The sequence below is a fragment of the Shewanella sp. SM69 genome (assembly GCF_025653985.1).
Taxonomy (GTDB): Bacteria; Pseudomonadota; Gammaproteobacteria; order Enterobacterales; family Shewanellaceae; genus Shewanella; species Shewanella oncorhynchi.
Window position 1 is genome coordinate 1 of sequence record NZ_JAKKRV010000025.1, and the last position, 45,898, is coordinate 45,898.

Genomic DNA, 45,898 nt, shown 5'->3' on the forward strand with positions numbered 1-45,898 from the left:
AGTTTAGAACACAAAATCAGAGAACAACTCGCACAAACCGAAGCGTTCTTCCCAAGTATGGTAAAGAACAAGACGACCTCCAGACCGACGGCACGTTGGGTCTTCTTGCAATTCGAAGGCATAGATACGCTAGAGATTAACGGCCAAAGGTTCATCACTGGACTTCAAGATCACCAAACACAACTACTCAAATTACTCGGTAGATTCTATGAGGTAGTTTATTCCTAAATTAGCTGCGGAATGTCGGATCTAAAGGTTCGGTCTTGGCCTGACGCCGCTTGAGTAAACCGCGAATACGATGCACAACCGCTCCGGCGCGAATCGACTGCGCATTAATTTTACCTAGTACATCATAGAGTTCCGGATTATCTTGCCCAAGCCTTTCCAGTTGCAGCATGGCACCTTCGCTGTATTGGGTAATGGCGGCTATGGGTTGATTGAGTTCATGGGCAAGTCCTGCACCTATTTCCCCAAGAATCGCCGCACTTTGCAGTCGCTCAAGCTGCAGTGCCTTGTCCTTTAATTGACGCTCAGTGCTAACTAAAAACTCACTTTTCTGGCGAAACTTATATTCAAGCCACAGGTGATAAATGGTGGAAATAATGAAAATTAACAACAGTGCACCACCCCATTCTTTATTTTTTGCCATCCATTTGTATACGGTTTGATAAAGTGGTGGTGATGCTCCCTGTAGTTGTAATTCTTTAAATAACTCAATCACTTTTAACTGGCTTACGGGCGCAGTCCAGCCCAAAGTATCGGCGGTAATTGCTGCAATATGATCGGCGGGTAAATCGAATAAGGCGCGGGTAATCGCCATAGTCAGCTTAGGAGAAACCGTATCCGCCGCAGCGAATGACCAGTTTGGGTATAACTGAGTGCTCACCTCGCAATCATATCCTGCAGGCGTTGCAGGATGGATAACCCGATAATCGCCCTGATTAACAAGACCCGTTGCGATCATTTCCTCTAAGGTACAAAAAGGCGCTATTGCGGCGTCGGCACTGCCGTCTCTGACTTGATAGATAAGCGGTTCTAACGGGAACCCGAGGAAGCGCACTTGCCCAAAAAACTGTTCGGGTAAAAAACCCATTTTATGCAGTAACCCCATGGCCGCTTGATACCCCCCCAAAGCTTGCGGATCACTGGCGACCACATTGCGCCCGCGCAAATCCTGCAAGGTGCGGATAGGGCTGTCGGCGCGGACAATAATGGTCGCGCCTATGGTAAAAGTGCTGCCTTGATGCTTACGGCTCTTCATTGTCGCAAGCCAAGACAACGGGAAATTGTTACTTAGATGCAGATATTGCCCAGGGTTCGTGACGATAAACTGCAAATCATGCTCAAGTAACTGACTACGCATGCCATTAAAATCCACAGGCACGACTTCAAAATGACTATTAGGCACTTGCTCACTGAGGTAATCCATCATAGGTTGCCAACGCTGCTTGGCCTGTAACACGCCATGATTTGCCAGCACTCCGACTCTAAAATGGTTCACTTCTGTCGCTTCGTTGGCATAGGACGGATTAAGCCCAATGATACTCAGCAAGAATCCCATCAATATCGCTTTACACCAAGAGTCAATCGTCATCGTCTCTATTACCCACTTTTATATGCCATTGTCATGGAACGATTTTAGCTCGCAGATAAAAATCAAGCTGTGAAATGCTGCCAAACTCTGGTTTATGCCCAGAGGGAATCGGCTAATTTAGTGATGTATCTCCCAAGACCTAGGCTTAAAATTGAGCCCACTCCATACCCAGCTTAAGCTGATAGCATGCTTACCGCCCCACAAGGAACACCATGTCGATAAAATTGCCACTCTATCTAGTCGATGACGATGAAGCGATTCTGGATTCACTGGGCTTTATGCTCGGACAATTTGGCTATCAAGTGCAAACCTTCAACAGCGGCCGCGACTTCCTTGAGCACTGTGCATTATCACAGGCGGGCTGCGTGATTTTAGATAGTCGAATGCCAGAAATCACCGGCCAAGAAGTGCAGCAAAAATTACTGGAAACCCACAGTCCGCTAGGCGTGATATTTCTCACTGGCCACGGCGATTTACCTATGGCGTTAAGCGCCTTTCGTAAGGGGGCCTGCGATTTTTTTCAAAAACCAGTGTCCGGCAAGGCATTAGTACAAGCGATTGAAAAGGCGCAGCGTGAAAGCCAAGCGGCCTTCGAGCAGCAAAGTCTGCAGCATAAGTTTGACCAACTGACTGAGCGCGAACAGCAAGTGTTAGCCCATGTGATCCAAGGCATGACTAACAAGCAAATCTCGGAGGCGATGTTTTTATCCCTGCGCACGATTGAAGTACACCGCGCAAAAATCATGAAAAAGCTCGAAGTGAACAATATGGCAGAGCTAGTGCAACACTTAGGCAATCTGAACTCTGTCTTATAAGTCAATCACCCGTGGTCACTAAACAATCGTTAAGCCTTCTAGCCGCGCATAAGGATTTAAACATTAAACCCTTTTTACCCGACCATTCAAGATACCGTAACTACACAATTTTCATCCAACCTGCGACAAGCTGTCGCAGTTTGTGCATTTGGCTTTGTTAAATATCGTAGCAGCCCGCACAATCACGCCATAGGTTCCTTCCTTTGTGCCCCGCAGGCGCTCAAGAAATCCACTGCTTTTTGAACCTCCACCCGAGGGTAACTATACCCTCGGGGATTTTTATTAGTTTGTTTTGATATACAAACCTCGCACCTCGGCTTCAAATACGATAAATTTACTTATCTTCAATACAATCCATTCAGCTACTTGTGTAGACATAGTCGATAACAGTTAACTAAAACCAAAACTCTATCAAGGAAGAAATTTATGTCTAAAGCTCTTATCTCTATCGCCCTTAGCCTCTTCATTGTTGGCTCACTGAGTGGCTGTGTTAAAAGTACACTCGTTAGTGACAAATGCACGGAAAACAATCCTGCTGAAAACCAAAATTGTAACAAAACAGACGCTGCTATATATGTCGCAGCAGCCATATTGGAAGGCCCAGATAAAGGTCAAATGTGTAACGATATGTCAGGCAAAGCAAAACAAGACTGCCTCGCTCAACAACAGGCACTGAAAGAATCATTAGAGAAACACGCTCGAAAATAGCATTAAGGAAGATGAATGAAAGCCTCCGTTTTTATTGCCGCGACCCTCGACGGTTATATCGCAACGCCCGATGGTGATATCGACTTTTTAAATCAGCACCCCAGTACTAATCCCGATGAAGACTTTGGTTATCATACCTTTATCGACACTATCGATGCGATTGTAATGGGACGAAAAAGCTTTGAAAAAGTCCTCTCCTTCGATTGTGATTGGCCCTATATGAATATCCCAGTGTTTGTATTAAGTCGCAGCGGTGTAACAGTACCGTCGGCGTTAAGTGAGCACGTGCAAGTGCTAAATGGCGATGCAGCAAGCATTAGCGAGCAACTCAAAACCCGTGGCTTTAAGCATCTCTATATCGATGGCGGCCAAACAATCCAAGGCTTTTTAGCGGCAGGGCTAATTCAGGAACTCACGCTCACTCGCATCCCCACTTTACTGGGTAAAGGTATTCCCCTCTTTGGCGACTTAGCTCAAGCAATTCAATTAATGCCAATTCACACGCAGCAGTACGACAATGGCTACGTACAAACCCGCTATCGTGTTATAGACAAAATGGCTTTATAAGCCGTTTACATTCGGCTGATTGTATTGAAGGGTGAAGTGATGGCTTACCATCTTGCTGCATAACCATGTAACAGCAATGTTAAACAACTAAATATTATCAATGGCTTACTGATTGCAAATCAAAGTTCCGTTAGAATATTGTCCTCTAACAAATAGGTGAGCAATATGAGTCGTTTGCAGTCATCGAAGGGTTTTACATTAATTGAGCTGGTTGTGGTCATTATCATCCTTGGGATCTTGGCCGTCGTCGCAGCACCACGGTTTTTAAACCTAGGCCAAGATGCTCACGATACCAGAGCCAAAACCACATTTGCGGCCTTTACCTCTGGTGTTAAGCTTTATCACAGTTGCTGGCTTGCGGGCGGTCACTCAGGTTATACCCAAGATCTCGCCTGTTATGGTGATGGAAAACTCGACTCGACCACCACAGGATTTCCACTGGGAATAGAGACTGCAACCGCTGATGCCGGTGCTAAATTGCAGGGCGATTATTGTGGTCAGTTATGGCAAGGTCTTTTGGCTAATAATGAATTTGTCATTGCCGATCAATACTCTTGGCGCACAGTTCCCAATGTCGACATTGTTTACTGGTATGGTGCCGTCGACATTACCGATCCCAATGCTTACTGCATTTTCAACTATGTCTCTGACGATCGCAGCTTCGGCAGTGAAAACTGGGATCTTAAATACTATCCCTTCGATGGCCGCACTATTGTAGGTCGATCCACCCTTTCCCAATAAGCGCTTATTTTTATTGCTAAAGGAGCGCGAAAGATCGCAAACTCCTTTGGCATTTGCCGCGATTACTTGAATTATTGTCATCCATCCCCATATATATCCCATCATCCACCGCAACTTTTGCTGCGGGCCAGAAGAGGATTCATTGTGACCACTATCGTATCAGTACGCCGTAATAATCAAGTTGTCATCGCCGGCGATGGCCAAGTCTCCCTAGGCAATACCGTCATGAAAGGTAACGCCAAAAAAGTGCGTCGCTTATATCACAACAAGGTACTGGCAGGTTTTGCAGGCGGCACCGCCGATGCTTTCACCCTATTCGAGCGTTTCGAAGCCAAACTCGAAATGCACCAAGGCCATTTATTACGCTCGGCCGTTGAGCTCGCCAAAGATTGGCGTACCGACCGTATGCTGCGTAAACTCGAAGCCCTGTTAGTCGTGGCCGATGCGGAAACCTCGCTGATCATCACAGGTAATGGTGATGTCGTTCAGCCAGAACACGACTTAGTCGCCATTGGTTCGGGCGGCAACTATGCCCAAGCGGCGGCCCTTGCGCTATTGCAAAACACTGAACTGTCAGCCTTAGAAATCGCCGAAAAATCCCTGACTATTGCTGCGGATATCTGCGTATTCACCAATCAATTCAAAACGATTGAAGAACTCAATTACTAAACAGCCCGTGAGGAATATTATGTCTGAAATGACCCCCCGTGAGATTGTCCACGAGCTGGATGCACACATTATTGGCCAACAAAAGGCCAAACGTTCTGTTGCTGTCGCCCTGCGTAACCGCTGGCGCCGGATGCAACTTGACGCGGATTTCCGTCAAGAAGTCACCCCAAAAAATATTCTGATGATTGGCCCAACGGGCGTTGGTAAAACTGAAATTGCCCGCCGTTTAGCCAAACTGGCGAACGCGCCTTTTATCAAGGTCGAAGCGACTAAATACACAGAAGTGGGTTATGTCGGTAAGGAAGTCGAGCAAATCATCCGCGACTTGACCGATATCGCCATCAAGCTGACCCGTGAACAGCAAATGGGCAAATGTCGCCAACGCGCCGAAGAAAATGCCGAAGAGCGCATTCTCGATGCCCTGTTGCCTAAGCCGAAAAACGACTGGGAAAGCACTGAAACCGATTCCAACTCAAATACCCGTCAAGTCTTCCGCAAAAAGCTACGCGAAGGCCAATTAGACGATAAAGAAATCGATATCGATGTAGCCCAACCGCAAATTGGTGTTGAAATCATGTCGCCTCCAGGCATGGAAGAAATGACCAACCAGCTGCAAAGTCTGTTTAAAAACATGGGCCAAGCACCAGCAAAACGTCGCAAGATGAAGATCAAAGAAGCCTTTAAGCTATTGATCGAAGAAGAAGCCGCCAAACTGGTCAATCAAGAAGATTTAAAAGAACAAGCCATTGAAATGGTTGAGCAACACGGCATAGTGTTCCTCGACGAAATCGACAAAATCTGTAAGCGCGGCGAAACCTCAGGCCCAGACGTTTCCCGTGAAGGCGTGCAACGTGACTTACTGCCGCTCATCGAAGGCTGCACTGTTACCACAAAACACGGCATGGTAAAAACCGACCACATACTGTTTATCGCCTCTGGCGCATTCCAGATGTCTAAACCGTCGGATTTAATTCCTGAATTACAGGGTCGTTTACCGATCCGTGTCGAGCTAGATGCATTATCAGCCAATGATTTTAAACGCATTCTAACCGAGCCACACGCCTCGCTCACCGAGCAATATATCGCGCTGATGGGCACAGAAGGCGTGAAAGTTGAATTCAGCGAATCGGGTATCGACAGCATTGCGAAAGCCGCATGGCAAGTGAACGAGCGCACCGAAAACATCGGCGCCCGTCGTTTACACACTGTGATGGAAAGGCTGATGGAAGATATCTCCTACGAGGCATCGGAAAAATCGGGCTCCGCCTTTGTTATCGACGCCGACTATGTCAGCGCCCACTTAGACAACTTAGTCCAAGACGAAGATCTCAGCCGCTTTATCCTCTAGTACTAAACCGTTCACCGCCAAGCTCAAACGACTTGGCGGTAAACGACTCAAATGCAAAAGTGTGACTTAAACGAAAAAGCCTGACCAAGGCTCTCGCTTACCCTTTGTATCCTTGGCCGCGAGTGGTTACATTAGTCAGGTGTTATTTTAATGAGTCGTTATCCTATCCTTAGCATTTTCTTGGTAGCCAACCTATGACCACAGCAACGCCCAATGTCACCGATCTTAAACTGAAACGTAAATCGCGCATTCTAGAAATCAGTTTCGATAATGGTGAGCAATATCAGCTCAGCTGCGAGATGCTCAGAGTCTACTCGCCCTCGGCCGAAGTGCATGGTCACGGTAATCCAAAGCTGGTCACCCACAAGAAAAACGTCAACATCAGTGCCATAGAACCCGTCGGTAACTACGCAGTGAAAATCGTCTTCGATGACGGCCACGACACAGGCCTATTCTCGTGGAAAGTGCTCTACGATCTCGCCACCCACCAAGTGGATCTATGGGAAAAATACCTCGCCCGCCTACGCGCAGAAAAAGCCTCACGCGAACCGCTGATCGCCATGAACATAAAGTACAACTAGTACGTTAGGTAAATGGACACTTAATTGTGCGATGTAAACTCTAGAAACAGAGAATTTAACAATGGGTAGCTTGTGAAGCTGTGAGTTCTCTTACTGACTTGAGTATCAAAGGAAAGACCATGTCGGAAAAAATCCCCTGCCAAGAATGTAACACCTTAATCCTTCCGAGTACCGCCGAGAAAAATGAGGGTTTATGCATGCCCTGCAAAAATGGCATACGTGCAAACCTCGAGCGTGCGAAGGAATACTACCAACAAGAGCGTGAACTCGATAAAACCTGTCCCTTTCGAGCCTTTTGGCGAGATCTTGTTTTAAGGGTACATAACAAAGATCAAGGTTTTTATACGCTTAGACCAGAGGAACAAAACTACTATGCGGTGAACGGCTTATCTGGCGAGGTCTATAATGGTGGATTTATTCAGTATTTCGACAACTCTTCAGGTGAGCATTACGCCTTCGCTGAGCGTGGACTTATCCAAATGGGAGCAAGCCACTCGTTAAACTTATTGCACCAAGCAAAACAGGCCGTGTTTGGCGAAAAGCCAGTACCAATAGACAGAGATCGTCGTTTAGCCGCAACCGATAACCAAGACCTGTACAGCGTACTCGATAAGCTCGATGACGAGTTTTATAAAGATCTAGATGATCTCGATGCCAAGCTTGAAAGCTACGCCCTTGATTACGGACTGGTAAATAACACTTAACTGGCGATTGTCGGTAATCACTTAAAGATAAAGGCTATCCTTGGCAGAAATAAGCATAATTGAGCCTATCTTGCTGACCCCATACCGCAGTCCAGCCATTCACATCACTCATGTAAGCGAAATAAATAGACTGCGTTTTAAGACAAACATCTTGAAATGGCGCTTTATTCTCATTAATAAAATGCGCCGACCTAACCAGCACATCGGTACAAACGTCTTCATCCTCCACTAACCAAATAAAATCATCACGCCATTCATCCAATGCTATCGCCGCCTCTGGGGAATAGAGTTTCAACTTATCTTGCGCGAGTACCATTTGCTCGGGAGTCACAGAACATGAAACCGCCAACTTATCAAATACACCTGAGCCGCCAGCCCAAAAAGACAAATCAAATTCCAACCTATCCTCTAGCGGCGTAAAACCCAATAAATTTTCGATAATCATCAAACTTTTAGCTAAATCGGCATCAGGTCTTTGATAACGCTTTTCAATCCCATCATATTCCCGCATACAAACTAAGCTCCTGCTGCGTTAAGTGACGCATTAAAATTGAGTAACATACTATAAAATAATAACTTTTTTAACAATGTACCCAACGATTAAGACTATTACGCCAGTGACTCGCCGACTTTGATTTAAAAATGAGTTATCCCTAAACGCTCGATGACGCCATTTGCAGCATAAGTAAGCGCGAACACCGCGATCACATGGTCAAGGATAATGGAATGAAAATTATCAGACCTACCATTTTAAATCAGCAACTTCATCAAATCAGGCCTGTGATTTAAACCGTCCCACCTAAAAGCGGCCTGTACAGTTATCTTCTTGATTTGCTTGTCTTGCTATTAGCTCATTCAAACATCGCGCTCTTTTGAAAACTTAGGCATGAAATATCGCATAATCGCCTGCGATAAATTGCGATTGAATGCTTTAATCGGTTGACCTCATGCGCCTCAACTAGCTCTCCTTGAACGGATTTTTGCGTTAATTCATCACCTTTAAATAACTTATGCCACTGCTCAAGTACTTCGCGGTCAGTCCAACGATTGGTACTGTCGATATCGACCCGCTGCACCATATGCGGATGATTCGACATCACCGCAAAGGCTACAACATCGATAGCAAAAACGGCTTCAAGTTCAAACAGTAGTGACTCAACCCAACTACGGCGATGGTCATAATTTTTCCCAGAATAGGCATCATCGCCACATAAAAAAGCACGCCGCACAACGCGGCTATAGCAATGGTAACAGGGAGTGTCTTCAAGGCTTATCTGAGTTATGAGAGGACGCGGCATATAAACCTCCTTGTTTAATGCTTATAGTCGGAGGTTAACTACCACGCCATTTAAGCTGGGTGTCTTGAAAACAGCTTCTTTGTAGGCAACCTGAAAGTGCATTATATTGTTGCTCTAAAATGGATGGCCAGATTTATTATTAGCCCTGCATATGTGATAAAACAGTTAAACCTTCGCTGGAAACAAATCTTAGAAATGGAGTATTGTCAGTGACAACGAGAACGGAATTACTCAATAAATTAAGCGCCTTATCGACCGCCGATCCAGAGCACTGTCCGGTAGTGACATTAAATGAGTACTTTTTAGAAAACGAAGATGAAGAGTCTATCGCACCCAATAATTGGGGTTATGGTCGACCATCCATCAAAGAAATCTATCGTTGCTTGAAAGAAATCGAACATAGGTCAGATGTGCAAGGTGTTTATGTTGGGATGCACGATGAATGGTCCGAAGCACTTGAGGATGATGAGCTATGGCCTGCAGCTGAGAACATTCATATTCTTACCTGTGCGCCTCTGGCGGAAGTGGAAGAATGGATTGAAGGAATCGCGGCAGATGGAATGGGGACAGGCTGGCCCTATGGCGAGCATCAATTATCTCCTAAGCCGTATGCTGGCTATCATGTCTATACTGTATATTGGGATTAGTGGTTAGCTATCTCACTGTTTATGTGAATTTTATTGCATCAGACAACCCCAAAACATCGGTCTAGGCCGATGTTTTTATATCTAAGGATACCAATCTCATTTTTGTATTATAAAACGTGCTCCACCATCCTTATTATATGAATTAGCTCGTGTTATTTAGACTCCCATTGTTAAATTTTAAAAATGGAGTGTTAGTACTCTTTTTAAATACTAACAAACAACACTAAAACTTCAGAAGTTCACCTTCCCCTGCGAAGTTGCTGAAGGGCGTTGAAGAAAATCGCGTGAGCGAGGCATGGATGCCGAGTTAGCTTTCGGATTCTTTATTTAATTAATAGTGGATGTACCACCGTAAGCGTTAGCGATTTTGAATAAGCACGAAGCCCTGCTTATAAATAAAGAGTTAATGCATATAACTTCGCTAGGGTGAGTGCTGCGAAAACAGCGGTACAAACGAGAGCCAAGGATGGCAAACTGGCAGTCAGACATCGACGTTGTTCGGCAAGGGCTCTTGATTGAAATCAAGGGGTGAAGCCCCCGACTTTGACTTTGCTTTAAAAGCTATCAAACCAAGTTTAGATAAACCTCCTTGTCGAAATCATGACAAATACCCTGCTTTGTGATCCTCACTGCAACCCAATTCGTAATGTCCTGCAATATCCCATCGCGAAATGTTTAACCGCGAAAGTCATTCACCAGAGTCCACTTAATGCAATTCCATACAGTCAGGTTAATTTTAGGCGATCAACTCAATGCCCAGCATTCTTGGTTTAACCGCGTTGATGATCAAGTGCTGTATGTGATTGCAGAACTGCACCAAGAAAACACTTATGTGACCCATCATGTGCAAAAGATATGTGCCTTCTTTGCGGCAATGGCGCAATTTGCCAAAGAGCTGCGTGCGCAAGGGCATCAAGTGCTTTATTTGAATCTAGATGACACTCATGATGGCACCCAAGGCTATAGCGATCTACTGACTCTAATTCAACATCAAGTGACACAGGTTGGCGCGATCAAGTTTGAATACCAAAGGCCTGATGAATACCGCCTACTTGAGCAATTAAGTCAGCTTAAACTCAACACAGCCGTGGTGAACTGTGTCGATACTGAGCACTTTATCTTGCCCTTTGACGAAATCGATGCGCAGTTCCCCGTCGGCAAACACATTATGATGGAGCACTTTTATCGCCGCATGCGTAAGCGTTACAACATCTTGATGCATGACGGGAAACCACTCGGCGGGCAGTGGAACTTTGATGCCAGCAACCGTCAAAAACTTAAAACTCAGGATATAAAAGTCTTGCCTGAGCCATTAATGTTTAGCTTCGATGTGACTGAGATCCTCGCTCGGCTTGAGCGTCACCAAATTCCGACCATGGGTCGCATGGATGCGCCATTACTCTGGCCGATAAACCGGACGCAAAGCCTCATACTATTAACGTATTTTTGTCAGGTTTGCTTGCCTTCCTTTGGCCGTTTTCAAGATGCCATGACAGCGCAACATCCTGCTAAGTGGAGCTTGTACCATAGTCGACTATCATTCAGCCTTAACAGTAAATTAATCAGCCCGTTAGAAGTCATCAATGCGGCCATCGACAGTTATCAAACGAATGCTGAGATTGATATCGCCCAAGTCGAAGGATTTGTGCGGCAGATATTAGGTTGGCGAGAATACGTTCGCGGCATTTACTGGGCGAATATGCCGCAGTACGCCAGCACTAATGCTCTCGATGCCCATGGGACGCTGCCCGATTATTTTTGGCATGGCGACACTAAGATGAGCTGCATGCGACAAGCCTTATCTCAATCATTAGATTTTGCCTACGCCCATCATATTCAGCGCTTAATGGTAATCGGCAATTTCTGTTTATTGACCGAAATCGAGCCAAATCAAGTCGATGAGTGGTATTTAGGCGTGTATGTTGACGCCATCGAATGGGTTGAAATGCCCAACACCCGCGGCATGGCATTGTTTGCCGACGGCGGCATTGTCGGCACTAAACCCTACGCCGCCAGCGGTTCCTACATCAATAAAATGAGTGATTACTGCAGCGGGTGTCATTACAAGATAAAAGAGCGCAGCGGCACACTCGCCTGCCCGTTCAATAGCTTTTATTGGCGCTTTATGGACAAACACCGCGCGCGATTGTCACAAAATCCTAGGATCGGCATGCTATACCAGACTTGGGACAAAATGGACGAGTCCGTAAGAAGTGCCATATTAGCCACAGCCGAGCACAACCTCGTTCACCTAAACCGTTTGTAGCTGAGTAATGTTAAGCGTGACTCATTGATATAAAGAGTTTGATATAAAGAGTTTGATATAAAGATTTTGATATAGATATTTGGATAGGGAGAGTTTGCTATGAAAGTACTTATCGTCGGTGGGAGTGGGGGTATTGGCAAAGCCATGGTTAAGCAAATTCAAGAAAGCTATCCCGACGCCACAGTGCACGCCACCTACTGGCATCATCTTCCCCAAGACAGGCAGGAGAAAATCCAATGGCATGCATTAGATGTGACCAATGAAGCTGAGATTAGACAGCTAAGTGAACAACTCACTGAATTAGATTGGATTATTAACTGTGTCGGGATTTTACACAACCAAGATAAAGGGCCAGAAAAAAGCCTACAGTCACTGGATATCGACTTTTTCCAGCACAATTTAACGCTCAATACCCTGCCCAGTGTCATGCTGGCTAAACACTTCTGCCATGCCTTAAAACAAAGTAGCTCGGCAAGATTTGTCGTGATATCGGCGAGAGTCGGCAGCATTACCGATAATAGATTGGGTGGCTGGTACAGCTATCGCGCCTCAAAAGCTGCGCTGAATATGTTTCTCAAAACACTGTCGATTGAGTGGCAACGCACCATGAAACACGGCGTGGTGTTGTCTCTGCATCCGGGCACGACAGACACGCCATTATCTCAGCCATTTCAACAGAGTGTCCCCAAAGGCAAATTGTTTACACCTGAGTATGTCGCAAACTGCTTACTGCCCATCATTGCCAATGCTACACCCGCACAAACAGGGCGTTTTTTTGCCTACGATGGCACAGAGTTACCTTGGTGAAATAAGCTGAAGAGCAAGTCAAGCAGCGGCAACTCCGATGGAGTCTTTCTAAATTAATAAATCAAAGCCGAGGGTTTTAACGCCTTGATAGGATGATGCCCCCAACGCACACCCCATCCTTAATCAAGCCTTTTCAAGAACACTGAAAAATAAACAATTGAAATAAATCATTAAATTATTTTAAAACACTCAAGTGCATCACCCTTCCGCTTGGCTAAATCGCTATTACCCAAAAGTCCTAATTCAGATTTAAAAGCGTCTAAATGAACGTTGAAGATAGTTCCTTTGTACGATTGTTAACACTTTTACATTTAAATAACATCTAGAGTCATGCGGTTATTCACGCTTTGCACAGAATAAAAATCTGAGAATTCCCGCCTGAGCAACAGCTCATTCTATGCGGCCATGGCAGAGGGATGCCGACGACCCTGTAGAAATCACAATAAAAAACGCTCGCCCGAGCCAGTTAAGCAGTATGGCATTCCAACGTTATTTACAAAACGGAAAAAGGATTTCAAGCATGATGCTAAACAAAAAACTGTCGCTACTCTTCATTGCTGTGTCGGCCACTTTAGGCACATCCGCATTTGCTGCCGATGTTGTCGATGTCGGTACTCTTAGAAGCGCGTCTTCAAGCAATAACTTAGTGTCTCAGTTCAGCTTAGACGCAGGTAGCCAACTCAAAGTAGAGAAAAAACTCAACCTAGGTCAAGGCAAGCAAAAACAACGTTTACAACAATATTTCCATGGCGTACCTGTTTATGGTTTCTCTGTTGCGACGTCACAATCGAGCATGGGCTTTTACAGCGACATGTCTGGCCGCGTATTAAAAAATATTGAAAAGTCGGCTGATTTTGTCAAACCCACTCTAACGGCTAACAAAGCGTTAGATATTGCGATCCGTGGCAAGTCTGACAAAGCCGTTGCAGGCCTAAAAGCTGAAAACAAACAAGCAAAATTATGGCTTTACCTCGATGATGCCGCTAAAACTCGCCTCGTTTATGTGACTTCATTTGTAGTATATGGCGATGAGCCAAGCCGCCCATTCACTATGGTTGACGCGCACTCAGGTGAAGTGATTAAGCGTTGGGAAGGGATTAACCATGCTGCAACCGGCACAGGTCCAGGCGGTAACATTAAGACTGGCCAATACGAATACGGTACTGATTTTTCTAGCTTAGACGTTGAAGTGAGCGGTGACACTTGCACCATGAACTCACCTAACGTGAAAACCGTTAACCTAAACGGTGCCACATCAGGCGCCACACCCTTCTCTTATACTTGTCCGCGCAATACAGTCAAAGAGATCAACGGTGCTTACTCGCCATTAAACGATGCGCACTACTTCGGCAACGTGATCTACAAGATGTATAGCGAGTGGTACAACACTGCACCGTTAACCTTTCAGTTAACGATGCGAGTTCACTACAGCAACAACTACGAAAACGCTTTCTGGGACGGCAGTGCTATGACCTTCGGTGATGGCGCAACAACCTTCCACCCATTAGTGAGCTTAGATGTCTCGGCACACGAAGTGAGTCACGGTTTCACTGAACAAAACTCAGGGCTGGTTTACGCAGATCAATCTGGCGGCATGAACGAAGCCTTCTCAGATATGGCGGGTGAAGCCGCTGAATTTTACATGCACGGCACAAACGACTGGTTAGTCGGCGCCGATATCTTTAAAGGCAGTGGTGCACTGCGCTACATGGCAGATCCAACCTTAGACGGTATCTCAATCGGTCATATCGACGATTACTATGATGGCATCGATGTGCACCACAGTTCAGGTGTATTCAATAAAGCTTTCTACACTTTAGCTAACTTACCAGGTTGGGATACACGCAAAGCATTCCAAACATTTGTAGTCGCTAACCAATTATATTGGACGGCGGACAGCTTATTCTGGCAAGGCGCCTGTGGTGTTAAATCGGCCGCAACTGACTTAGGCTTAAGTGCTGACGATGTGGTTACTGCGTTTGCCGCTGTGGGTATCACACCTTGTGAAACGCCACCACCACCGCCACCACCAGAAGCCACTGAGCTCGCCAACGGTGTTGCTGTGACAGGTTTAGCGGGTGCGTCAGGTAGCAAAAAATACTACAAACTAGATGTCGCTAGCGGTGCAACTAACCTGAGCTTCAATATGTCAGGCGGCACAGGTGATGCGGACATGTATGTTAAATTTGGTCAAGCACCAACGTCTAGCAGCTATGACTGTCGTCCATACAAGTCAGGTAATGCCGAAAGCTGTGCTATTGATCCTGCTCAAACGGGAACTTATTGGGTGATGGTCAGCGGCTATAGCAGCTACACAGGTGTAAGCCTAGTGGGTGCTTATGACGGAGATGACACACCAAACCAAGCTCCAACTGCAGGCTTTACTGCAAGCTTTGCTAACGGCAACGGCAGCTTCACAAGCACCAGTACTGACAGCGATGGCGACCTGACATCATGGAACTGGGATTTTGGTGATGGTACAAATGCCGCAGGTGCGAGTGTCAATCATCAGTATGCCGAGTCAGGCAGCTACACAGTCACACTGACTGTAACTGACAACGATGGCGCAACAGCAAGCACTTCGGCAGAATTTGCGGTTGAAGTCCCTGAAGTCGCATTAGAAATGGCAGTAAAAAATGCGAACAAATCTCGTCGCGGTAGCATACGTGTTGCACTCGAATGGGAAGGTCACAACGCTGATGAGTATACTATCTTCCGTAACGGTGTTGCGGTGGGTACTTCAAGCAGCTCATCGTTTATTGACCGTTTCACCGACCTAGCTGGCGCAAGCTTCACCTATAAAGTATGTGAAACTAACGGCCCTTGCTCAAACGAAGAAACCGTTAATTTTTAATCGCATAACCTAATCGTGCAGTGGCGCTAGCGTAAAATCCTAGCGCTAATTCATCGATTCACTTCTCGTTTTCTTGTTAATGCCACTCAGCCCTTTTGAGTGGCATTTTTTATGGTCAAACAGCTCAGCCTCAGTACCTCATAAGGTTTGCCTTAAGCTGTTGCCTGTTGCTCCTTGCCCCTTGCCCACACGTGGATGAATCGTTACTTCAAATGTCCACTTTCACCCACTGGTTTCTTCAGCAATTTACGTTGTAACGTCCGACGATGCATTCCCAATTGGCGAGCCGTGGCGGACACATTGCCTTGGTTAGCATTGAGCACTTGCTGAATATGCTCCCACTCCAAACGCTTAGGATTAAGTGGCGAATCGTCGACTTCATCTTCTTGAAGAGTATGGGAATGCCCATCCATTTCCAGTGCGGCGAGCAAGGTTTGGGTATCCACAGGTTTAGCTAAATAATTATCGGCGCCGAGACGAATCGCTTCCACCGCAGTGGCGATACTGGCGTAGCCGGTGAGTAACACCATAGTCACCTTGGGCAGCAGATGACGCAGCGGCACAATTAACCCTAGGCCATTGGCTTCGGCAAGCTTCATATCTAAAAGAATATGGCTAGGACGAAACTCCCGCGCCACCAGCAGCGCATCACTGGCATCATGGGTTAATCGGCATTCAAAGCCATGGCGTGTTAATCGGCGGCCTAAAATACTCGCAAGGGAAAGGTCATCCTCTACAATCAACAAACGTTTCATGAACTTACCTCGTCACTAGCCTTAGTCTTGTGTGATACAGACGGCGCCGGCGCCCTTAATATAGTGAAACGAATTTGTGCCACAGTGCCACCTTGGGGATGATTAGCCAAAATCAACTCTGCACCCAAACGCTCTAAACTGGCATGACTGAGTAGCAAAGCAACCCCTAAACCCTTGGGACTTTCTATGAGTAAGGTGCCCAACTGTGGCAATAAATCGGGCGCGATACCAGTGCCATAATCGCGGATCTGCAAGTAGATCTGCTCTTCGTTTGGCGCTATATCTAAACTGATATCCACCTGCGGCGCACCTATGGTTTCGGCGCTGGCGCGGGCAGCATTTTCAATCAAGGCCATGATGGCTGGCGTTAAGCTCATATCAGTCAGAATACTTTGCTCTGCCAGTTGTTCTGGCATACAAGTAATCAACCAATTCAGTTCAGTTTGCGGCATTAACAACAAGGTTTTTTGCTTCAAACTGTCCACCAACTCAATGATCTTTAGTGGGCGCTGGCGGCGATCGCGGATCGACTCCGTCGCTAATCTCAACTCGGCAAGCGTATGTTCACAGCGACCTAACGCAGTTTCCATCTCGACAATCGTTATCGAGGTATCGCTCATGTCTTCTTTTACTTCGTCGAGTAATAACCTCAGACTCGAGAGCGGCGTGGCAAGTTGATGTGCCATCTGCGCCGATACTGTGCCTAGGGCTAAGAGTTGCTCCTGACGCAATTGCCCTTCGCGCATATAGGCTAACTGCGCATCTTGGCGGCGCATACGCTTAGTGATTAACGCCACGCTGGTTGTCATCACCAATGCTGAAATCACAAAGTTGAACCACATGCCTAAATAGTGGGAACTCATGTCCATACCGTGGTGCTGCATAGGGGATTCGGGCACAGTAAAGATCATCAGGCTGTAGGCAAAGGTTGAAATTGCCGTCAGTGCCCAAGGCGCCCAGATTGGCAAAGTCACAGCCGCAAGTGCAATCGGCAACAGTAATAACGAAATAAACGCATTGGTCGCGCCGCCGGAAAAGTGCAACCAAGATATCCAAAATAATGTGTCTAAGCTGAGCGCAATAAAAAGGCCGCGCTCCTTAACAAATAAGGGTTTACGTAGCGCCAATGTGAGCGAAAGGTATAACACCTCTAGCACTAACACATGCACTAACGGCTCCATTTGCAGGCTAAGACCAAAAGTATCGGCGGCAAACGTGGTTAAGCCTATTTGCAGCAACAAACCTAAGGTTCGCAGTAATGCGACTTGGTCGGCAGCCTGTAGACTGGTCCCTAAGATCTTAGCCATGGCGATTCCTACAGAGTGAGTCCGAGCGTGGCAAGTGCACCACTCGATTGTTCTAATGCTTGGCGCACGCCAGTGGCAAAATTGATTTCAGAACTAATCCCCAGCGCAGCTAAACGCGCACAGCTTAAGGTGCAATCCCTTGGCCGCTTGGCGTTATCTGTCGGCGTAGACTCAGGCGTTAAGTGCACTGTACTGAGTTGTAAAATCTCTCCTAAGGTCAACAACATCTGATACTTAGTCATAGTCTCGGCGGCGCTAAAATGATAAATCCCCTGCACTATTGGCGCTACAATATGTTGTGCAATCATCTTGTCTATGGCTTGGGCAATATCGGCGGTCGAGGTTGGACTGCGTATCGCCCAATGATCAACCCCCTGAACGCGACGCTCAATCAATTGGTTAACCAGCACTAGCACAGCAGATTCACTCAGTTTTTCTACTTGGCCATAAAGGATTGGCAAGCGTAGCACAGCAAAATCAGCGCTAGTGTCTAGCACGATTTCTTCGCCCTTTAGCTTAGATTCACCATAAAAATTAACCGGATGAGTGACTGCATCTTCAGCGTACTTAGGTTGAGTGCCATCGAACACATAGTCAGTGGAAATATAAATAAGCCAAGCATTATTGGCCTTAGCTGCCATAGCTAAGGCTTGGCTGGCGGTTAAGTTAAGCGCCAATGCCGCCTGCGGATTTTGCTCGGAAACATCGGGGCGACGCTCGGCGGCGCAGTGCACTATCACTTGCGGTTGCTCGCGGGCGATAAATGCCTCGACATCCAAAGGGGCGGTAAGATCGAGTTTATGCACTCGTTCACTTGCGCGGCTAAAACCCGTGGCGATGATCTCATGTCCTGTTAATTCAAGCTGTTTTACGACAGCTCTGCCGAGTAGCCCTGTTGCCCCCGTGACCATAATCTTAGCCATATCGCCCCATTCAGTTTCAACGCATATTTATGGCTAACAATTCTAAAAGCTTTTCATATTCAACGCACTTGTTTACTCTTCTAAACCAAACTTACTTAGGGTTAACTCATGCAAGATTAACCCAAATACCCATAGGCAGAATTTGAGTACGACACTTCCTCTGATATTAGCTGGCCCCATGCTGCGCCACTGCGATGCCTCACACTTTACCCTGTGGTTTGTAAGTCGTGAGCCATTAACTGAACTTAAGCTGCGTCTTGGTGAGCAAGAGTACCTGTTGCAGGATGCCGATTTACACTATGTGCCACTCGGGCAACATGCCCATCAATATCTAATAATACTGTCGCGCCAAGAGTTGCTCGCGCCCAATATCGTCACACCTTACCAAGTGTCTGCCGCTCAGCATGGTGATATTTTTGCCACGATAAGCCAGCTAAACTACGGCGATGCGTCGACGCCAAGTGTACGTTTTACCCCTGAATTAACCCAAGTATTCCACGGTTCCTGCCGCAATCCGCATCACCACAGTGACGATGCACTGGTCGCCGCAGATACCCATTTAGCCAAGATAATCAACAGGGGTGCGGAGGATGATCGCCCTGCACTTATCATAATGAGTGGTGATCAGGTCTATATTGATGATGTTGCGGGACCTATGTTAAGCGCCATAGGGCAAGTCATCAATTTACTTGGTCTTAAACATGAGCAATTTGAAGGCGCGAGCATCACCACTAGTGAAGACATTCATTATCAGCCCGCATATTTGTATCAACGGCATAAAAACCTGTTGCCTCATACCCAATATCCGGCCAAAACCGCGCTTTGGCGTTGGTATCGCAATCACCCCATTTTTACCTCCTCCATCGCCGTAAATCATTTGGTCAGCCTAAATGAAATCATCGCCCTGTATTTACTCACTTGGTCACCTGAGCTGTGGGAATTAGTGAATATCTCAAAGGATGTCGACGGCTTATCACCCGCCAATACCGCCCGCTGGCAAAATGAGTGGCAACACTTGCTTGGCTTTAAAGCTGGGCAGGGGCAAGTCAGGCGCTTTATGGCGCACATTCCCGTTTATATGATGTTTGATGACCACGACGTCACCGATGATTGGAACCTGACGGCTAAATGGGAACAAGCGGCCTACGAACACGCATTTTCGAAACGCATCATTGGTAATGCCTTAATCGGCTACACCTTATTCCAAGGACTTGGCAACGCGCCTGATAAATTTACCGCCGATATCCGCCCGCTGCTCGATGCGTTTTTTGCGCGACAAGAAAGCGAAAGTCAGGATCTGCTCATCGACGAATTACTTAAATTTGAGCAGTGGCATTACACCTTAGAGTCCTCGCCCAAACTGGTCGTGCTCGACACCCGTACCCGCCGCTGGCGCAGTGAATCTAATCTCGCAAAACCTTCCGGCTTGATGGATTGGGAGGCGTTAATGGATTTGCAGCAAGAGTTACTCGGCCAGTCGAAGGTCATTATCGTCTCTCCTGCCCCCATGTTTGGGGTCAAGTTGATTGAAGCTGTGCAGCGCACAGCCACTCTGATCGGCGGTTCCCTGTTAGTAGACGCTGAAAACTGGATGGCCCACCCGGGCGCCGCCAATGCACTACTGAGTATTTTTATGCACCGTAAAACCCCAGAGGAGTTTGTGATCCTCTCCGGCGATGTGCATTACTCCTTTAGTTACGACATCAGTATTCGTTTTAGACGCAGTAGCCCTAACATCTACCAAATCACCTGCAGCGGTATTAAAAATCACTTCCCTGAGAAGCTGTTACCGATTTTCGATAAACTCAATGGCTGGTTTTATGGCCGCTTTTCACCACTTAACTTGCTGACAAAACGTAAACGTATGTTGCTGCGCGGCAGGCGACCAAATGGTGAGCCGAGTAAACGTCTAGTGAATAAAAGCGGAATAGGTATGTTGGAATTAGCTGATGATGGTGCACCAACAAAAATTGCGGTTTTACATGGCGATATGAGCGAAACCCTGTTCGAACCACCCAAACAGGAATAACAAATTAAACGGGTTTATTATGTTTAACCGTTTCAGGCTGAGTGGCACCAGAGCCAGAATCCATCAAAGGCGTATTTTTGGATAACGCCTCATCGGTTTTGGCAGGTTTTGGCTGAGCCTGATTGAAAATCAGTGCTTCTGGCTGCGACTTATTCGATGGTTTTTCATGCGCCATTTGATCCCAAATGATCTTAGGGCTTTGATCCCGCTCGGCATCGGCTTCTGCTGTCGATGTGCCAGACGAACTTGGTTTCTTCGGTTCAATCACCGCACTCGCCTTACGGATCTCGGCGGCAATGTCATTCAGATAAGGCTGCTTAGTCCAGTCACCAAAATACATGGCCCCCACTAATACTGCAGCGCAAAGCAAGATAGAGAAGATCGCAGATTTGGTCATAATGGACTTCCTTTAAACAATCGTAATATGGCTCCCTATGGCAGAGACTCAGATACTGCAGATTGTATTCATACCATCACAGGGCCAAGCACACAATTGCACCCGATTATTTCCTTTAAACAGACTGGAAATAATGCTTTCCGCTGACTAAAACTCAAAACCTTGACATTGCATGTCGTGGTGCATCCCGCTCACTGGGTCAATAAAACGTAACCGCTGCGCCATCAACTTAAGAGGCGTCGCAAAGTTATCCGGCCCTTTAGGTAATAAGCTTGGATAAAATCTGTCGTTTAACAATGGCATACCTAAGCTTTGCATATGCACCCGCAACTGGTGAGTTTTGCCGGTAATCGGGCTCAAATGAAATAAACCGACATCGCCTTTTATGGCCACTAAACTGATTTCGGAATGGGTATTTGCCTCGCCTTCCACGATTTTCATGGTAAAACTCGGGTCGCTCGGCTGCATACGGTTTGTTACCGTCCAGTGCAATGGCAAAGTTAAGCAGCCCTGTTGATATTGTTCAATAATCTCAGGAGTCAACTTGGCAATCGCTTGATAGTCTTTACGAATCGCATCGTCGATAAATAGTTGATGATAGAGCGCGCGGGTTTCAGGCGCGACAGTCATCAGGATCACTCCAGCGGTTTCACGATCAAGCCTATGAGCGGGCGCGATAGTATCAATGCCAGTTCGCAATCTTAGTCTATGCACCAGACATTCGTTCACATAGTTGCCGCTTGGCGTCACAGGCAAAAAGTGCGGCTTGTAGGCCAAAATAACGTTGTCATCTTGGAATAGGATCTGTTCTTCGAAGGGGATTTTCGCTTCCACCGGCACTTCACGGTAGTAATACACCCGCGCCGCAGGGCGATATTCAGTGTCCAATGCGATCAAACTGCCATCCCGCCAATGCACTTTTCCATCGAGGATCCGCTGACGCCATACATCTTCACCTATACGGGCAAAATGTTGTGCGAGAAAGGCAAACACTGTGGGTTTATCTGTGACATTCACAGGAAGCACTATGTAAGAAGGTTGGGCGGCGCGGGCAGATGCAGTCATATCACAAAAAAAGCGGCTATAGAAAGCCGCTATTCTAGCCTTTTTGTGGTTTTTCAGTCCACATGGGACTTGATGAGTTGCAGCACGAAGTCCAAGGTTTTGTGGCAATCTGGCTGATTCACTAACACGAGTTTGTCTTTATTATACATGGGCAAAACCTCGAGCCAGCGCTGGCTTACCCATGCAGCATCTTCTAAATGCACTTGGGAATAGAGCTCAAACAGATCGGGATTCACCTCATAAAATTGCTCTAATGCAGCGCTTATTAGCTCAAATTCACCTTTAATCGGCTCTTCTTGCCAGTTACGGCAGGGTAAAGTGCGCGCCATCCACAGCTTATCTTTGTCCTGCGCTGCCGAGAGGATGCTGACGCGCTGGCGCCCTTCGAGCACTATGCTGAGTGAATCGTCTTCTAGCTGATTAAAATCGATAATGTCGCACTGGGTGGCGGTGGGATAACAGGGCGGACTGCCGCGGGGTCTGATGGTGGCAAAGGCGAGCGCATACTTTCCTTTAAAGACATCGGCCACCATGCGCAGATGACCGGGGTCGACCACACGAACCTCTACCCGTCCCTGTGGCAACAACAAGGCATCGCGCATGAGTAACGCCATTTCTCGTGTTTGCATAGCAACCTCCTGCCCCTCAAATAGAAGGAAACGAATATCAATGCATTCGTATTCCTTATTACCTTAGAGTGTAGCAGGTGGAATAATTTCCTTCCTGAAGCCCTTGAGTGCAAAAATAAATTGGCGACCCAACTAGGTTAAATCAGGGCATTTCAAACCCGTCATTTCAAACCAGCCATTTTAAACCCCGTTTTCTAGACCACCTCACTTAAAACTAAAAGCGCTCTAGTCGCTCCAGCACATTTCCCTTAGCAACAACTTCGGCAAACTCCTCGGCCAGACGTTCACTCAAGGCAACAGCTGTTCGCCAGTATTGCATCCGCTGCGCCGTATCCAGTTGTTTAAAATCTTCGCGGTCGGGAATTTTACCAAAGGGTAATGAAGCCACAAATTCGGCCGTTGGCGCCAACACGAGTGCATTGTGATAATTGGCTCGACCTTGGCGCCACTTCAAGGATTTATCGAACCATCCAGGGCTGATCGTTGGATAAAAATGTGGATACAGCGTCAAGCCAGTTGCGTGGGATAAAGGCAAGTCGAAGTGATAGTCGGTAATGCCGCCATCGTAATATTGCCCATCGGCAACGCCCTCAATTTGCGGCACAGGGGCTAGCAACAACGGAATCGACCCCGTTGCTAACATCACAGCATCGACATTGGCCTCAGTTAATTCGGCCTGCTGACTGGGTAAATCGTTGAGTTGCAAAAAGGGAGATGCTGCAGCTTGTTGGCTAAAGACCACACGTTCAAAATGCCAGCCTAAACTCCGACGGCTCACTAAGTTGGTCGCCGCCGTCATCGCCAGCCCCGCCGCAAGCGGAAGCTTTGCCGTTAAACGATTTAAATGTTTAGCACGGCACACGACGAAATGACTGTGAATATGAGCGTTATTAACGATTTCCCTGCCACCATTTTCCCCTAAAATGCCCTGCACTACGCCTTTAACTTGCGCACTGACTTCCTGCGGTGTTGGCATGCTGTCGTAACGCTGACCAATATAAAAATCCTCTAAGCGACCATAGGCTATGAGGGGATCTTGCTGCGCCAAACACGCTAAACGCCAAGCCCCAGAGGAAGCGCCTAATGTATATAAAGGCGTTTGCCTGTCTTTGAAAAATTCAGCAAACAGATACTTCTCTAACCCAGCGATACCAAGCCATTTAGGTCCACCAGAGGCGGCAAGTAGCTGGGTAAAATGCTCAGATTTAAGACCTTGTTCTGCCAAGGTCTTAAATGCCGTTGCTCCCGCGAGAAATCGTAACGCTGACAAATCTGTGTTCCTTCAAATCAATGCCATTAAAGCAAAATAACGCATTAAACCACGATGGCGCACGTCAATAAACAATTCATATCATCGACTTAACTCAGTCGCAATGTGCAGGCGACAACGTGTATTGTGCCGTACAAAGCCTCAAAAGCACGCAGGTCGATAATGAGGTTTTCATCAATATATTCAACTGCATTTTAAATATTATTTAGAACACTAGGCTCTGAGTTAGCATATTTACGTCTTAATGTAACAATTGTTACAGTGATAACCTTCTCGGCATCAGATTGTTATTTTATCTGCACACCTAAGTTCGAGTATTGGGTCACAAACATCATTGAGAGGTTTTTATGCGTCTAGCCGTTATCGCATTGGCAGTGTCATCCACATTGGTTATTCCAGCAGTCCAAGCCGCAGAGCAACAAACCGGCTTCGAAAAAATCGAGATCATAGGCTCACGCATAGCACTACGCACGGCAACTGACAGTGTTGCGCCGGTCGATATCATTACTGCCGAACAACTCGAATCAACAGGTATGACCGAAACCGCTAAAGCGCTGCAATTTGCGGCGCCAAGCTATAGCTTTCCATTCTCCTCGGTGACTGACGGTTCAGATGCGGTGCGCCCCGCGAGCTTACGCGGCCTGTCGCCAGACCACACCTTAGTACTCGTAAATGGCAAGCGTCGCCATGGTTCTGCTCTAGTACATTTAAGCGGCACTATGGGAAAAGGCTCCTCTAACGTCGATTTAAATGCGATTCCAATGACAGCGATAAAACGCATTGAAATTCTCCGAGATGGAGCCTCGGCACAATACGGTTCAGATGCGATTGCTGGCGTAATTAACGTGGTACTCAAGGACAGCGATCAAGGGGGAAGCGTCTCGGCGCAAGCCGGACAAACCTACATAGGTGATGGCGAGCAATGGCGTGTGGGTGTAAACCACGGCATAAGTTTAAGTAACGATGGCTTTGTGAATGTCGCCCTAGAAGCGCATCACAAAGACAGCACAAACCGCGCAGGATTAGATCCACGGCAGCAATACCCTAAGTTAGCAGATGGCTCAGCAGATCCGCGCGAAGCGACATTTAACCGTAAGAGCCACCACGTTGGTGATGCCGAATATGATAATGTCGGTTTATTTATCAATGCGGCTCAGCCAATATCTACCGACGGAAAACTGTATGCCTTTGGTGGTATTAGCCAACGTGAAACTAAATCGGGTGCTTTTTACCGTTTAGCTCTCGATGCCCGTAACTTACCCGAAGTGTATCCTGACGGTTTTTTACCGCAAATTAACCCCAAAATTATCGATTCATCTCTTACCCTAGGCTATGAATTCAACCTGAGTGACTGGGACATTGATGCCTCAGTAGGATATGGTAAAAATTCATTTAACTATAATATCGTCAATACCTTAAATGCTTCCTTAGGTCCTGAAACTCCTACCGAGTTCGACGCAGGAACGCTATCGACCCGTGAAGCCAATATCAATTTGGATATTTCCCGTTATTTTGCCTTTATAAACGATTCTGAAATTCTGTTTGCAACCGGTGTTTCATGGCGCCAAAACGGCTATGAAATTGAAGCCGGAGAAGAAGATTCGTATATCAATGGTGGCTATAATGGCAAAGCGGCGGGTAGCCAAGGTTTCACCGGTTTTACCCCTGAGTCTGAGGTTGATGAAACGCGCGATAACACAGGCATTTATGCCGAACTTGAAAACCAATTAACCAACGAGTTTTACTGGGCGGCGGCACTGCGCTACGAAAACTACTCTGACTTTGGCGGCAACACGAGCTGGAAACTCGCGGGTCGTTACGATTTTACCGACAACTTAGCCCTGCGTGGCACGATCAATACAGGCTTTAGAGCGCCGAGCGTACAACAACTGTACTTCAGCAATATCTCGACGTTGTTTAATCCCGATCCAGTGACGGGGCAACTGGTTCCTATTGAATCAGGCACCTTCAACACCTTATCACCAGTGACAAAGGCGCTTGGAATTAACGAACTAGAACCTGAAATATCGCAATCATTTAGTCTCGGTCTTGTTTATACCAATAACACTGGTCTAGCGGTAACGCTCGACACTTACCAAATAGAGATTGATGACCGCATCATTTTATCTGGCGCTCTAAGACCCGCTGATAGCCCCGCGGTTGCGACCGCACTAGCAGGTACCAATGCTGATTCAGCACGCTTCTTCGTCAATGCCGTCGATAGCCGAACTCGCGGGATCGATCTTGTTGTTAGCCAAGACTTTGATATTGGCACTTGGGGCGATTTACGGGCGAACTTAGCCTATGCCTATAATAAAACCGAGATCCAAGACATCAATCTACCGTCTATTTTAGGCGGATTAGACAAGAAACTCTTTGATAGTATAGAAAGAACCCGCATGACGTCTGCTACGCCGCATAACACGGGCAGTATTGGGCTGACCCATGAACTCGGGGATTTTAAAACCAATATCCGCTTAAACTACTTTGGTGACTATAGTGAAGGTTATTCAACGGGCGATGTAAACTATAGCGATCAATGGGTGATGGATCTGTCGGTAAGATACGCCGCCACCAATGCGCTAAGCTTTACCGCTGGGGTGCAAAACTTGTTTGATGTGTATCCAGAAAAACGACCAGATAACAATAATTTCAATGGTATCTTTGTATACCCATTAACCAATACCCCCTTTGGCTTTAATGGTGGCTACTACTTTTTAGAAGCCAAATACACTTACTAAACCCGTTTTAGCTAAGTTTAATAATACTTGATGTAGAAACAGGTCATTCAATGGCCTGTTTTTTATGCCGACATGTTTAGACCTGCTTCCAATCGACAAAGCTTATGTCCTAACTGTGGTGATCGGATTATAATCTTTACCATTCGCCCATTTCACTTCCACCATGTCGAGTAGCCGATGATCGTCGATACCTTAAAAAACCGCCATATTTATCAATCCTTAAGCCCTCGGCTTGCGACTGCATTAGAACATCTAGCGACGACCGACTTTAGTCAGCTACCCGTAGGCAATTATCCCCTCGATGGCGACAATATTTTTGTGATAGTGAATGACTATCACACCAAGCATAAGTCGACAGAACCCTTTGAAGTTCATCAAAAATATATCGATGTGCAATATGTTTTCAGCGGTGAAGAAGAGTTTGGTTACTTGCCACTAGCGGAGCAAACACCCTCGAAACCCTATTTTGAAAAACACGATTACGCCGAGTTTGATTACGAGGCAAACCAAGCCAATGCCTCTTATATCAAACTCAAAGCAGGCATGTTTGCATTATTTTTCCCCGGTGACATGCATATGCCCGGCACAGGCGATATCGCCACGGCGGTGCGTAAAGTCGTGATAAAAGTGAAGATCTAAACCTTAAGCCATCTTTGCCGAACCTGAGCGTTCGATTTTTAGAGAAATAGCAACTGAAGAGCGCAGTGATATGCGCTTTGGCTATTTCCGATTAAAGCCAAATATTGCTAAAATTGTCACAAATTTAAAGGAGAGTCCCTGAAATGCCCATTTACGTTGTCGGTCACAAGATCCCCGATTCAGATTCAATCTGCGGTGCTATCGCGTTAGCCTATTTAAAAAACCAAATCGGTGAAGAAGCCATTGCCGCACGTTTAGGTGAATTGTCACCCGAAACTGCTTTTATTTTGGAACGTTTCGGCTTCGAAGCACCGGAATACAAAACCAGCTACGCTGGCGAGCAAGTGTATATCGTTGACCATTCAGAACTGACTCAAGCACCGGATGATATCGCCCAAGCGACTATCGTCGGGATTGTCGATCACCACAAGCTAGGCGATCTGACCACAGATACCCCGTTAGAATGCTGGATCCGCCCAGTAGGTTGCAGCAACACAGTGATCAAGATGATGTTCGACTTTTACCAAGTCGCTATCCCTAAAAATATCGCTGGCATCATGATGTGCGCCATTCTTAGCGATACCGTGATTTTCAAATCACCCACTTGCACCACTGCCGACATTCGCTGCGTTGAAGCATTAGCTGAGATCGCCGGCGTTGAAGATTTCAAAGAACTGGGCATGGAAATGTTCAAAGTGAAATCAGCCGTACAAGGCACACCAGCACGCGACCTCGTTATGCGTGACTTTAAAGACTTCAACATGAACGGTAACTTGGTCGGTATCGGCCAGTTAGAAGTGATCGACCTGTCAGTATTTGACGATATCAAGGCCGAGCTAGAAGCCGATATCAAAGCGCTCAAAGTGGAAGGTAACCGCCACAGCGTTTTATTGCTGCTGACTGACATCATGAAAGAAGGTTCAGAGTTGTTGATTGTGTCTGACGATGCGCAGCTGACCCAACGTGCCTACGGTAAAGATACCGTCGATGGCAAAGTGTGGTTAGACGGCGTATTAAGCCGTAAGAAACAAGTAGTACCACAGCTACAAGCAGCATTCGCCTAGTCGCTTTATCGTCACGACTGTAGTACAGGTATTAAGGCCGAACTGAGTTCGGCCTTTTTTATATTTCAGGTAAAAACTGCCCCCCTGCGTTACGCCTATTCACCGCCACTAACTAAAACTGGCATGAAACTTTGCTCATAAATCTATCCAGCCAGAGAAGTTGGCGAGTATGATGGCCCAATCATCCCATTGATTTAAGCACTTTCATCTATGCCAGAAGCGCTACAACATATCATCACCGAACTCACGCCTTGGCTGCAGCAATATGGTTATGTTCTGCTATTTTTCGCGATTGCTGTCGAGGGTTTTGGCATTCCGGCGCCAGGACAATCCTTATTAATTGTCGCCAGTTTATTAGCCGCTACAGGGCAAATGTCACTGCCACTAGTGTTAATCGTCGCTGCTTGCGGTGCACTATGCGGTAACAGTTTGGGATATTTCATCGGTTGGCGCTTTGGTGATGTGTTGCTTAAGAAGGGCTGGATAAAACCGCAATTGGAAGACAAAATCCATGGCGTTATTGGTCAATATGGCATCGCCGCTTTAGTGCTGAGTCGTTTTGTTGAGGGATTAAAACAATTTATGTTTATCGGCTGCGGTCTCGCTAAAATGCCACTAAAACAATTTGTGATTGGCAATGCGCTCGCCACCAGCATTTGGATGGCACTCTTTGGATTAGGTCCAGTGTTAATCCGCGATGAAATCGCTCCCATGCTGGCGTTTTACCACCAACATAAGTACCCCACATGGGCCATGGTCAGCCTAATACTCGCCGCACTAATCACTTTTACTTGGCGCAGGTGGCAAACCAAAAATCCGTAGTAGGCAATTAAGCCTTGCTTACTACTTAAAATAGTTAAGTTACCGTTAGCCACATACTAATTGCGTTTGTTGCTTACAGGCATTTTGAGATTGTTCCGTCGACTCATTGCCTATACAAAAATCTAACCTTATGGTTCTTCTTTCAGAAGTCATTACGTTCGTAGCGGCAGTGGGGACCCAGTTCCATTTTTTTAATATCTGACTTGAGTATTTACCCAGCGATTTTTGAGGAACAGATTTAACGACTTCGATATTTTCGGCCTTACCCGACTCTGAAATATCAAAAGACATTACAGCACAACCAGCAATGCTCGAACGAGCGAGTTCCATTGGATATTGCGGGGCACTTTTATTTTCACGTTCCCAAATAAAACCACTCGTTGGTTTTATATCTGTAACTTGCACATCCCCATACACATTATGACTTTTTGCAAAACAATAGTTTGATACCGCAAAAATAACCAAGGCGGATAAAATTGAACACTTCATATACACTCCATTGTTTAATGAATTAAAATAATGCCTTATCACTAATTATCTTTTGATTAATAACCACTAACCCTGATAGCACTTAAGTGGTTAATAACATTAATATTCATAATACTTATTCACTCAAACCAATGACTCTAAATAAATAGTAAGCCAAAGTTTATTTCAATTTACAAGTTAACCTACCGAACTTAGCACTCCATCGCAAGACTTGACGATGAATGTCGAAATATTTTTTTAATTTTAATGAGTAAAATAAATTTACTTATGAACCATTTATTAAAAATAAAAAGCACTTTTACGTTGTTTGGAACACACATTGAAAGCACTTTCAAAACAAGGTTAAGCTCTTTAAAACTCAATCACTTTATGCCTTCAGTTTCAACCTTAGGTTGAGGTTCTGCACCGTCATTTGGCTTAGCCTCAAGCTTTGATTCCGGCGCTTTAATTGGCGCGGGTGGCGCCTCAGTCGCAGCAGACTTATCTTGTTCCTGTAATACGTTTGGCTCCTGCAATGGTGCATTAACCTTAGGTGTCGGTGAGCTTTGCTCTTCAGGTAAAGGCTCGACAATAATCACAGGCTCTTGTGGCACAGGCGTTTCACCTTCGATAGATGTTGCAGCTTCTGACTCTGGCGCTAAGGTGCCGAGATCTTGGTTCGCAGGGCTTTCCACCGCATGTTTAGGTAATTGATTTCGATATAAATCAATCATACGCATCACCTCAGACAAGGCTTTACCATGCTCTGGAGTGAGAATGCCATTGTGCCCAGAGACGATTTCGTCAGACACTGCCAGTACCCATACGGCTTGCATATTGGCATCGGGGCAGGTTTGCACAGTACGACGAGCCTGCAGGCGAGCACGAATTTTCCAGCCTGATTGAGGTAGCGTCATCATACAGCCAGGAATTTGATCATGCGCCATCAAGGCCGACGGCATCTTCATTGGTGTAGTGCAATTGCCACCAGAGCATTTGTCAATATCGTGGGTAATCGCCCAAGAGTTCCCGACAGCGCGCTCGCCGTCCTTGATGTAATTGAAGGCTTCTTTCACTGCAAAATCCCCCTTCGACTGCAACACCACCATACTCGGTTTTTGTCTATCTAAGCTCACCAACGTATCTAATGGCTGATACTCTTTAGCAGGTACGGCGGGATTTAACAGTAAGAATAAATTAGGATTATCCTGCTGATTATCAATGGCGGCTTTGATGCGATCTTTACTCGCATGCAAAACAACAGCACCGCCAAGACTATGGCCAATCACAGTGTAACGCAGCAGTTTATGCTGTGTTACTAAGCTATCAAGCTTATCCAGCAGTTGTGATAGACCTAACTGCCCGATACGTTTAGCAACCCGTTTACGCTGTAAAATAGTGGGAAAATCTAAGGGTTCAATCCAACTTTTTGCATCATCTGAGCCATCGATCCAAAAAGGATCATATTTATCGCCCCGCCAGCCAATATACAAACCCAACAAGTTACGCTGGGTATCGGACGCGGCCATTTGCTGATAAAACTGCTCAAAGGCAATAAAGTTTTCATCCTTAGGCTCAGCGCTATGATGCCAGCCATGGACAAAAATCAATAATTCAGGGATCTGTGCAGGCTCTGGGTGTAAAATTCGCGTCTCTAAACCTTGCCATTGCCTTTCGTCGTGGGGCTGACCTTTATCATTAAACTCAATCACATGAAAATTTTGCTTAGCGATATCAGGGCCGGGTATGTGGTAAGCCTGATCTGGAATAAAAGGAAGTAGGACACAAAGTAATAACAACATTAAAAACAGTAACTTGTACTGAGTAAACTTTTTCAGGCTCATTTATAACAACATAATTAACGGCCAGGCTAGGCCAAAATAGACGTGCTGAAAGGGACTAACAGCAAAATTGACGAAATTATACGCTAACGCCATTAAGCCAGCTAGTGCCTAAGTTGCTTTTCATCTGAACAGCAACGCTGTTTAACGCCAAGTATCGGGAAGCGTGACTTGGCTCCATAACTCTTGGCACAGCGGCTGACTATTGTGCCAGTCGCCACCGTTAATCCATTTAACGAGGGTATCCCCCACCTTTGGATATGCAATTGGGTTAGGTGATGCCGTTTTAAGCCAGCGCTTAACTATGTTCACATCGAGACTCATCATGCTATCTGCAGCCGCTAAAAGTTGTAACGCCGCCACATTCGATAACTGCTCAAACTGGCCAATCAGTGGTTTGACTAAGAGTTTTTTACCTAAGGTTAATGCTTCGCTGGCAAGCTCAAAGCCCGCATTGCCTATCACACCGCCGCAGCTGGCAAGATGTTGCTTAAACCCCTCACGATTAAAACCGTGCCATTTAATATGTTCAGCAACTTGGCCTTTAGGTTGTTGGCTGTGATATACCAAAAACTGATAATCACTAAAATGAGATAGAAAATGAGCAATCATATCCGCATCTTCAAAAGGCAAATAAACTAAAATCTGATGCGTGTGTTCGAATGGGCTGGCATCCACTTCGACAAAAGGCGGCAAAATAGGGAAGCCAAAATGATGCCAATGACACCCCAGCGCTACATCCACTGGTGCAAAATAATTGAGCAGCATCTCATTAAACCAAGTGCTACCGAGTTTTGGCACCGGATGAGTTAACGCCGCCTGATGGCTAATACCAATGGATGGCACGCCTTGGCGCCGCGCAGCCCAAGCCGACACAGGTTCAAAGTCGTTGAGTACTAAATCGTAGCAACTAAGATCTAATGCTTTAATATCTTTAAATAACGACAAGGACAAATTTTGCCGGACAGTTTGTGGCACATTCACGCGCCCGGAGTGCGTCGCAAACGTCATTCCCGCTTGAACGCGATAATCGCCAAAGCACTCCATATCGAAAAACTGATCAGGCTTACGCCCCGAAAATAGAAAGTCCACTTCAATATCTTGTTTCATCAATGCTTTAGCCATGACGCGTGCACGACTTAAGTGGCCATTCCCTGTGCCTTGAACTCCGTAGAGTATTCGCATTATGTATCCTTAAACTGATGAGTGAAGGAGAATTCCCACTAATGAAATGATTAACAGGCGCATATTTGAATTAAATCACTGGATGAACCAGCAATACCGACCCAATCCCCAATGAGGCTCCCGCCAGAATATCTAAGGGATAATGCACGCCAAGTGCAATACGTGAGCCCCCTATGCTAAAAGCCCATAAATACGCCACAGGAGCCGCCGCTGGATAGATTTGCGCCACGCTCGTTGCCATCACAAAAGCCGCAGCTGTATGACCAGACGGTAAGCTGAAGCGATCCGATGGTTCAAAACCACTCTCAAATCCCACTAATGCATGGCATGGCCGTGTGCGACGAATACTATTTTTCAATAGTAAATACAGAGGTAACTCAACCAAAAAACTCGCTAACATCAAATTAAATAGAGCCTGTCCTTGAGCGTGCGTCAGCATCAAACCCACGGACAAATATAAATACACATGCCCATCGCCACTCGCTGACACCCGCTTTGCATGGGCATATAAACCATGGTGCTGGGTGAAGCTCACGATATGGCAAAACATTCGCTTATCTAAGTCTGCAACGTAACTCAACATAAAACAGGCTCCTTGCTGGCATACCAGCGAGTTTTACTGCGATGTTAATCTGTGCATTCTCTCGACGACGCTTAGAGTGCTTAGTCTGAAACCAACCGACTCACCAAGGCTCTATTCACGATTGAATTCGTTATTGACTGCTCACGGCTAATTTACTGTTTGCTAATAATTAAACCTAAACCACATTAGCTAAAGCACTATTAGATAGCTTGAGACTAAGAAAGACCTGTGACGGCTAAGTGACATCTGCTCGAAGGTTTTATGACAAGAAGCATGGCTGAGGTTTTGATCTAGAAGGATTCTAGGGACGTTATGCAGGGGCTAAGGGATTTATTTAAGAATAGCGATAGGACAGAGGCAGAATATTGTGTTGCTCTAAACGTTAATCTCAAGAGCAACACAATCCAATAAAACTTAGGCTGCGGCGGGAGTATTTGCCTTAGCACGGTAAATTTTTGTCAAATGGTAAATATTAATACAAGCAACAAACGCATTCATCCCAGCCACAGGCCAAGCAGAAATAAAGACCCCATAAACCACAAACAGGGTGCATCCTACAAAATTCAACCATCGCAACCAAATGATATTCTTCATCATTAGAGAGATCGCCACCATTATAGAGGCAAAATAACCAATAATTTCAATCGTATTTACAGCTTCCATAGGCACCTCTCGAAGGCCCTCTACCGTCCATAAGCGTAACGGGGGGTCCATGCCCCTAAAGCAAATTAAGTTAAGTAAGTTAATTTAAACTTGGGATATAATACCAAAGTGCGCAACAGAGTTGTAATAAAAAACCGTTATTTAATGACCGATATCAAGTTTTACCGAATAAATTCTATAGTGTGACGAAAATTTACTACAGATGTGTTAACAGCCAAGTGGCAACAATACCGTGATTGATAACACTTTTCTTTTCAAGAATCCCTTTTATACTGGCGTAAACTCGCTAAACTGTACGCAACGCGGATCAATAGGAGTGTAAATATGGAATACAACACCTCAGAACTATGTGACATGTACTTAGATGTCGTAGATGTAGTCGAGCCCATGTTCAGTAACTACGGTGGTTGTAGCTCTTTTGGCGGTTCTATTAGCACCATCAAGTGCTTTGAAGACAACGGCCTAATTACCGAAGTCCTACAAGAGGATGGCCAAGGTAAAGTCTTACTCATTGATGGCGGTGGCTCATTACGCCGTGCGCTGATCGATGGCGCTATCGCAGAACTTGCGGTCAGCAACAACTGGGAAGGCATTATCGTTTACGGTTCTGTGCGCGATGTGGATGCATTGGAAGAATTAGACATTGGTATTCAAGCCCTTGCCTCTATTCCAGTGGGTGCTGATGGCAATTCAGTGGGCGAAGTGGAAATTCCAGTCAATTTTGGCGGTGTGACTTTCTTACCCGGTGATCACATTTATGCTGATAACACAGGTGTTATTTTATCACCTGAACCACTCGACATTGAGTAATCTCACTGTTCAGTCAAGAAAGCCAGCTAAGCTGGCTTTTTTATTCACTATTTTCAGCGCTTCCCCATTGAATCCTCGCCCTACTCTGGCCACAATAGCTCGACTCTGGCCGAATAAGAATATCAATCTATGCCTGAATTTATCCCCTTTACCCATACCGATATCGCCTCACTCGTCAGCCCAAGAACTGGCGAAACTAAGCTAGGCCAATGCGTCCATCTGGCCAATCACGAACACACGTTAGAGACCATACTTGCGACTGCAAAAGCCCACGGTGCATACTTTGCCATTATCGGCGTTGGCGAAGATATAGGCCCACGTGCCAATTTAGGCCGCGGCGGTGCAACCGATGCGTTCACAACCAGTATGCGCCAATGGCTCAATTTACAATCGAATCGTTTTCTTTCTGGCGCCGAATGCCTAGTGTTAGGCCAAGTGAACACCGCCGATCTGCAGCAACAAACTACGAGCAATACAACAGCTAACAGTGACGTCACCTTAGATGAATTACGCGATGCAGTGGAGCAACTCGATGAGCGCGTTATCCGTATCGTCAGTGCGATTTTAAAAGCGGGTTTAGAACCCATACTCATCGGCGGCGGCCACAACAATGCCTATGGCTTGTTGATGGCAACCTACGGCCACTACCAACGCCAAGTCGCCGCGGTGAATCTCGATCCTCATTCGGATTTTCGCCTGCTCGAAGGTCGTCACAGCGGCAATGGTTTTAGCTATGCAGCCGATCGCGGCGCCTTAGGTTGCTACCATGTACTGGGTTTACACGAGTTAAAAAACAGCGAAGCAAACCTAAGCCAACTCAGCGAATTTGGGGGCACTTGGCATAGCTTGCAACAAATTTGGGTTCGCCGTGAAATCAGCCTTAGCCAAGCTTTACTTGAAATCGCCGCCAAACTAAATGACACAGGTTTACCCGTAGGATTAGAACTTGACGTCGATGCTATCGCTAAAATGCCCAGTAGCGCTTCAACTGCTGCAGGTGTGCCATTGCTCGATGCGGCGCATTATGTCAGTTATATCGCTCGCCACTGTACATGTGCTTATTTGCATTTAGCCGAGGCTGCGCCAAGTTGCCACGAAGCTGGGATTGAAGCCGGATTCAGGGATGTTGGCCAAAGCCTAAGCGAGCTTATCTACGCTTATGTGCAGGCTCGCATGCAATTTTTGGCACAATGAATATAACCAGTTGCACCCAACTGGGCGCTAAGCTATTCACCAAATCCTGATATTGTGGTCTAATGCCAGTCCATTTTACGTGGTCGCTAAGCACTTAATCCTACGACTGTTCAGGAGTGCCTCAAGCTAAGGCACTGCAGTTAGTTTACTAGCTCGATCACAGAGTGATAGATCAAAGATTCAGCAAATGCAGGCGATGGCTTACACTCGCAACTAATACATTGCAAAACAATAGGAACACATTGATGTCTGAGGGCGAATCTAAAAGTACCCACTTTGGTTACAAAACCGTAGAGGCCGATAAAAAGGCTGAACTCGTTGCCGGCGTGTTTCATTCTGTTGCCGCTAAGTACGACATAATGAACGATGTGATGTCCTTTGGCATTCACCGTTTTTGGAAACGTTACACCATTGAAGTCTCTGGCGCCCGCCCTGGCATGAAAGTGCTCGATTTGGCCGGCGGCACAGGCGACTTAACTGCAAAATTCTCTCACTTAGTGGGCGATAAAGGTGAAGTGGTTTTAGCTGACATTAACGATTCCATGTTAAAAGTCGGGCGCACTAAGCTGCGCGACAAGGGCATAGTCAACAATGTCAGTTATGTGCAAGCCAACGCCGAAGCACTGCCGTTTCCCGATAACCACTTCGACATTATTACCATCGCCTTTGGTCTGCGTAACGTGACCGATAAAGATGCGGCGCTGCGTTCGATGAACCGCGTGCTTAAGCCTGGTGGCAAGTTATTAGTGCTAGAGTTTTCTAAGCCTCAGCATGAAATCATGCGCAAAGTGTATGATTTATATAGCTTCAAAGTATTACCTAAGATGGGCGAGCTCATCACTAAAGATGCCGACAGCTACGAGTATCTGGCTGAATCGATCCGCATGCACCCAGATCAAGACACATTAAAACAAATGATGGTTGATGCAGGCTTTGAACAAGTCGACTACACCAACATGACCGACGGCATTGTCGCATTGCACCGTGGTTATAAATTCTAATGATGCCGCAAGAAGTTGTGCTGCTTGCCTGCGCCGCAATTGAAACGGGTCTGAAAAAACTTCAGGCCCAAGCGGGCGACGATTATTCGCGCCAGCGCCAATTGCATGGCAAAGTGTTTCGCATCCAATTATCGCAGCTCAGCTGGCCATTCTATTTAGTGTTTGCCAAAGAGATCCAAGTACTGAGCCGCTATGAAGGCTATGTTGATGTCAGTCTACATGCCGATGCGACGACGCTTTACCGCGTGTCCGAAGGCGCAAACCTAACTGAACTAATCAAGCAAGATAAACTCAAGCTTGAGGGCGATCTCAATTTATTACAAAGCTTTAGCCAATATCTACGCGGTATCGAGTTTGACTTTGCCGAGCCAATATCCCGTTATTTAGGTGATGGTCCCACTCACAAACTCATCTGTTCTAGCCATCAGGCAAAAGACTTTGCACTCGAAGTGTTGCGTAAAACCCGCTCCCACTTAGGGCAACTCGCAGTTGAAGAGTATCGCCTCGCACCACACCCAATTGAGTTATTGCACTTTCGCGATCAAATGGATGATTTAGTTGCCGATACTCGCGCGATTGAACAACGGATTGCCCAATTAAGAGACCAAATTAAGCCATGACCTTTGCCAGTATCCGCCGCGGTTACCACGTCATCAAGACCTTGCTTCAGTACGGGTTAGATGACGTATTGCCGCCAAAGATGACACCTTGGTACTTTAAACTCGCCCGGAACAGCCTATTCTGGATCCGCAATAAGCATAAAAATAAGCCCGGTGGCGAACGCTTAAAATTGGCGATGCAGGAACTCGGCCCCGTTTATATCAAGCTTGGGCAAATGCTCTCAACCCGCCGCGATTTACTCAGCGATGAATGGGCCAGTGAATTGGCCATGCTACAAGACAAAGTGCCGCCCTTTGATGGTGCACTTGCCCGCCAAGCGATTGAAGCTGAGCTAAAAGCGCCGATTGAATCCCTATTCGATGACTTTAATGAAACGCCACTGGCCTCAGCCTCTATTTCTCAGGTGCATACCGCGACCTTAAAATCTAACGGCAAAGACGTCGTACTTAAGGTGCTACGCCCGAATGTAGAAACCAAGATTCAAGCCGATCTGCAGTTAATGTCGCAAACTGCCAAACTGATTGAATACCTCCTCGGTGAAGGTAACCGACTGCGCCCTGCTGAAGTGATCGAAGATTACCGCGTGACCATTTTAGGCGAGTTAAACCTTAAGCTCGAAGCCTTAAACGCAATCAAGCTACGCAACAACTTCCTCAACTCAGATGCGCTCTATGTGCCTTATGTGTATGAAGAGTTTTGCTATCCACGCCTGATGGTGATGGAACGTATTTACGGTATTTCTGTCTCGGATATTGCCGCCCTTAAAGCGCAAGGTACCAACTTTAAGTTATTGGCCGAGCGAGGTGTTGAACTATTTTTTACCCAAGTATTCCGCGATAACTTTTTCCACGCCGACATGCATCCGGGCAATATCTTTATTTCCCGCGATCATCCTGAGAACCCATACTACATTGGGCTCGACTGCGGCATCATGGGCACACTCAGCGAAGTCGATAAGCGCTATCTCGCCGAGAATTTCCTCGCCTTCTTTAATCGCGATTATCATAGAATCGCCCAGCTCTATATTGAGTCTGGCTGGGTATCGGAAAAAACCGATCTACAAGCTTTCGAACAGGCCATCAAAGTGGTGTGTGAACCTATGTTCAACAAGCCGCTCGACGAGATCTCCTTTGGTCATGTGTTGCTGGAATTATTCCGCACTGCGCGCCACTTTGATATCGTGGTGCAACCGCAATTGGTATTGTTGGAAAAAACCTTACTCTACATCGAAGGTTTAGGCCGTCAGCTGTATCCGCAGTTGGATTTATGGCAAACCGCCAAACCCTTTTTAGAGCAGTGGATGGCCGACCAAGTCGGTCCTAAAGCTATGTTTAAAAAGGTATCCACAAAACTGCCATATTGGGCTGATAAACTACCTGAATTCCCTGAACTAATTTACGATAATCTTAAGTTAGGCAGGAAATTGCTGAGTTCTCAGCAACAAATGCTAGATAAGTATTTGAAATATCAGCAGCAGGCACACAAGAGTAACTACTTGCTTATCACTTCTGCCGTTTTATTGATCTGTGGCACGTTATTGATTAATAGAGACGCTACACTATGGACCCCTTATGTTTGTCTAATTTCAGGCATGATATTGTGGTTTGTAGGATGGCGATCTAGGCCAAAGAATCGCAAATTTTAGCTAGCACTAATTAATCAGAGGTTCATAATAGAACCGATATCAATTAAGAGGATACCTTCATGGGTGGTATTAGTATTTGGCAACTGCTTATCGTTGCGTTAATCGTTGTCTTGTTGTTTGGAACTAAGAAATTACGCTCTTTGGGTGGTGATTTAGGTGGTGCGGTTAAAGGCTTCAAAAACGCCATGTCTTCAGAAGAAGACAAGAAGGCATTAGAAGACACCGAAGCGGCTAAAACAGCGCAAACAACTCAACAGGCGACTGAAAAGAAACCTGAGTCTAACAAAGAACAGGCGTAACTCTTTATGTTTGACGGTATCGGCTTTATGGAGCTGCTGCTGATCGGTGTTTTGGGGCTAGTGGTTCTTGGCCCCGAACGTCTACCGGTTGCGGTGCGTTCGGTAACGAGTTGGATCCGTGCGATGAAACGCATGGCAAACTCGGTAAAAGAAGAACTTGAGCAGGAGCTGAAGATCGAGCAGTTGCATGCCGATCTTAAAAAAGCCGAGAGCAAAGGTTTATCTAACCTCTCACCTGAACTCAAAGAGTCTATTGAGCAACTAAAGCAAGCGGCGCAGTCAGTGAATCGCCCTTATCAAGTTCAGGATCCGTCAAAAGACACCCCTGAGCCTGAGAATCAAATTCACACTCCTGCTCAAGTGAATCCAGTTCTAGCTAGCCAAACTAATCCAACAGCCACTGTAGAGGCGAGTCAAACATCGGCTTCTCCCGCTACTTCAAGTGAGCCATCTCAGGGCGTGGATACCAGTTCTAACCCGAAAGCCAACGGATAATTCATGTCGCAACAGCAGCCACTTATCAGCCATTTGCTTGAACTTAGGTCCAAGCTGCTAAAATCCATTGCCAGTGTGTTATTAGTGTTCATTTGTAGTGTGTACTGGGCAAATGATATCTACCACTACATGGCAATACCTTTAATGCAGTCTTTACCTCTTGGTGGCAGCATGATTGCGACGGATGTCGCTGCACCATTTTTTGCACCTTTCAAACTAACCCTCGTTTTATCATTTTTTGTGGCAGTGCCCTACGTGTTATTTCAAATTTGGTCCTTCGTGGCACCGGGTTTATATAAACATGAAAAACGCTTAGTGATGCCACTGCTATTCAGCAGTACCTTATTGTTTTATCTCGGCATTGCATTTGCTTATTATCTTGTATTCCCTGTTGTTTTTGGTTTTTTTGCTAACAATGCGCCAGAGGGAGTTCAAGTTGCGACAGACATTACCAGTTACCTTAACTTTATTCTGAAGCTGTTCTTTGCCTTCGGTCTATCCTTTGAAATCCCCATTGCCGTTGTTTTACTCTGCTGGTCAGGTGTCACGACACCTGAAGATCTCAAGCAAAAACGTCCTTATATCATAGTGGGCGCCTTTGTCGTCGGCATGCTATTAACCCCACCGGATGTGATTTCCCAGACTATGCTTGCTGTACCAATGCTGTTATTGTTCGAAGGCGGTTTATTAGCGGCTCGTTTCTACAGCAAACCAGATGACGAGTCAGACGAAGATACTGAACAAACAAACGACTAACGTCCTCGAAGGCGTTAGGGGAATAATATAATAAGGAACATTCTCATGCGCTTAACTCTTATCACGGCAGCGATCATGCTTGTATCTGTCCAAGCAAATGCCAGCATTGAACAACAATTAACCCAATGTGCAGCAACCGCCGATAAACTCGACCGCTTGATTTGCTATGACAAGCTAGCTGAAAGCGTAAAAGCTGACACCATTAGCACTCAAACGATACCGACTACAGTAGCAACAGTTGCAGTCCCTACGACTGCAGCAGCGATAGTGGCAATCGCCCCCCAAGCACCAGCGGCAAAAATTGCCGATGACTTTGGGATGGAAGCCAAGCGTGTTCAAGAAAATACTGTCGATAAGATTTATTTAGAGATTCAATCTATAGCTGAAGATGCCTACGGAGACATTAAAGTGACTTTCACTAACGGTCAGGTATGGAAACAAACTGATGGCCGTAAGTACAATGTTAAGCAAGGTGAAACTGTCTATATTGAAAAAGCCGCTTTAGGTTCTTTTTTAATGGGTACCGATGATCGCAATGCCAAGGTTCGGGTAAAACGCCTAAAATAATGCCCTCATACATAGATATCGCTGTCAATTTACTTGGCAGCGCACTCGAACAAGATACTGTATCGATAATACAAGCGGCGGCGGACCAAGGGGTTTCGCCGTTAATTGTTATTGGCAGCGATTTAACTGAAAGTGCGGCAGCCATTGCTGTATGCGAGCAATATCCTAATCAACTTTACTGCACTGCTGGTGTGCATCCCCACCATGCCAGTGGTTGGCATGATGGCTCAAACGCTCGACAAGCTGAACTCTGTCACGCACCGCAAGTGGTTGCCGTTGGCGAATGTGGTTTAGACTACAATCGTGATTTCTCCCCGAGACCTATCCAGCGCCAAGCTTTTATTGCGCAACTGGAATTGGCGATTGAACTTCAAATGCCCGTACTGATGCACGAACGCGATGCCCACGAAGACTTTATCGCAATCCTGCGTGAATATCGCCCCCAGCTTAATGGTGCGCTTTTACATTGTTTCACAGGCACTCACGCACAGATGGAAGCCTATATTGACCTAGATTTACACTTAGGCATAACAGGTTGGGTCTGTGATGAAAGACGCGGCCAAGAACTAGCGCAACTCGTTCCCTTTATTCCGCAGAATCGCATTTTAATCGAGACAGATAGCCCTTACCTACTTCCCCGTAGTATGCGGCCCAAGCCTAAATCGAGCAAAAACAAGCCCGAATACCTTCCTTATATCGCAAATTATATTGCAAACCTACGCGGAGAAAATGCGGATGAGTTTGCAAAACGTTGCTACCAAAATAGCTTAGCGTTTTTTAATTTGGATCGAGTCCATGCTTAACAAAAACATGCCACTCATACTCTTGCTGTGGCTATGGATATGCCCAACACAGGCCTTGGCAACCCTATTGAGTATTGACGAGTCAACCTCGACGCCTTTAAACCTTACGCCCTGGCTAATGGTCAGCCACCCTACACCAGCAAAAGAACTGGCCGAAATACAAGCTTTGCCAAAAACTGAGTGGCATAACTTTACCAATAAAGACATTCAAAAACTCAGCGGCCATGATTTTTGGCTCAGTTTCAGCTTAACCAGCCCTGACGAAACACTTTCGCGCATTTTAGCGCTAGATAACCCTTTGTTAGACAAGGTAACTATCTACCATTTAGTCAATAATAAACTCATGAATACTGTACTGATGGGTGATATATTCCCCTATGAGGATCGACCATTCTTGAGCAATATTTTCCTATATCCTTTCAAGATCAACACAGATGACTCCCATACTTTCTATCTGCATATTCAAACTGAAGGTAGTGCTGCAGTACCATTAAACTTATGGTCTTCTAATGACTTAGCTCAAATTGCCGAATCTACCGCCGTTGAGCATGGATTCCAACTTGGTGTACTTGCCGCAATCGGCATTTTTAGTCTTTTTATCGCCATAGCATCGGGCTCATTCAGCTACAGCTATTACTCTGGCTATGTACTTAGCATGACCTTACTCGTCGCCACGATTAACGGTTTTGCCTTCCGATTCCTCTGGCCAGACTGGCCGCTATTACAGCAAATTATGGTGCCGTTTTTACTGCCAATCGTTATGGCATTTGCGTTAATGTTTACTGAAAAAATATTACAGCTCAAATATTTAAACCGCCGTATGTTACTCACTTGTCGCTATAGTGCTGTGTATATTCTATGTGTGGGACTTACCACACCTTTCATCCAATATGGTACAGCGTTAGATATTGAGATCATTTCAGTTGCAGTGCTCAGCCTAGTCCTGATGGTCTTTGCCATTACTCAGGCTATCAATGGCCATAAACTGGCACGTATGTACACTATTGGCTGGGTGAGTATGCTGACAGGCGCTTGCATCAGTAGCTTGCTATATCTCAGCGTGATTGACCTCAATTTAAAACCGCAAACCCCTGTCATGCTCGGCCTGACATTTGAAATCATCTTTATGTCTCTGGTGCTCGCCATCCGCTATAACGATGAGCGCAAAGCTAAACTACGTATCCAGCAAGAAGCCTTAAAGCAAGCACAGAAAATTCGTAGTGCGCGGGAAGAAGCCCTAAAAGCGGAAGCCGAGAGCAATGAGAAACTCGAACAAATGGTGCAAGAGCGTACTTTAGAACTGGAAATCACCCTCAGAGAATTGCATGAGGTGAATCAAAAGCTCACCGAACAAAGCACTATCGACAGTTTAACTGGGGTCAAAAACCGCAGTGCCTTTGATAAACGTTTAATCGCTGAAAGCCGGATCAGTCGCAGGCAAGAAACACCCATAGCACTGTTAATGCTTGATATTGATCGCTTCAAGCTGATCAACGACAGATTCGGTCATCTTGCAGGCGATCAAGCATTACGTACAATAGCTCAAACATTACAGCAGCATTTAAAACGGCCAACGGATCTAGTGTCACGTTTTGGGGGGGAGGAATTTGCTATCATCCTTCCTAATACAACTGCAGAAGGCGCACTCCAAGTTGCTGAAACAATAAGAGACGCTGTTGCCTCTATTCATTTTGAATGGGAAGGTGAAGCGATACCTTTGACTATCAGTATCGGAGTCAGTGCCGATATAGTGACCCACGATCAACACAGTACTAAATTACTAGAACAAGCAGATAAAGCCCTCTACCAAGCAAAAAACGGTGGGCGTAATCAAGTCAGCTTGTATTTATCGGATCAAGCAAGACCAGTACCTAATTAGGAGTCAAATGTGAATATCATTACCAGTGCCTTCCCTCAGCGTAGAATGCGCCGCATGCGTAAACATGATTTTAGCCGTCGCCTCATGGCCGAAAATCATCTAACGGTCAATGACTTGATTTACCCAATGTTTATTCTAGAAGGCACTAATCGCAGTGAAAAAATAGCCTCTATGCCAGGTGTTGAACGCTACTCGATAGACTTGCTACTGAAAGAAGCTGAAGAACTGGTTGAGTTAGGTATCCCATTGATCGCACTTTTCCCTGTGACACCTGCAGAGAAAAAAACATTAATGGCAGAAGAAGCCTATAACGCAGATGCCCTAGTGCAACGTGCAGTACGCGAGCTCAAAAAAGCCTTTCCACAGCTAGGCATCATGACTGACGTGGCACTAGATCCTTTCACCACTCACGGTCAAGACGGCATCATAGACGAAACGGGCTATATCCTTAACGATATCACCACCGAGATTTTAGTGAAGCAAGCACTGTCACACGCCGATGCTGGAGCTGACATCATTGCACCATCGGACATGATGGATGGCCGCATTGGCGCGATTCGCCAAGCATTAGAAGCGGCAGGGCACGTCAACACCCAAATCATGGCTTACTCGGCAAAATACTCTTCAAACTACTACGGCCCATTCCGTGATGCCGTAGGCTCAGCGGGTAACCTCAAAGGTGGCAATAAGCATAGCTATCAAATGGATCCAGCGAACAGTGACGAAGCTTTGCATGAAGTCGCACTCGATATCCAAGAAGGAGCCGATATGGTGATGGTTAAGCCAGGTATGCCGTATTTAGATATAGTGCATCGCGTTAAAACTGAACTTGCAGTGCCAACATTCGCCTATCAAGTCAGTGGTGAATACGCCATGCATATGGCTGCAATCCAGAATGGATGGTTAGCCGAAAAGGCCATCGTCATGGAGTCCCTACTCTGCTTTAAACGCGCAGGCGCAGACGGTATTTTAACTTACTTCGCTAAACGTGCTGCCCAGTGGCTTAAAAAAGAAGCTTAAGCAACCTAATGCGAAACTAATGCAAAAGCACCACCTCAAAGCAGCCTTCTGGCTGCTTTTTTTATCGATGAATAGTGAAAAATCTGGAAGTAAAGCTTGTGTATTGAGGGGAAGAAAAGACTCGTCAACAAAGCTAATAGCAATACTTACAGTCGGCAGCATTGCTATTAGTGCAAATAATGTTACAGATTATAAAAGCAAAAAAGCCAGCTTATTCAGCTGGCTTGGTTACATCTCAATGAGATAATTAGGCGCTTGGCGATGACCTACTCTCACATGGGGAGACCCCACACTACCATCGGCGCGTTTGCGTTTCACTTCTGAGTTCGGGATGGGATCAGGTGGTTCCACAAGGCTATTGTCACCAAGCAAATTCTTTATTCTAGGATTAAACACTAGATTGTAATGGTGCTGATACCCAGAATCGAACTGGGGACCTCATCCTTACCAAGGATGCGCTCTACCGACTGAGCCATATCAGCAATTCTATACTAATCAATTAAGATTATTTAAATTAGGCGCTTGGCGATGACCTACTCTCACATGGGGAGACCCCACACTACCATCGGCGCGTTTGCATTTCACTTCTGAGTTCGGGATGGGATCAGGTGGTTCCACAAGGCTATTGTCACCAAGCAAATTCTGTTTATTACCGTGTCCATCTCTGGACCACGTTAATAATAATTCGGAAAGCTGATTTGCTTTGTTTGAGTTCAAACTTTATCAAGTATCTGTATTCTGTCTAAGGTCGCTTAGCAAAACCCATCTGGGTTGTATGGTTAAGCCTCTCGAGTCATTAGTACATGTTAGCTCAACGCCTCACAACGC

General features: G+C 46.1%; 43 protein-coding genes, 1 tRNA gene, 2 rRNA genes and 3 pseudogenes. 31 read left to right on the plus strand and 18 right to left on the minus strand.

Annotation, left to right across the window (positions count from 1 at the left end; genetic code table 11):
- Positions 1-228: pseudogene (locus tag L5M37_RS22095) on the plus strand (IS1634 family transposase); the annotation flags it as partial.
- A gap of 19 nt (positions 229-247) precedes the next feature.
- Here the strand turns inward: L5M37_RS22095 and L5M37_RS22100 are convergent.
- Positions 248-1,594 (minus strand): annotated as a pseudogene (locus L5M37_RS22100) (PhnD/SsuA/transferrin family substrate-binding protein); the annotation flags it as partial.
- Positions 1,595-1,806: 212 nt separating this feature from the next.
- Between L5M37_RS22100 and L5M37_RS22105 the strand changes: the two are divergent.
- The 8 genes from L5M37_RS22105 to L5M37_RS22140 all read left to right on the plus strand — a co-directional run bounded on the left by L5M37_RS22105 (position 1,807) and on the right by L5M37_RS22140 (position 7,727).
- Positions 1,807-2,409: a response regulator transcription factor gene (locus L5M37_RS22105; protein ID WP_105251242.1), complete on the plus strand. Its 603-nt coding sequence runs from the start codon at positions 1,807-1,809 to the stop codon at positions 2,407-2,409.
- Between the two features lie 426 nt (positions 2,410-2,835).
- Positions 2,836-3,117 (plus strand): hypothetical protein, encoded by a 282-nt coding sequence (locus L5M37_RS22110; protein WP_263186337.1) that lies wholly within the window; start codon positions 2,836-2,838, stop codon positions 3,115-3,117.
- A 15-nt stretch (positions 3,118-3,132) separates the two neighbouring features.
- The gene (locus tag L5M37_RS22115) at positions 3,133-3,684 is read left to right on the plus strand and encodes a dihydrofolate reductase family protein (RefSeq protein ID WP_263186336.1); all 552 of its coding nucleotides are present in this window, start codon (positions 3,133-3,135) and stop codon (positions 3,682-3,684) included.
- Between the two features lie 165 nt (positions 3,685-3,849).
- Complete coding sequence (locus tag L5M37_RS22120) at positions 3,850-4,425, plus strand: type II secretion system protein (protein WP_263186335.1); 576 nt, start codon at positions 3,850-3,852, stop codon at positions 4,423-4,425.
- A 144-nt stretch (positions 4,426-4,569) separates the two neighbouring features.
- Positions 4,570-5,094 (plus strand): ATP-dependent protease subunit HslV, encoded by a 525-nt coding sequence (hslV, locus tag L5M37_RS22125; protein WP_006083300.1) that lies wholly within the window; start codon positions 4,570-4,572, stop codon positions 5,092-5,094.
- Between the two features lie 19 nt (positions 5,095-5,113).
- Positions 5,114-6,442 carry an HslU--HslV peptidase ATPase subunit gene (hslU, locus tag L5M37_RS22130; protein ID WP_105251238.1) on the plus strand — a complete coding sequence of 443 codons (1,329 nt, stop codon included), beginning with the start codon at positions 5,114-5,116 and terminating at the stop codon, positions 6,440-6,442.
- Positions 6,443-6,636: 194 nt separating this feature from the next.
- A complete protein-coding gene (locus L5M37_RS22135) occupies positions 6,637-7,023 on the plus strand; it encodes a gamma-butyrobetaine hydroxylase-like domain-containing protein (RefSeq protein ID WP_063883307.1) in 387 nt (128 codons plus the stop codon).
- A gap of 119 nt (positions 7,024-7,142) precedes the next feature.
- Positions 7,143-7,727: a DMP19 family protein gene (locus tag L5M37_RS22140; protein WP_263201840.1), complete on the plus strand. Its 585-nt coding sequence runs from the start codon at positions 7,143-7,145 to the stop codon at positions 7,725-7,727.
- Between the two features lie 34 nt (positions 7,728-7,761).
- Here L5M37_RS22140 and L5M37_RS22145 read toward each other — a convergent pair whose 3' ends face one another.
- Together L5M37_RS22145 and L5M37_RS22150 are read right to left on the minus strand one after the other, a co-directional pair.
- On the minus strand, positions 7,762-8,238 hold the full coding sequence (locus tag L5M37_RS22145; protein WP_113940112.1) for a hypothetical protein: 477 nt from the start codon (positions 8,236-8,238) through the stop codon (positions 7,762-7,764).
- 291 nt (positions 8,239-8,529) lie between these two features.
- A pseudogene (locus L5M37_RS22150) lies at positions 8,530-9,025 on the minus strand (transposase); the annotation flags it as partial.
- Between the two features lie 209 nt (positions 9,026-9,234).
- On the opposite strand from L5M37_RS22150, the gene L5M37_RS22155 reads away from it, so the two are divergent.
- From L5M37_RS22155 to L5M37_RS22170, 4 genes are all read left to right on the plus strand, one after another.
- Positions 9,235-9,672 carry a hypothetical protein gene (locus L5M37_RS22155; protein WP_113940113.1) on the plus strand — a complete coding sequence of 146 codons (438 nt, stop codon included), beginning with the start codon at positions 9,235-9,237 and terminating at the stop codon, positions 9,670-9,672.
- A 709-nt stretch (positions 9,673-10,381) separates the two neighbouring features.
- A complete protein-coding gene (locus L5M37_RS22160; RefSeq protein ID WP_263201841.1) occupies positions 10,382-11,938 on the plus strand; it encodes a cryptochrome/photolyase family protein in 1,557 nt (518 codons plus the stop codon).
- Positions 11,939-12,037: 99 nt separating this feature from the next.
- Positions 12,038-12,745: an SDR family oxidoreductase gene (locus tag L5M37_RS22165; protein WP_263201842.1), complete on the plus strand. Its 708-nt coding sequence runs from the start codon at positions 12,038-12,040 to the stop codon at positions 12,743-12,745.
- Between the two features lie 520 nt (positions 12,746-13,265).
- A complete protein-coding gene (locus tag L5M37_RS22170; protein ID WP_263201843.1) occupies positions 13,266-15,599 on the plus strand; it encodes a M4 family metallopeptidase in 2,334 nt (777 codons plus the stop codon).
- A 203-nt stretch (positions 15,600-15,802) separates the two neighbouring features.
- Here L5M37_RS22170 and L5M37_RS22175 read toward each other — a convergent pair whose 3' ends face one another.
- The 3 genes from L5M37_RS22175 to L5M37_RS22185 are packed head-to-tail and all read right to left on the minus strand — an operon-like array spanning position 15,803 to position 18,584.
- A complete protein-coding gene (locus L5M37_RS22175) occupies positions 15,803-16,354 on the minus strand; it encodes a response regulator transcription factor (RefSeq protein WP_105251231.1) in 552 nt (183 codons plus the stop codon).
- A complete protein-coding gene (locus tag L5M37_RS22180) occupies positions 16,351-17,661 on the minus strand; it encodes a sensor histidine kinase (RefSeq protein ID WP_263201844.1) in 1,311 nt (436 codons plus the stop codon). The genes L5M37_RS22175 and L5M37_RS22180 overlap by 4 nt, the downstream gene beginning before the upstream one ends.
- A gap of 8 nt (positions 17,662-17,669) precedes the next feature.
- Positions 17,670-18,584 carry a dTDP-4-dehydrorhamnose reductase family protein gene (locus L5M37_RS22185; protein ID WP_263201845.1) on the minus strand — a complete coding sequence of 305 codons (915 nt, stop codon included), beginning with the start codon at positions 18,582-18,584 and terminating at the stop codon, positions 17,670-17,672.
- Positions 18,585-18,762: 178 nt separating this feature from the next.
- Here L5M37_RS22185 and L5M37_RS22190 point away from each other — a divergent pair, with 178 nt between their 5' ends.
- Positions 18,763-20,613 (plus strand): alkaline phosphatase D family protein, encoded by a 1,851-nt coding sequence (locus L5M37_RS22190; RefSeq protein ID WP_263201858.1) that lies wholly within the window; start codon positions 18,763-18,765, stop codon positions 20,611-20,613.
- A 4-nt stretch (positions 20,614-20,617) separates the two neighbouring features.
- Here the strand turns inward: L5M37_RS22190 and L5M37_RS22195 are convergent, their stop codons facing one another.
- The 4 genes from L5M37_RS22195 to L5M37_RS22210 all read right to left on the minus strand — a co-directional run bounded on the left by L5M37_RS22195 (position 20,618) and on the right by L5M37_RS22210 (position 23,974).
- The gene (locus tag L5M37_RS22195) at positions 20,618-21,010 is read right to left on the minus strand and encodes a hypothetical protein (protein ID WP_212600493.1); all 393 of its coding nucleotides are present in this window, start codon (positions 21,008-21,010) and stop codon (positions 20,618-20,620) included.
- Between the two features lie 147 nt (positions 21,011-21,157).
- Positions 21,158-22,075, minus strand: coding sequence for a pseudouridine synthase (locus tag L5M37_RS22200; protein WP_173496424.1), 918 nt, complete (start codon positions 22,073-22,075; stop codon positions 21,158-21,160).
- A 53-nt stretch (positions 22,076-22,128) separates the two neighbouring features.
- Positions 22,129-22,704, minus strand: a complete 576-nt coding sequence (locus tag L5M37_RS22205) for an LON peptidase substrate-binding domain-containing protein (RefSeq protein ID WP_263201846.1) — start codon at positions 22,702-22,704, stop codon at positions 22,129-22,131.
- A 214-nt stretch (positions 22,705-22,918) separates the two neighbouring features.
- Positions 22,919-23,974 (minus strand): alpha/beta hydrolase, encoded by a 1,056-nt coding sequence (locus tag L5M37_RS22210; RefSeq protein WP_263201847.1) that lies wholly within the window; start codon positions 23,972-23,974, stop codon positions 22,919-22,921.
- Positions 23,975-24,321: 347 nt separating this feature from the next.
- Here L5M37_RS22210 and L5M37_RS22215 point away from each other — a divergent pair, with 347 nt between their 5' ends.
- The 4 genes from L5M37_RS22215 (at position 24,322) to L5M37_RS22230 (ending at position 29,240) form a co-directional block, all read left to right on the plus strand.
- Entirely contained in the window at positions 24,322-26,715 is a 2,394-nt protein-coding gene (locus tag L5M37_RS22215) for a TonB-dependent receptor plug domain-containing protein (RefSeq protein ID WP_263201848.1), read from the plus strand.
- 177 nt (positions 26,716-26,892) lie between these two features.
- Entirely contained in the window at positions 26,893-27,354 is a 462-nt protein-coding gene (locus tag L5M37_RS22220; RefSeq protein WP_198573029.1) for a YhcH/YjgK/YiaL family protein, read from the plus strand.
- A 143-nt stretch (positions 27,355-27,497) separates the two neighbouring features.
- Positions 27,498-28,418 carry a manganese-dependent inorganic pyrophosphatase gene (locus L5M37_RS22225; RefSeq protein ID WP_173496421.1) on the plus strand — a complete coding sequence of 307 codons (921 nt, stop codon included), beginning with the start codon at positions 27,498-27,500 and terminating at the stop codon, positions 28,416-28,418.
- Between the two features lie 210 nt (positions 28,419-28,628).
- A complete protein-coding gene (locus L5M37_RS22230; protein WP_263201849.1) occupies positions 28,629-29,240 on the plus strand; it encodes a DedA family protein in 612 nt (203 codons plus the stop codon).
- Positions 29,241-29,285: 45 nt separating this feature from the next.
- On the opposite strand, the gene L5M37_RS22235 is transcribed toward L5M37_RS22230, so the two are convergent.
- From L5M37_RS22235 to L5M37_RS22255, 5 genes are all read right to left on the minus strand, one after another.
- Entirely contained in the window at positions 29,286-29,729 is a 444-nt protein-coding gene (locus L5M37_RS22235) for an energy transducer TonB (RefSeq protein ID WP_263201850.1), read from the minus strand.
- A gap of 362 nt (positions 29,730-30,091) precedes the next feature.
- Positions 30,092-31,552, minus strand: a complete 1,461-nt coding sequence (locus L5M37_RS22240; RefSeq protein WP_263201851.1) for a thioesterase — start codon at positions 31,550-31,552, stop codon at positions 30,092-30,094.
- A gap of 141 nt (positions 31,553-31,693) precedes the next feature.
- The gene (locus tag L5M37_RS22245) at positions 31,694-32,734 is read right to left on the minus strand and encodes an MJ1255/VC2487 family glycosyltransferase (RefSeq protein ID WP_105251217.1); all 1,041 of its coding nucleotides are present in this window, start codon (positions 32,732-32,734) and stop codon (positions 31,694-31,696) included.
- Between the two features lie 70 nt (positions 32,735-32,804).
- Positions 32,805-33,317 carry a phosphatase PAP2 family protein gene (locus L5M37_RS22250; RefSeq protein ID WP_105251216.1) on the minus strand — a complete coding sequence of 171 codons (513 nt, stop codon included), beginning with the start codon at positions 33,315-33,317 and terminating at the stop codon, positions 32,805-32,807.
- A gap of 414 nt (positions 33,318-33,731) precedes the next feature.
- A complete protein-coding gene (locus tag L5M37_RS22255; RefSeq protein WP_113940145.1) occupies positions 33,732-33,980 on the minus strand; it encodes a YgjV family protein in 249 nt (82 codons plus the stop codon).
- 324 nt (positions 33,981-34,304) lie between these two features.
- Between L5M37_RS22255 and rraA the strand changes: the two genes are divergently transcribed.
- The 13 genes from rraA (at position 34,305) to L5M37_RS22320 (ending at position 45,317) form a co-directional block, all read left to right on the plus strand.
- A complete protein-coding gene (gene rraA, locus L5M37_RS22260) occupies positions 34,305-34,790 on the plus strand; it encodes a ribonuclease E activity regulator RraA (RefSeq protein ID WP_105251214.1) in 486 nt (161 codons plus the stop codon).
- A gap of 129 nt (positions 34,791-34,919) precedes the next feature.
- On the plus strand, positions 34,920-35,984 hold the full coding sequence (locus L5M37_RS22265; RefSeq protein WP_263201852.1) for a formimidoylglutamase: 1,065 nt from the start codon (positions 34,920-34,922) through the stop codon (positions 35,982-35,984).
- A gap of 245 nt (positions 35,985-36,229) precedes the next feature.
- The gene (gene ubiE, locus L5M37_RS22270) at positions 36,230-36,985 is read left to right on the plus strand and encodes a bifunctional demethylmenaquinone methyltransferase/2-methoxy-6-polyprenyl-1,4-benzoquinol methylase UbiE (RefSeq protein ID WP_006083326.1); all 756 of its coding nucleotides are present in this window, start codon (positions 36,230-36,232) and stop codon (positions 36,983-36,985) included.
- Positions 36,985-37,605, plus strand: a complete 621-nt coding sequence (locus L5M37_RS22275) for an SCP2 domain-containing protein (protein ID WP_263201853.1) — start codon at positions 36,985-36,987, stop codon at positions 37,603-37,605. The genes ubiE and L5M37_RS22275 overlap by 1 nt, the downstream gene beginning before the upstream one ends.
- The gene (ubiB, locus tag L5M37_RS22280) at positions 37,602-39,251 is read left to right on the plus strand and encodes a ubiquinone biosynthesis regulatory protein kinase UbiB (RefSeq protein WP_263201854.1); all 1,650 of its coding nucleotides are present in this window, start codon (positions 37,602-37,604) and stop codon (positions 39,249-39,251) included. The genes L5M37_RS22275 and ubiB overlap by 4 nt, the downstream gene beginning before the upstream one ends.
- A gap of 59 nt (positions 39,252-39,310) precedes the next feature.
- Positions 39,311-39,550: a Sec-independent protein translocase subunit TatA gene (gene tatA / locus L5M37_RS22285; protein ID WP_006083329.1), complete on the plus strand. Its 240-nt coding sequence runs from the start codon at positions 39,311-39,313 to the stop codon at positions 39,548-39,550.
- Positions 39,551-39,556: 6 nt separating this feature from the next.
- Positions 39,557-40,045, plus strand: a complete 489-nt coding sequence (tatB, locus tag L5M37_RS22290) for a Sec-independent protein translocase protein TatB (RefSeq protein ID WP_263201855.1) — start codon at positions 39,557-39,559, stop codon at positions 40,043-40,045.
- 3 nt (positions 40,046-40,048) lie between these two features.
- The gene (tatC, locus tag L5M37_RS22295) at positions 40,049-40,801 is read left to right on the plus strand and encodes a twin-arginine translocase subunit TatC (RefSeq protein WP_113940134.1); all 753 of its coding nucleotides are present in this window, start codon (positions 40,049-40,051) and stop codon (positions 40,799-40,801) included.
- Positions 40,802-40,846: 45 nt separating this feature from the next.
- On the plus strand, positions 40,847-41,368 hold the full coding sequence (locus L5M37_RS22300; protein WP_263201856.1) for a hypothetical protein: 522 nt from the start codon (positions 40,847-40,849) through the stop codon (positions 41,366-41,368).
- Positions 41,368-42,171: a TatD family hydrolase gene (locus L5M37_RS22305; RefSeq protein WP_168825782.1), complete on the plus strand. Its 804-nt coding sequence runs from the start codon at positions 41,368-41,370 to the stop codon at positions 42,169-42,171. Before L5M37_RS22300 ends, L5M37_RS22305 begins: the two co-directional genes overlap by 1 nt.
- Positions 42,164-44,050 (plus strand): diguanylate cyclase, encoded by a 1,887-nt coding sequence (locus L5M37_RS22310; protein WP_263201857.1) that lies wholly within the window; start codon positions 42,164-42,166, stop codon positions 44,048-44,050. The genes L5M37_RS22305 and L5M37_RS22310 overlap by 8 nt, the downstream gene beginning before the upstream one ends.
- Positions 44,051-44,059: 9 nt before the next feature.
- Positions 44,060-45,070 carry a porphobilinogen synthase gene (gene hemB, locus L5M37_RS22315; protein ID WP_198573018.1) on the plus strand — a complete coding sequence of 337 codons (1,011 nt, stop codon included), beginning with the start codon at positions 44,060-44,062 and terminating at the stop codon, positions 45,068-45,070.
- Positions 45,071-45,089: 19 nt separating this feature from the next.
- Positions 45,090-45,317 carry a hypothetical protein gene (locus L5M37_RS22320; RefSeq protein ID WP_198573017.1) on the plus strand — a complete coding sequence of 76 codons (228 nt, stop codon included), beginning with the start codon at positions 45,090-45,092 and terminating at the stop codon, positions 45,315-45,317.
- A gap of 6 nt (positions 45,318-45,323) precedes the next feature.
- Here L5M37_RS22320 and rrf (L5M37_RS22325) read toward each other — a convergent pair.
- From rrf (L5M37_RS22325) to rrf (L5M37_RS22335), 3 genes are all read right to left on the minus strand, one after another.
- Positions 45,324-45,439: ribosomal RNA gene (rrf, locus tag L5M37_RS22325) — 5S ribosomal RNA — on the minus strand.
- Between the two features lie 37 nt (positions 45,440-45,476).
- Positions 45,477-45,552 (minus strand) — tRNA-Thr (locus L5M37_RS22330).
- Positions 45,553-45,590: 38 nt separating this feature from the next.
- A 5S ribosomal RNA gene (gene rrf, locus L5M37_RS22335) occupies positions 45,591-45,706 on the minus strand.
- Positions 45,707-45,898 lie beyond the last annotated feature (192 nt).

Excerpts from the sequence above, each read along its gene's own strand:
- L5M37_RS22105 (WP_105251242.1), top strand. The coding sequence starts at position 1,807 with ATGTCGATAAAATTGCCACTCTATCTAGTCGATGACGATGAAGCGATT.
- L5M37_RS22110 (WP_263186337.1), top strand. The coding sequence starts at position 2,836 with ATGTCTAAAGCTCTTATCTCTATCGCCCTTAGCCTCTTCATTGTTGGC.
- L5M37_RS22115 (WP_263186336.1), top strand. The coding sequence starts at position 3,133 with ATGAAAGCCTCCGTTTTTATTGCCGCGACCCTCGACGGTTATATCGCA.
- L5M37_RS22120 (WP_263186335.1), top strand. The coding sequence starts at position 3,850 with ATGAGTCGTTTGCAGTCATCGAAGGGTTTTACATTAATTGAGCTGGTT.
- hslU (WP_105251238.1), top strand. The coding sequence starts at position 5,114 with ATGTCTGAAATGACCCCCCGTGAGATTGTCCACGAGCTGGATGCACAC.
- L5M37_RS22135 (WP_063883307.1), top strand. The coding sequence starts at position 6,637 with ATGACCACAGCAACGCCCAATGTCACCGATCTTAAACTGAAACGTAAA.
- L5M37_RS22140 (WP_263201840.1), top strand. The coding sequence starts at position 7,143 with ATGTCGGAAAAAATCCCCTGCCAAGAATGTAACACCTTAATCCTTCCG.
- L5M37_RS22145 (WP_113940112.1), bottom strand. The coding sequence starts at position 8,238 with ATGCGGGAATATGATGGGATTGAAAAGCGTTATCAAAGACCTGATGCC.
- L5M37_RS22160 (WP_263201841.1), top strand. The coding sequence starts at position 10,382 with ATGCAATTCCATACAGTCAGGTTAATTTTAGGCGATCAACTCAATGCC.
- L5M37_RS22165 (WP_263201842.1), top strand. The coding sequence starts at position 12,038 with ATGAAAGTACTTATCGTCGGTGGGAGTGGGGGTATTGGCAAAGCCATG.
- L5M37_RS22170 (WP_263201843.1), top strand. The coding sequence starts at position 13,266 with ATGATGCTAAACAAAAAACTGTCGCTACTCTTCATTGCTGTGTCGGCC.
- L5M37_RS22175 (WP_105251231.1), bottom strand. The coding sequence starts at position 16,354 with ATGAAACGTTTGTTGATTGTAGAGGATGACCTTTCCCTTGCGAGTATT.
- L5M37_RS22180 (WP_263201844.1), bottom strand. The coding sequence starts at position 17,661 with ATGGCTAAGATCTTAGGGACCAGTCTACAGGCTGCCGACCAAGTCGCA.
- L5M37_RS22185 (WP_263201845.1), bottom strand. The coding sequence starts at position 18,584 with ATGGCTAAGATTATGGTCACGGGGGCAACAGGGCTACTCGGCAGAGCT.
- L5M37_RS22190 (WP_263201858.1), top strand. The coding sequence starts at position 18,763 with ATGCTGCGCCACTGCGATGCCTCACACTTTACCCTGTGGTTTGTAAGT.
- L5M37_RS22195 (WP_212600493.1), bottom strand. The coding sequence starts at position 21,010 with ATGACCAAATCTGCGATCTTCTCTATCTTGCTTTGCGCTGCAGTATTA.
- L5M37_RS22200 (WP_173496424.1), bottom strand. The coding sequence starts at position 22,075 with ATGACTGCATCTGCCCGCGCCGCCCAACCTTCTTACATAGTGCTTCCT.
- L5M37_RS22205 (WP_263201846.1), bottom strand. The coding sequence starts at position 22,704 with ATGCAAACACGAGAAATGGCGTTACTCATGCGCGATGCCTTGTTGTTG.
- L5M37_RS22215 (WP_263201848.1), top strand. The coding sequence starts at position 24,322 with ATGCGTCTAGCCGTTATCGCATTGGCAGTGTCATCCACATTGGTTATT.
- L5M37_RS22220 (WP_198573029.1), top strand. The coding sequence starts at position 26,893 with ATGATCGTCGATACCTTAAAAAACCGCCATATTTATCAATCCTTAAGC.
- L5M37_RS22225 (WP_173496421.1), top strand. The coding sequence starts at position 27,498 with ATGCCCATTTACGTTGTCGGTCACAAGATCCCCGATTCAGATTCAATC.
- L5M37_RS22230 (WP_263201849.1), top strand. The coding sequence starts at position 28,629 with ATGCCAGAAGCGCTACAACATATCATCACCGAACTCACGCCTTGGCTG.
- L5M37_RS22235 (WP_263201850.1), bottom strand. The coding sequence starts at position 29,729 with ATGAAGTGTTCAATTTTATCCGCCTTGGTTATTTTTGCGGTATCAAAC.
- L5M37_RS22240 (WP_263201851.1), bottom strand. The coding sequence starts at position 31,552 with ATGAGCCTGAAAAAGTTTACTCAGTACAAGTTACTGTTTTTAATGTTG.
- L5M37_RS22245 (WP_105251217.1), bottom strand. The coding sequence starts at position 32,734 with ATGCGAATACTCTACGGAGTTCAAGGCACAGGGAATGGCCACTTAAGT.
- L5M37_RS22250 (WP_105251216.1), bottom strand. The coding sequence starts at position 33,317 with ATGTTGAGTTACGTTGCAGACTTAGATAAGCGAATGTTTTGCCATATC.
- L5M37_RS22255 (WP_113940145.1), bottom strand. The coding sequence starts at position 33,980 with ATGGAAGCTGTAAATACGATTGAAATTATTGGTTATTTTGCCTCTATA.
- rraA (WP_105251214.1), top strand. The coding sequence starts at position 34,305 with ATGGAATACAACACCTCAGAACTATGTGACATGTACTTAGATGTCGTA.
- L5M37_RS22265 (WP_263201852.1), top strand. The coding sequence starts at position 34,920 with ATGCCTGAATTTATCCCCTTTACCCATACCGATATCGCCTCACTCGTC.
- ubiE (WP_006083326.1), top strand. The coding sequence starts at position 36,230 with ATGTCTGAGGGCGAATCTAAAAGTACCCACTTTGGTTACAAAACCGTA.
- L5M37_RS22275 (WP_263201853.1), top strand. The coding sequence starts at position 36,985 with ATGATGCCGCAAGAAGTTGTGCTGCTTGCCTGCGCCGCAATTGAAACG.
- ubiB (WP_263201854.1), top strand. The coding sequence starts at position 37,602 with ATGACCTTTGCCAGTATCCGCCGCGGTTACCACGTCATCAAGACCTTG.
- tatA (WP_006083329.1), top strand. The coding sequence starts at position 39,311 with ATGGGTGGTATTAGTATTTGGCAACTGCTTATCGTTGCGTTAATCGTT.
- tatB (WP_263201855.1), top strand. The coding sequence starts at position 39,557 with ATGTTTGACGGTATCGGCTTTATGGAGCTGCTGCTGATCGGTGTTTTG.
- tatC (WP_113940134.1), top strand. The coding sequence starts at position 40,049 with ATGTCGCAACAGCAGCCACTTATCAGCCATTTGCTTGAACTTAGGTCC.
- L5M37_RS22300 (WP_263201856.1), top strand. The coding sequence starts at position 40,847 with ATGCGCTTAACTCTTATCACGGCAGCGATCATGCTTGTATCTGTCCAA.
- L5M37_RS22305 (WP_168825782.1), top strand. The coding sequence starts at position 41,368 with ATGCCCTCATACATAGATATCGCTGTCAATTTACTTGGCAGCGCACTC.
- L5M37_RS22310 (WP_263201857.1), top strand. The coding sequence starts at position 42,164 with ATGCTTAACAAAAACATGCCACTCATACTCTTGCTGTGGCTATGGATA.
- L5M37_RS22320 (WP_198573017.1), top strand. The coding sequence starts at position 45,090 with ATGCAAAAGCACCACCTCAAAGCAGCCTTCTGGCTGCTTTTTTTATCG.